The following is a 57,671-nucleotide window of genomic DNA, read 5'->3' on the forward strand; positions in this document are numbered from 1 at the left end:
CCCTGTTGCAAAAGGATCGAGGGTTCCCGCATGCCCAATTTTCTTTACTCCCAGCACTTTGCGAAGCCTAGCAACTAAATTAAAGGCTGTACATCCTCTTGGTTTATCAAGGAGAAGGATCCCTTCAACTTCTGGCTTATTTTGAGGAAGATTCATGATCATCGGGCTCTTCGGGTCTTGAGCTTTTTTCAATTTCGATTTCGCGAAGAAGAGTTTCGATGCGCATTTGACGGTCGACACTGTCATCCAAAACAAACGTTAGCTCAGGAAAGAAACGCATGACAACTTTTTGCGAGGCGTTTACAGCGATAAAGCCTGCTGCAGATCGCAAAGCTTGAAGGGTATCTTCTTTTTCTGTTCCAGTGCCCATTATACTCACATAGACTTTTGCATGGCGTAAATCTTTTGTGATATCCACGCGAGTGACGGTGGTCATTTCACTCACATAGGGATTGCGCACGTCTTTTTTGATTACCTCTGTAACCACTTCGCGCAATAAAGAGTTTAAGCGGTCAGTTCTCTGCTTTGACATAGAATTAAAGCTCTTGTGAAATATAAGTGACTTCAAAAGCTTCCAGCGTATCTCCAGCCTGAACGTCATTAAAATGATTTAAGAGAATTCCACATTCAAGTCCCTTTGCAACTTCGCGGACATCTTCTTTTACACGTTTTAAAGAAGCAATAGGCCCTTGCCATATCTTCTGCCCCTTTCGTTTAACGCGAATGCTATCATTTCGGCGGATAATGCCTTCAGTAACGTAACAGCCCGCAACAACCCCAACCTGTGAGGATTTAAAGATTGCTCTAACTTCCGCTTGGCCTTTATCTGTCTCCACTGGAATTTTATCCAATAAGGATGCCATTTGCTCTTTAATATCATCAATCGCGTGATAAATAATATCGTGTAAGCGTACTTGTACACCTAATTGTTTAACCAAAATGTCAGCGTGGCTTTCAATTTTTGTGTGGAAACCGAGAATTACAGCTTTAGAAGCCGCGGCTAATTGCACATCAGATTCAGCGATTTCTCCCACTCCCGATGAAATAATCACCAGCTCGGCTTTCGTCGATTTGATTTTCTCCAAGGCCACTTTCAAGGCTTCCAGAGATCCTTGTACGTCTGCCCTTAAAACAACGTGCAAGATTTTCTTCGCTGTTTCGGTGGCTTGTTGGAAAACGTTTTCTAAAGAAGCTTTTTTTGCCTTTTGTAGATTGACTTGACGAATTCCAAGCATGCGAGCTTCGGCAATGCTTCTAGCTTCTTTCTCATTGCTCACCACGATAAATTCTTGGCCTGCTTCTGGTAGGCCTGAAAGTCCTGTAATTTCTGCAGGGGTTGAGGGAGGCACTTCTGTCATCTCACAGCCAAATTCATCGTGAATGGTTTTAATTCTTCCCCACAATTGCTCAAAAACAAGAGCGTCCCCTTTACGCAGCGTTCCATTTTGCACTAAGATTGTCGCTTTAGAACCCATCCCTTTATGAAGCTCAGATTCTAACACAGTGCCTCTGGCTCTTGCTGAGGGATTGGCTTTTAATTCGAGAACTTCGGTTTGTAAGGCTAGCATCTCAAGAAGCGTTTTAATGCCTTCCCCTGTAGCTGCTGAGCAATTCACTGTGATGGTTTGACCACCCCAGGCTTCTGGTAAAAGTTCATGTTCAGCCAATTGTCGATAAACGTTTTCAGCATTAAAATTTGGCTTATCACATTTATTTAACGCCACAATGATTGTAACGTTTGCTTCTTTTGCATGTTGAATCGCTTCGACTGTTTGTTGACGAATGCCTTCATCTCCTGCTACTACTAAAACCACAATATCTGTTACGTCTGCACCCCGAGCTCGCATAGAAGAAAAAGCTTCGTGCCCTGGGGTGTCCAACACTGTTAAATCACCCACATCTGTGTGACAACGGAAGGCCCCAATATGCTGAGTAATGGCACCAGCTTCTCCAGCTGCGCGATTACTTTTACGGATGGCATCGATTAGGCTTGTTTTTCCATGGTCCACGTGGCCCATAAAAGCGACTACCGGAGGACGCGTCTTTAACAAAGAGGGAGCTGAGCCTTCAATTTCTTGTTTAATACTTTTATCTGTCACTCGGATTCTTTCCTCTTCCGATGTGTCAATCGTAATTTCACATCCGAATTCATTTCCTAAAAGTTGAACCAGCGTTTCATCTTCGAGAATATCGTTGATTGTCACTACGATACCTTGTAAGAAAATCTTGGCGATTAATTGAGAAGCTTTCAATTTCATCTCACTGGCTAAATCTTTCAACGAAATAGGTAAGCGCACAGAAAGAGAGGTGGGTCGCGTTACAGGCGCTTCTTCTTGTTGACGCACAGATTTGCCCCGTTTTCTTCTCCAGCTTTGGTCTTCATCCGTTTCTCGTAAACCTTGCCTATCACGAGAATCAAACGAACGCATCTGAGCAGGATGCCGTTTGACAGGTTTAACATCGCGAAAATCTTTAAACTTAGCCCCTTTCTTTTCCTCCTGAATCACTTCTTCCACTTTTTCTAATGGAGCAGCTTCCAAAGGCCTTTTTACTTTCGGTTTATGTTTTCCTTCTTGTGATAATGTATCTTCTTTCTCGGCTTCCTGAGGTAAAGACGTAGAAGGTTCAATTTTTTTAGGTTTTGCTATAGCCGGCTTTGGAGGAGGCAGCAAATCTTTAATATGTCGCCCAGTGGGTCCTAATTTTTCGCGCACAGGTGCTGGCCTTGGGGGAGGGGAAACTTCGACAGAAGCTGCTTTTCCAGGTTCTCGAGTAGGTTGAGAAACTTCCTTAGTTGTTTCCTGTTTCACAAAAACGGCGCTCTTTGTAGGCTCAGCTTCTTTAGGTTTCTTAGAAGGGTCAAGACCCACAACCTTTTCTTCTTTAGAGGATTCTTTAACACTTTCCGTTTGAATAATAGAAGCAACTGGCTCATCAATAACAGAAGGCTTTGCTATTTTCTCTTGGAAATTATCCCGATTGACTTCCCCTTCTGCCTGCTCAAAAGACTGCACTTCAACGCTTTCTATTGAGGAAACTAGATCTGTAGTTCCTTTTCCTTCGCTAGGTTCTGCAAAAACGGATTTGGAGCGGGCCCGAATACGTGGGGTTTCCTCTTTGGGACTTTTGGCTTCCCCTTCCGGTAAAGTTTTTTTGGAAAGCTTGCTTACCGACTTCGCTTCCAGCTGTTCTTGAGATTCAGATGCGCTTTTTTTTGATGCCAGCTTGCTTTTAACGGCTTCCAAATTTACCGCTTTTGCAATTTGGGTATTTTTAATTGTTAACTTAAGGTTTTTTGCCAAGGCCTTATGTCCTTTGTTTTCTTATTTGTTCTAATATCTTATCTGCCAGCTCAATGCTGATTCCAGGCACTGTAGCCAATTTCTCAGGAGCAGCAGTTAAAATCGCTCTTGGTGTGTTAAATCCTTCGGCGATTAGGTGCTCAAAAATGAGGGTATTCACACCTTCAAGGTTTTTTAAAGGTTGGTCTAGCCACGGTTCTTGTGCGGTCGCAAGCTCAGTACGCTCTACGGCCATCGCATGGTTGTATTCTGCCATACGTTGAACTTCTAATTCATACCCAATAAGCTGGCTATTTAAGCGCGCGTTCATTCCTTTTTTGCCAATCACCGCAGCAAAATCTGCATCATCCACCACAATGGAGATCGTTTTATCGTCTTCATTCACACTTACCTTGCGAATTTCAATGGGATCTAACGCATTTTGAAGCAATTCGATCGGATCATGAGAATAGGGAATAATGTCAATTTTTTCATTGTTTAATTCACGCACTACATTTTTTACCCGACTTCCGCGCATTCCGACGCAGGAGCCTACTGGATCGATTTTTGGGTCTGTAGATCTAACCGTCATTTTTGTCCGATACCCCGCTTCACGAACGATATGATCGATCACCACAATTCCCTCATGCAGTTCAGGAACTTCTTGCATCATAAGCTGCTTGACAAATTCGGGGTGGCTACGAGAAAGAACAACTTCTGCGCCCCCATTTTCTGTCTCATTTACTTCATAGAGAAGAGCTAAGACTTTTTCTCCCACGTGATATTTCTCAGTTTTTGGGTAATGTTTCGTGGGCATAATCGCTTCAACTTTTCCTAGGTCAATCACAATGTTCGATCCCCGCACAAAACGTTTGATTGTACCAGAAATGAGTTCATTCGTACGATGTCTATACTCTTCGTAAATCACATCCCGTTCTGCATTACGCAATTTCTGGGTAATAATTTGCCTTGCTTTTTGCGCCGCAATCCGCCCAAAATCTTTGGGAGTCGCAACAACATCAATAAATTGCCCTATTTCGCAATCTGGATCAATTTCACGGGCATCTTGCAAAGAAATTTCTTGAGCATCTACTTCCACTTCTTCCACAATCTCTTTTTCGCAGTAAACATCGATATTTCCTGTTTTGGGATTGATGGTAACTGTGACATTTGAGGCCCCACTAATACTTTTTTTAGCAGCAGCTCGCAAAGACTCCTCAATTGCAGCGATAACAATATTTCGCTTAATTCCTTTTTCACGCTCTAAATACTCAAAGATTGCAATTAGATCTTTGTTCATGTTTTTTTGCCTCTTCTCTCTGTGGCACACAACTCAGAATCTTTGTACCACTGATCCATTCTTGGTTAATTTTGTATCTATTGCTGATGCTTATTTCTATCCCAGCTTATGCTATTCCGGTCAAATAGCGGAAAAAATCTTTTGTATTTTTCGAATCTACTGCGGAGGCTGTGCATTGAGCTTGCTCTGAATTTTTCTTGTCTTGACTGCCACTTAGATCGTCTTTGAGATTCGACTAGGGTCTTTTTCAGGATATCCTTAGCGCCTCTTAAAGTTTTTAAGAGGCGCTTGCAGCGAATCATTTATGATTCTTCAGATTCATATGATTCAATATGTTCGCTTTGATCATCTTTGCGTTCTTCATCCGCGTCTTTTTTCTTGCGCTTAGATGGAGCCACTACAATGTCATCATGGTTACATTGATTTTGATCGATTAAATACTCTTTAATTGACAATGCAATTTTTTTGTATTCCGGGTCTAACTTAATGACCTTTGCAATCACCTCGTCTCCCTTTGCAACCACATCCTCAACTTTACCAAAGGCTTTATCCGATAGTTCTGTGACGTGAATAAGACCTTCAATCCCACTTTCTAGCTCAACAAATGCGCCGAAAGCGGTGATTTTGCTGACGATCCCTTTTACAAGAGTTCCGACAGGCATCGTTTTTTCAATGCTTTCCCACGGATTATCGCTTAACTGTTTTACGCCTAAGGTAATTTTTTTGCTATCTTTATCCACAGAAAGAATCACTGCGTCGACCACATCACCTTTTCGAAGCACTTCAGAAGGGTGGGAAACTTTTTTAATCCAACTCAAATCGGAAATATGAATAAGACCTTCAACGCCGGGTTCGAGCTCAACAAACGCCCCATAATTGGTTAAGCTTTTAATTTCAGCTTTGACATTTGTCCCCACTTGATATTTGTTTTGTACATCATCCCAGGGATTGTGTTCTGTCTGTTTAATTCCAAGAGAAATTTTTCCTTCTTCTTTTTGGACAGAAAGGACAATCGCTTCAACTTCGTCCCCTTTTTTCACTACATCGCTTGGATCTGTGACATTTTTCACCCATGACATTTCAGAAACGTGAATGAGTCCTTCAATGCCGGGTTCAATTTCGATAAACGCCCCATAGGGAAGCAAGTTAACAATTTTGCCTTTAACACGAGTTCCAGGAGGATATTTCTGTTCAATTTGATCCCATGGATTAGGCTCTTTCTGTTTTAGGCCTAAAGCAACCCGTCCTTTTTCTTTGTCAATGCTGAGAATTTTTACTTTTAGTTTATCGCCTAGTTGTACCATTTCAGAAGGATGCTTAATTCTCTTCCATGTCATGTCAGTGATATGCAATAATCCGTCGATTCCGTCTAAGTCTAGGAAGACTCCGAAATCTGTAATATTTTTAACTGTTCCTTCGCGGATATCACCTTCTTGAATTCTTTCAAGAACCTCTGCTTTCTTAGATACACGCTCTGCTTCCAATAATTCTCTGCGAGACACAACAACGTTCTTTCTTTCGATGTTGATCTTGAGAATTTTAAACTCATAAGTCTTGTCGATGTAGTCGTCTAGGTTTTTAATGCGTTTGTTGTCGATTTGCGAACCAGGCAGGAAGGCTTCCATTCCAATGTCAACCATTAAACCGCCTTTGACTTTACGCAAGACTTTGCCTTTAACAATCGACCCCTCTTCGCAATGTTGTAAGATGTATTCCCACTGACGAAGACGTTCCGCTTTCTCGCGAGAAAGCACGATTTGGCCATTATCATCTTCTGCCTGATCAAGTAAAACTTCTACTTCCCCATCTAACACGATTTGTGAAGGATCGGAGAATTCTTCCATAGGAACAAGCCCTTCAGACTTAAGACCCACATCAACAACCACATGATCTTTTGTGATCTCAACAATTCTTCCCTTCAGCACAGTACCAGGAATCATTGCGGTGGGCTCTTCGATGGATACATCTCCCCCTTTTTGGTCTAACATTGCTTTAAATGCTTGTGCGTCTTTTTCATCGAACATAACATCATCCACGATATTACTTTCTTCCCACGCACGTTTAAATTTATTACTCATTTATAAGGTTTCTCCTTCCTTTTTGACTAAAGGAATTATGCTATCAGATGGTTAAGAAAAAAAGCAACCGTAAAAGATCTCCAGATCCAATTAAAAAGGCGTAAGGAAAGGTAAGAAACAAAGAAAAAGCAAACGCACGTATTGATGGAATTATTTGACAAATTTACCTCATCCCTTAAATTTGGAATTAAAAGATGATCAATCTTGCAAGGGCTGAGGTTCTTCAAGGACAATTATATCATCTTTATAAGGATAATGTAAATGACCAAATTCAGGTTTTCTTTGAAGTTCCATCAAATGGATTGGACTTTCAAAGCGATCAATTTCATAACTAAGCCTAATATTTTCTTTTTCGATTCGCTCAACCTCCTTTTTAAGAGTGGGAATAGCAAGACGAATTTCGGTCAATTCATTTTGATGATCGATTAAACTATATAAGGTAAAAGCAGCACAAGAAATGCAAACGATAATTTGAACAAATAATAAATTTCGCTTGCTCATATTTTTTCCACTACCCGCAACTTAGCACTGCGGCTGCGGGGATTTATCTCCACTTCTTCTTCGCTAGCGATTAAGGGTTTTCGAGTTACAAGCCGTACCTCTGGCTCTTTATCCCGAAATACCCCTCCAATCCCTCTTGTTTCCCATTTGTCACTAGCCGCATGCCGAAAAAGATTTTTTACTATTCCGTCTTCTAAACTATGAAAGCTAATAACCCCTAAACGCCCCCCCCTTTTCAATCTCTTGATGGCGGCAGGAACCACTTTCTCGATCACCTCTAATTCCCTATTTACACAGATTCGCAAGGCTTGAAAAACCAAAGTGCAGGGGTGAATTTTCTTCGCCGGTTTCACATGTAAAACAGTCCGAAGCACTTCGACTAGTTGGAGAGTAGTTAAGATGGGCTTTTGCATCCTTGCTTTTACAATCGCACGCGCAGCCGCACGCCAATGCTTTTCCTCTCCATATTTTCGAATGATCCGCTCCAGCTCTTCTTGAGACCAGCTGTTGACAATAAGCGCAGCTGTGACAGGATTGCGGGGATCCATACGCATATCTAAAGGGCCATCTTTCAAAAAACTAAACCCCTTTTCTCCCCTATCCAACTGCATAGAAGACACCCCTAAATCAAGAAGAATTCCATCTACAGAGTCTACTTCTAATTGATCCAAAAATTTTTCCAAATCCTCAAAGTTACCTGAAATAAATGTGACTTTATCTTTCCACGAAATTAAATTTTCTGAAGCAATCACAAGTGCAAGAGGGTCTTGGTCGATGGCAATGAGCCGCTCAATTTCAGGGTGTAAAGCCAAAAGAGCAGCAGAATGTCCACCCGCACCGGCAGTCCCATCTACGAAAACACGTAAAGAGCAAGGGCTAAATAACTTAACCACCTCGTTTAATAAAACAGATTGATGAACTCTTGACATAACCTCTCAATTTAGATAGGGATAAGACCTAAAGCCTACCAGAGTCTTATCATTCATGCAATGAGATTGTAGGGGAGCTCCTTCCCTAAAAAAAAGAAGGCTTAGCACCTTTTTTTGCCATAGCGTCTTATTTTTGAAGCAAAGAAAAGTAGCTAGACAGCTTAATTTACAAGAAAATCGGGCCGTGATAAACTAAATATAAAGAGAATAAATGAGACGCTCACTTCTATTAAACTACACTCATTCAACGAGATGGATAATTGCCATGTTAGAAAGGTAATCGCGGCTTAAGGGGAAGGTTATTGATTTCAGCCTTTTTATAAAAAAATTGAACGATGTAGTAAGAGATAAATGAGGAGAGGTATGGCTACTATTGATCAACTAGACCTAAGCGTTTATAACTTGTACGCCATTCGTACCAAAATGTTGGAGCAAATTGACCAACAGTTAAGCCTTAAATCGGCTTCCTCCATTCCACCTCAAACCCAAATTGTTGACGTTTTCCCCAAGTTAACCGAAATAGACATTTTGTTAGGGATCGTTCCGCTTCACACCCCGTGGGCTTATTTTTATCCCCCTCAACGAATTCGCAATCTGAGACGCTCCCCTTTTGCCTTTTATCGGGTTGCTCCCTCGTTAGGCTCTTATGAAGCTCAAGAGGAATTAGAGGCAACCTTAGCTGCAATTCCTTGCAATACTCCCGAAGAAGAGCAAGAAAAAAAAGCCATTTCTAATTGTTTTAAACAAATCAACAAAATTAATGAATGGCTGGGATTCATCGTCGGCCGAATTGGACAATTCTTACAGGGGTAAGGGATGGCTAAAATAAATTGGGTAAAAACTTTGGGATGGACTGAAGAACAACTGGATGAGCTGCGGCTCACAGGTTATGCCTATTTAAGACAGGGGAAGTATGAAATTGCCCTTTCCTTTTATGAAGCCCTAGCGGCTTTAGCGCCCGAGAGCGCTTATGATCTTCAAACGTTAGGCGCGTTGTATTTGCAATTGAATAACCCCCTTAAAGCTTTAAAATGCTTTGACCAGGCGTTAAAAGTGGAGGCAGACCATGCACCCACTCTTTTAAACGTAGCCAAAGCCCTTTTTATGCTCGGGAAAAAAACGGAAGGTCTCAAATTGGCCCACCTTCTTCAAAATGAACCTAGTTTGGCCATTTCCAATACTGCCAAAGCTCTCATTTTAGCTTATAGCTAGGAAGCTCTTTTTAAAACTTTTTTTAGGCAAAAACAGACTTTTTGAACTTCTTCTTCTGACAAATCCACGTATAAAGGTAAAGAAAGCGCCTCAGAATAGTAGGCCTCCATTTCAGGAAAAAAGGGAGAAATATCCCCTAAAGAGGATTTATAAACCGGATGCCTATAAATAGGAATATAATGCACTTGAGTTCCAATTCCTTCCTCATACAGCTTTCGCATAACTTCCGTGCGGGTTTGTTTTATAGCTTTGAAATCGATTTGCACCACGAATAGGTGGTAAGCACTATAGGCATCGTGCTTAGGAGAAAAAAAGTTTAGATGGGGCGTATGCTTGAATAACTGCCGATAAAGGGCAACAAGTCTTTGCCGTTTTGAGATGAAAAAATCAAGACGTTTGAGCTGGCTAAGTCCTAGTGCCGCCTGTAATTCCGTCATATGAAAATTGCCTGTGATTTCTTCCACTTCATAATACCACGGCATTTTCTTCTGCATTTCTCCATTTTTTTCGATCCCATTATTTCTAAAACGGCGCAATCTCTCATCTAAGTCGGGATCATTTGTTAAAACCATTCCCCCTTCACCCGTCGTTAAATTTTTTGCGGGGTGAAAACTGAAAACAGTCATCGCACTCCACCTACAGCTCCCCACTTTTTCACCGCTCGGATAGCGGGAACCTAACGCATGCGCAGCGTCTTCAATGACTAAGACGTTTGGATTCCGTAGCATTTGATCCAATTTTTTCATGTCAACTGGAATGCCGGCAAAATGGACTGGAAGCACCACCGTTTTTCCCCTAGAAGCAGGTAAATTGGCATTGCACGCTAATTGCTCTATGTTTAAGTTTCCACTTTTCCGATCAATATCTACAAAAGTGGGGGTGGTTTTTCTTAAAGAAGCTACCCCTGTACTGATGACAAATGAATTAGGAGTAGTGATAAAACGATCTCCAGGCTGAATTTTTCCCACATGACAAGCAGCCATTAGCCCTGTTGAGGCGCTGTTAAAAGCAACGGCATATTTTGCTCCGCAATAATTTGCGATTGCTTGCTCAAAAGCTTGCACATAAGGCCCACGCGTTAAAAAACTGCCTGACATCGCTTTCATCACTTCTTCTCTGTCGGAATCGTCAATGGATTGACGCGCATATGGAATAAAATTTGGGGCTTCTAACACAACAATTTCCTCTCTCAGTAAGTACACATAAAGGATGAAGACTCGGTAGGAATCTGTCAAGAATTTAAAACATATTGCAGAGTTCCGGCTATTCCTATTTTCCTTCTGGTAGTTTTGAAGGGAATGTTTAAGTATCTTTTCTTGCTTTCAATTTTAAACCTTGGAAGAAAAAGTTCAGAAGAACAAGGGCCTCTCATGCAAAATATCTACACAGACAAGCCCTTGCAAACTCGTGAATCCCTCTAAAAGATAGGCTGCTCCTTAGTAAAAGCAAAGTGGGCGCGCATCTTGTGGCATGAAAGTAAGAAGCAAATCCCCTGGATTTGTTATCTACCATAGAGATAAGAGGTGGATGTTATCAAATGATAGCCTTCCCTTTTTAATCCAAGCATAAAAAACCTTTTTATCAATCCGCTAACAGTTCAAATAAAGCTATCCACCTCTCTATTCAATAAAGTATGAACAATACTCTGGTAAAAATGAGACTGCTTAGCATGATGCCAAATTAACGCCCTTTCAAAGAAAGCTCGCATTTTCTTCCTCGTTTTATCGTTAGATAATAAGCGCGCCAATACAGCTTCCTCTTTATCATTGAAATTCGAATCTGCATTGTAAAGTTTAGCCTTAACAATCAATTTTTGAAAATCTGGGTTATTTTTTAATTCTTGCTCATCAAAACCATTCTTCCCATTTTGGACAATCCCCATGTGCAAGTCATACAAACAAATTTTGCGCTTTCGCTTTTGAGCAACCTCAATTGGCGTTTTTTCTCTATCTTCAACTAGTTTCTTGCGCCAAAATACGCCATCTGTCGATTGGTCCCCCATAATCACCGAGAATTGCTTTTTGCCATTAGGAAACTCGTCCTCTACCACTAAAACCTCGTATAAAGGCTTCTGCTCTTTTCCCAACGGTTGGATGGGCAAGGTGGAGATTTTTTTAGGGCGTAAAGTCACAAAGTTATTCGTTAGGAGTAATTTTGCCTGGGGAGAATTCTTAAAAAAAGGATGAGCTGCGGAGATTTTCCGATCTGCAGCCTTTTGGATCACTGAATGCGCAGAAAATAATAAACACCCAGAACGCCAATAAACAATTCTTCCCATTAAATTTAAGCCCCTATCCACAAAGATTACCCCGGCAGTAAAGAGTAAGATGTACGGCAACACTATGCCACTGACAAAGCTACTGACAAACAGCAGATAGGGAGAGGGCTCCCGCCCACTTTTCGGAGATGGACCGGTGACTAAAGAAGTTATTAAACGGAAGGAGAATAGTAAGACTCTTCGGACAGCTGCCATGATCCGCAAGAGAAGAGTTGAGGAAGGCTTTATCCAGTTATCTTTGTAAAGACTTAAGGACTCCCTCCATTTGTCAGCTTTATGCAACTGCAAGCCGGAAGCATCCATGCTGAATGTTTCTAGGTTAACCTCTACCTGTTTTTCTACATTTTGCTGGATTTCTGCTTCTACGCCTATTTCCACAAAATGTTGTTTTTTTTGCGCAGATAGCTGGCTTTCTCTCTCTTTGATAGCAAGATCATAGGTTAGAAGCTGCTGATGAATGGCCTTTTTTTCAGACTTTCTTAAGCGCTTGAGCTTACCTAGCTGAATGAGTAGCTGATCCCGATAAAGAAGCAGCTCTTCTGCGTCTGTTCTATTTTTAAGAATTCCTCCATAAAGCTTAAAGGCATCCAATTCCACCTTTTCCACTAGAAAGGGGAAAAAATCTTTAAATAAGGCAATCGCGTCTTTTTCTGACTTGGCATGAATAAGCTTCCTCATTAATACCGCTCGAATATCATTGCGCATCTGCTGTTTAATAGAACGATAAAGGTCATCTGCCTCTTGTTCGGCTTGATTTTTTATCGCTAGGCTTAATAATTTTTCAAACGTAAATGTTTCTCCCGGTTTAGCCACTGCCTGGTAAATTTCTTGGGTTGTGACCCATTTCACCGTTTGCTCTTCTAAAAGCTCTCGTAGGCGCCCCGCACCTTGTAGGAGGTCATCTTTAGTTGTATGCTTTGAAAAAGTGGCAATCCCTTCCGCTTTGGAAAATTGTTTCACATCTGCGCCAAACATGTGCTTATGATCGCAAAAAGTAAAGCGTTGATGCGGCATAAGCTGACTTTGTTCCAAGGGAAGTATGCTATCCCTTCCTCTCTCTAAGATTTTTAGTTGGTCTTCATGAAAAAAAACGATGCCCCGAATTTCGGGATTATTTTTGTTAAAATGGCCAAGTAATTTTTTAGCAATTTCTAAATTTCCTCCGCCTGCATCACTTCCACCCCCTTTAAACAAGGCTCCGATGTCAATGAGCATGCGGAAATTTGTCTTTCCGGGAAGGATTTTCTCCAACATGCATTCTAATATTTCGGCTGAAGTTTGCCCTACTAAAGTATCCAAAGTGCTAGGATCTGCACATTTTCTTGAAAGAACGTCTAAAACTCGCTCATCACTCCCTAAGTCCTTTTCATAGCGGGTGGATAATCCATATATACTAGGATTTCCAGGTGTAGCAGACATGGCAATTAAGCTACCTACTTGAGATCTAAGGTTCTGAGAATCACTTCTCAACTTTAAGGCATATTTTTTAATAGAGGGAGAAACAAATAATTTCACATAATGGAAAATCACCTCATCGTTTTGATTAATTTCATTTTTCCATCCTTCCATATCTCCCTCTTCCAATAGAAACAAATCTTTTATTGCTGGGGGAAAATGTTTTTCAAAAAACCTATAGGATTCCGTTTTACTCACGTCTATTAACCGAATTTTGGATTCGGCAAGGGCAGAAAATTGCAACTGTTTAACCAATTTCCATAATTTTTCAGTAGATAGTCGCTGATTTAGATAAGTGAGATAGGTTTTATTTAAGATTTCATGAATATTGTCGTAATCTGCATTCTCGATTGGTGAATCGCTTGCCTCATAAGGCTTTGCATATTCAGAGCCATTTGCTAGGTGAGAAAGGCCGTAATGCACGTTGACAATTTTATTTGAAAGCATACTAGGCAGCAATGCTGTTAATTCCCCTTTTAATAAACCAATCTCCTGCTTTCTTGGATGGCTTAAAATCCATTGCGGAATAAGGGGCAATTTACCTAAAACGTACTCACCGAATTCGGCTTGCAAATGGGGAGCTATCTTTAGGTATTCTCCCATATGTTGGGCGATGCGCGGGGCAATTTCTTGCTTAATCATTTCTTCTGAAACAAGATATTGCAAATTCTTTTTAACATTCATCTTTTGAACAATCTCAGGCTCGCTGACTATAAAACGAAACAATTCTTCTAAAAGGAGAATATTTTTTAACGGCTCAGTTACAGGATCGCCAATAGTAAAATTCACCTCTTTTTTAGCAGAAAGAGTTACATGCTCTTCATCAAAATGCGCTTCAGAGGTTAAAAACGCTTTTAAAATATTTTGCAAGACAGAAATTTCCCCTTTAGCTGGATTAGTAGCTCTGAGGGAGGCTTGATAAAGCTTTTCCAAAAATTTTAATTCTGTGCATTGTAAACTTTCAGGGCGAGCATTCAATTGACTTTTTTCTAAACGAGCCTTGCCTAGCTCGCGTCTTGCGAAAATAAGATGATAAAGCTCTGTAGAAGCTGACCTTTCAAATTCGTAAGTATCTGATACTTGGTTAAATGTTTCTCCCACCTGCAATTTCATGTCATTTTTATTGACTGGATACAAAGCACTTGGCCACAAATTGAAAACCAAGCGAGACTGCTTATGCGAAAGCCATTCTAGCAAGGAGGCTAGCACTTTAGATTTCCCTGCGCCTGTACCTAGCTGCGTAATCAGCTGCCTAGGATATGGATGGCTTAAAATTTTTTCTAAAAAAGAGACCTGTTTTTTTCTTAACAGAACCTTGTTGCGGTGTTCAAAAAGAAGAAGGGTGCGTGCTAAGCAATTTTGGCTTGCCTCGGAATAGTGCCGTCTATTGGATAGCTCCTCCCCTATTTTTTGAATTAAGGGATTTTTTTCATCTGCATTCTCAGGCAGCTTTTGCAATAGCTTTACATAATTTAATGCTCTGAGAGCTTGCTCACTACGGGTGGAAACCACCAGATATTGAGTGACAAGTTTTTCAAAAACTCCAATCTGGCTACCAGATAAATGGGTTCTTTGTTTGTAGAACTCTAAATCTCCTTTTTCAAAAAGCTCTATAGCTTCTGATAAACTAAGAGCCGGGATAAGCTTACCGGCCTGCTTGAGCACATTTTCAAATTCAGCAGGCGTGTTCATTAAAGAAAGAATTTGCTTTTCAAGGATCGCTAAGTTTCCTTTAGATTTCTCAATGCCTGTTTTTAGCTCTTCTTGCAGCATGGAAAGATCTGCTGCCGACTGGAAGTGATAAAAATGGGATGTTTTTGGACCTAGTTCATAAAATTGCTTTATCCCTTTTTTTAATTGATTAAAATAGGCTTGAGATAAGGGATCGTTATCCTCAATTTCTGGTAACTCAATGGGAGTAGCAACCTGCTTGTCTTCAACCCCCATATACTTTTGTAAAAGTTGATCAAAAAAGAGATCATCTGTTCTATCCAAAAGCTCCAATTGGGCATGCAAGGAAAAAGGGATGTGTGCTTTCTTTTCCGCCTCATGGAGGATCTGAAATAGCAAATTTTCTGCAGCTGCTGAATCTGCTACTAAATCCCCATATAGATAAAATGCAGCTACTTTTTCGGAAGCTTGTTTAAAAAAACGGCCGACAAAAGAGGAAGTTCGAATATTTTTTAAAATGCGACTTCGAAATACTTTGTCTCTCATCTTCTGCCGCTGAACCACGCTTGAAATATGATTAATTTCCTGAATTTCTAAAAGAGAGGGGAATTTACGAGGATGCTTAAGAACTGCGTGTAAAATTAAAAGGGCTCCTATTTCAAATTGTCCCTTTTGCGGTATTTTCAAAGTCTCTATATAAAACCTTGAACCTTTAAAGAGCTCTAAAATTCGGCCAAGTGGCTCTTTTTCTTGTTTTGAGCCATGCCTCGCACAGCGGTAAAAAAGGCTAAAAAGTTTTCGAAATTCTTGGGCTTCCAGTCCCATCAAATAAGTGGGAAATTCCCTACTCTCTTCTGCAGTAAAAAGGTCAAAAAATCTCTCGGGACTTACGCACTCAGCAACCATTTCGTTCTCGCAAGAACTTGTATAAGACTTATAAGAGAGCTTTTTAATAGAGCTCTTTTGCTCGGATAAAATCTCCACCCGCTTTGCAATTTGGGGGGAGATAAGATGGAGCTTTTTTAAACAAAAAAAGCGCAAAAGGGATCTTTCTTCTTCCAGGGTTAATCTAGCGCGGGTTGTGTTGTGAATATTTTGAATATAGTCGACATATTTGCCAGCAACCCTTTCCCAACTATCCTTGCTCCAAACTTCTTCAGGATTTTGAGATTTTAAAGCAATATATTTAAGTTTATTTTCTTGGAATAACAAGAACGCTTTCAATCCAACTACGACTGCCGATGGATGTCCTGCCGCGAGAAATTGTGCAATGACCTCTGACACAATTTCTTGTTCATATTTTGTTAGGGCTCCTAAAGAATAAGATTTTTTTAGATAATAAAGCGCTTTTTTATAGCTTTTTTGGGTAAAAGATAAACAGACTAAATAGAGAGCATCTTCAACCGAGGTGGGTTTTAACCGTGGCTCCCCTTCTATTTCTTTATAATCGTAGATTAAGACTTTCGCAGTCTTTACTGGGCGAGGATGAAGCACTACATCGAAAGGAAACCCCATTCTTTCGTAAGCTTCGAAGAAGTTGTTCGGCATTAAGATTTTTTTTTGCCCAAAATTATTTTTTACTACTAAATATTTTGGCCAGCTCGCTCCAAATTCAATTTTTTGATCTTCCTCTAAATAATAACCGGGGACCTCGCGACAAAAAGCTTTTTGCTTTCCGTTCCCTTCCCTGACAACATCGAAATGCAAGCCTAAACGGGTCATTTCGATCTCTTTGACATAGGTAGGCTCTTGGATATCAGCCCAGCAAGCAATATACTTTTCATTCTCAAATTCTTTTAAAGGATCAAACCCCCTCTCATTCCAAGGATTCAACAAAATACGGGCAGGGGGTAACTGCATTTCATCTGTAATCGCTAATTGGTAAAAAGAGGAAGCTATAGGAGACAGCCCTCGGTTCGAAAATGAAGGGATTGGTAGTTTATAATAAATTTTAAAGTTTCTTTGATTTTCTGGGGGCGTACCTAGAGGCTGGATTAGATAGTGAGAGTTTTCAAACTCGTTACTGAACCAAATAATAGGATGGTTGTGGAAAAGATCATAAGAAATGGCATTTTTAATTGGGGGAGGCATTTCTGGAACTGCCATATAGGAAATTCCGCCTATTATCCGCTCAATAGATAAATTTCCCCCTTCATCCAGGCTGATTGTGGATTCTCCATTTTTGTCTACAACGATATACCGCCCTCCTCGAGCTATCTCTTGAATTTTAGGAATTTCGGGAAAAATTTTTGTAAATAAGGGCTCTTCCGCTATCTTTCTAGGGAGATGAGAAAGAACTTCTCCTGATTCATAAATATGGTGGGAAGCTAAATCAATCTCAAACTTGCCCGAGTTAAAATGAGGATAAATTCCTTTCCACCTTAACTCCGAGCTTGTGCCTTTGACAAGGTTTAGGATTGCGTTGAGAACAGCATTGCGAAAAGTCGTCTTAACATTTAACAGATTCTGAATTTTAGGCAAAATAGAGGCATAAAATTGTTTACTTTCGAAATAAACAGAAGCCGGCATTTTTTTTGAGATTAACGTAAAGGCCGCATAAATTTCAGCTCCAAAGTAATCTTGCGCAACCTCTAAAAGATTTTCTTCTTTTAAGGATGAGACATCGCTTCCTACATGCATATTTTTTAAAGTTTGACATACTGCATAAACTTCTTCCCCGTTTTTGCATTTTGGAAGGAGAGATACGATCGCTTTTTTACGATAATCTATGCGTGCTTTCTCTAACTCTTCTTGGATGCTGATAAATCTTTCCGGATGTTTTTTTTGAGAGAATTGAATATAGCGATTACAAATGTTTCCAAGCCGGCAAAAAAATAAAAAGGGGTCTTTTTTGCCGTAAGCTTGAAAGAAAGCTAAACGGGTGTTAATAAAGGCCAACAATTTGAGAGCAATTGTGGGTTCATTATAAAGCTGCATCAGCAATGCTCTTGGCCTCAAAAGGTGGCGTGTTAATTTTTCTTGCTCTATACCATCTTCTAGAAGCGCTTCCGGTCTTCCTTGGTAATAAGCGAGAATTCTAACCACTTCATCCTGTAAAACAGCGCTTGTAATATAAGCGTCTCTTATTTCTTCATCCGCCGTTTTTTGCATAAGCACGTTCTGTTTCAAGCCATAAAAGTGTGTTTTAAAATTATTTTTAACATCATGGTTTATTAGTGACAGCTGTGGCCAATAGATATCCTCTTCAACTCCTAAGGGCAGAGAGTTAAAAAATCGATAGCGGAAGAATAGTTCTAAAAGATAATCTTCCTCCTTTTGTAATGGCAAGAATAGAGGAATGCAAAGCCTGACAGTTAAATTCTCGGCAGCATTTTTTAAGGAGAAAGCCATGACATCTTTTGTGGTTAGAGGAGAGACGGTATCCATTTTAAAAACGACTTCTCCACGCATATTCATAGGGAATTGCAATAAACCAGTCGCAAAGTAAGAAAGCTGTCGAAGGTAAAGCACGCTTGCAGGGAGTAGCTTTCGGCCACCTGTTTGCTCTTCAAAAAACGCCGCAAGACGCTTCTCATAGGTATCTAGACCTCTTGCTTCCAATTCTTTAGAGACGCTGGAGGTATACATCCAATTCAAGTAATATTGTGTTTCTGGGTTTACCTCTCTTTTATCTATCGTTAGCTCCCCCCACCGCGAAGAAAGAGAAAAAATGGAATTCTTGTTAATCTTTTTCAACTTTTTTAGAGAAACAGTTTGCATAATATCTACATCTGAAGGAGCTAACGCTTGCAAAACTTCCTGTAATTTTTGCTGATCAGAGGGGTCTTCAAAGGTAAAATGAGGAGATTGAGCGAATGCGATGAAGGCCGAAGAATCTAAAGTATAGCCTTGTAAAAAATTATCTGGCTGCCTTCGAGCCAAATACTCTCCAATCACTAAGGAAATATGGCTCCCAATAATCATACGAGGCAGAAACAATTCGGACTCCAAACAGTATTTGGCTGAAATGCCGAAAAGCAACTCTAGACATTGGGTGATTTGACCCTCTGGAACTCCATTCCAAAAATTTCTGCCCTCGAGGTTATAGGGTAGAGGAAGGGCATACAAAAATCTAGACACCGATTCAACCACTTGATAGGGGTTTTTAGACGCTGAAGCAAACGCCTCAATCTCTTCTTTTCCTTTTATTAAAGCTTCTAAGACATTCTGAGGGGTAATATCCGCAATCTTTTCGAAAGGGATAGGTGGCAAGCTTACATCCCCGCCTCCTTCATAAAGAGAGCTGGATGGCACAAGTTTTCCACTCGCAGCCGGATGAGTGAAATTGGCCCTCACTAAAATTTGGGGTTCCGGTAAATCGTAAGAAAGTAATGCACTTGGCCTAAAAGAGAAATGCTGCCGCTTTTTTTCAGCAAGGCGCTGTTTGATATCCATTTGCGTATAGGCACAAGCTTCACATTCTGCCTCTGTTAAAAGATTGTCTGCCCGCATTTTTAAAGCATCACGAGCCAACTTACTGCTCACTTCTGAAATTAACTTGTGAGAAGTGCGAGTCCAAGGAGTTTGGGGGTCAAAAAAATACAGGCACGCATCTACAAGAGATTGTTTTCGATAAGCAAACTTGACTTTCCTATAGGCTTCCAATGCGCCCATTTTCTCCCGGTATGTTTTTGCACGATCCAAAAACTTAGAACGCAAAACTCCAAACAAGGCTTCCATTGTGCAAGAGCCAGAATGTTGAGGCTTGCGCATTAGCTCTGGAGTGTTGGAAATAGAAGAAGCGGTACGCTTTCCTTTTAAATAGGCTAACAGCCCTGCATAAATAGATTGAGCAGAAAAATTTAAGGAACGATCAAAGAAAGGAAGAGTTTGCAGCTCGATAAGGGCTTGGAAAAATTCATGCTGACAGATTTGTCTTGAATGGATTTTTTCAGCTTTTAACTTAACATCAGCCCTTCGAACCCCTCTTTCGATGATTCCCTCGTGATACTCGAGTCCCTTCCCTGTATTGTAAACGGCTAGGGAATAAGAGTTCTTATTTTTTTGGATAAGATAAAAAAGGGTATGCCCACCTTCGAGGCAATTGATCCACCCTCCCGGCAAAAGTAAATTTTCCCCCTCCTTCATGTGGGAGACATGCTGTACGAGCTCCTCTGCCAGTTTGGAAATTTTATCGGGAAACTTCTCCCTATCACTCAAAAGGTCCTGAATGCCCCGTGCCCAAGGAAGGCAGTTCTCAAATAACTCCAGATCTGCAAGGTTGCTTTTATTAAAACCTGCCCGCTTCATACAATCAATAAAACGAGTGAGCGTCGCTATGTTTGTCAGCCCTTCAAGAGAAGAATTTTTGATAAATGGATCGCCCGATTCGTTTGCAAACAATAAAATTTGAAAGGTATCCGATCGAGGAGCCCCAGCTGCTTTGGCTAGCCATGATAATTCCTCTATTTTTTCCTGCGAAAGCTGCTTCTCAATCAGGGGGGGATTTTGTTCTAATTCCTCTTTTAGCCGGGGAGAAAAAGAATTGGGAAAAAAGACAGACCCATTTGACGTAGAATTATAAATAGAAAAAACCATACACTCCCCCGCACTTAAAAAAGTAGGCTTTTTGCAGAAAATTTCAAAAAAACCCCTTTCTCTAACTAAAAATCAAGATAAATAACACCTGCTTATCCTTGAAAAGAGCGGATGAGAAAGAAGCTTCGGACGACGTATATGCAAAAGAATCCTTTCTCCCCTGCCCTCAATGAGCAATTGAGTTCCATTATACTTGAAAATTGTGATGCATGCAATGTACAATCGGTCTAATATAGAGCGAGGGAATCCTTAGCCTCATAGCTGAAACCTTGGCATAACCAAAAATTAATTTTTATCCCCTGCTCGCCGAAAGGCAAAAATTAAGCTGCATTCCGCATCTGGGCAATTTAACATACGTCCTAAAAATTGAGAGATAGATTAGTCGAAGATGCCCAAAGGGCGTAAAACAAGGCAATAGTATAGAATTTTAGGGAGTGACAAAAGAGGAAGCTAGAGGATTTCATGACGTTTCCTTCCCGCGAGAATGGAATTTTCATCTTTAGAAATTCTCTTTCTCAAATGAAATTTTACATAAACCCATGAAAAATCTGATGCCTCCGAAAATTTCTTTAGCTGATCGCAAGCGACTGGTTGTCTTAGCCGTTTTTATCTTCAGCTTGCTAGCTTTGTTAATTGTGCAATTTTATAATATTCAAATTATCCAAGGAGAAAAATGGGCACAAGTAGCTAAAAAACAACATTTTTTTACCATTGATGAACCCTTTGTTCGGGGAAGCTTTATCTCCAATACTTTCCTAGAGCGTGGACATGCTGAGCCTGCCCAGAAATTTGTGGTCGATATTCAAAAATTTCATCTCCATATTGATCCTGTTTCTATCCCTGAACCGCACCGCGATCCAATTGCGCAGTACTTGCTTGAAAATTTAACCCTTCCTCCTACAGAAAAAGCTGCTTTGCGCAGCCAGCTTGACGTTAAAAGCCGAAATCGTAAATTAGCCATGTGGTTAGACTCTAAGGTGCAAGAACAGCTATCAAAATGGTGGCTCAGCTATGCCAAACAACATAAAATTGCTCGCAATGCGCTTTTTTTCATCTCCGATTACCAGCGATCTTATCCTTTTGGAAAGCTTCTTGGGCAAGTTTTACATACTATTCAAAACCAAAAAGATGAAGCCACCAAACAAGCCCTCCCTACAGGAGGATTAGAGCTTAAATTTAATCCATTTTTACAAGGAAAGCAGGGGAAAAGGCTTCTCATGCGCTCCCCCAGACATTCTTTCGAAACCGGTGAAATCATTACCCCTCCAGAAAATGGAGCCGATGTTTATTTAACCATTAATCATTGCCTTCAAGCGATCGCGGAAGAAGAACTGGCAAAAGGGGTAAAAAAATGTAAGGGCAAAGCGGGCTGGGCTGTGATTATGGAGCCTCGCACCGGGGAAATTCTGGCTTTAGCTCAATACCCTTTCTTCTATCCACCTGATTATCAGAAATACTTTAATGATCCAACCCTGACTGAGCACACTAAAATCAAAGCAGTCACCGACGCCAACGAACCGGGTTCTGTCATAAAACCTTTTACCCTTGCCACAGCCTTAATAGCAAATGAGCAGATGAGTGAAAGGGGATTACCTCCTATTTTTGACCCAGAAGAAATGATCCCTACCGCCAAGGGACATTTTCCTGGCAGGTCTAAAGATTTAAAAGATTTAAGCTTTCATCAATATCTCAACATGTATATGGCGTTGCAAAAATCTACCAATATTTACATGGCCCGCATTATTGAACGGGTCATCAATCGGCTCGGGAATGAATGGTACCGAAATGTCTTATCGGAAACTTTTAAATTTGGCCAAAAAACAAACATCGAATTGCCTTCTGAAAGTCCTGGCTTACTGCCTAGAATAGGGAAAAAACATCCAAATGGAGCTTTAGAATGGTCTACACCTACCCCTTTTTCTTTGGCAATTGGGCATAATATCCAACTGAATAGCATCCAAATTGCGCGTGCTTATGCTATGCTTGCAAACGGCGGCTATCTCGTCGAACCCACTTTGATTAGAAAGATTGTGAAAAAAAACGCGGACGGTACAGAAACCCTAGTTCTGGATCATACGAATCCCGCCAGGTTGCATAAATTTCCGCAAGTCCTATCAAAACCGATTGTCAATGAAGTAGTGAAAGCCATGAAATATGTCACTAAACCGGGAGGGTCGGGACAAAAAGGAGATATCTGGGGTTATACGGAAGTAGGCAAAACAAGTACAGCCGAGAAAGTGGTAAATGGAGTATATTCAAAAACTCAAAACATTGCTACATTTGTAGGATTTACCCCGATTGATAAGCCCGCTTTTGTGCTGCTTGTGACGATTGAAGAGCCCGAATGCTGCTATATCCCTGGAATTGGCAAGAATTCTCGCGGAGGTGTTGCAACAGCCCCCGTCTTTAGAGAGATCGCGATGAAGTCCTTAGAATATTTAGGCATTAAGCCCGATGACCCTTTTGGATACCCGCTGGGAGACCCTAGACGCGATAGTGAAAAAGCTCACTGGATGCAAGAAACACGAAAGTTGCAAGAAATGTATGAAAAGTGGAATAACAAGGCATAAAAATCAAAAATGTGTGCAAGTTTCTATGAAATTAAAAAAACTCCTTAAAGGCATTCCCGTTTTGCAAGTTAAAGGCTCCAAAGAGATTGAAATTTCTGGCGTATGTGCTAATTCGCAATTAATCGCCCCGGGGAATCTATTTATCGCCAAGAAAGGATTAAAATTTGATGGTAACTTGTATATCCCTGAAGCCATTAACCACGGAGCAATTGCTATTGTCACAGATATTTACGATCCCACTTTGAAAGAAGTCACGCAGATCATTTGCAAGGATGTAGCAGAAGTTGAAGGGCAATTTTCGGCCAATTTTTACCAAATGCCCTCGCAAGACTTGTTCACTGTGGGAATTACAGGCACTAATGGGAAAACAACCACTTCGTTTTTGGTTAAACATTTGTTGGAGCAACTTAATATACCCTGTGGTTTAATCGGCACCATTGAGTATATTTTGGGAAGATATCGCTACAAAGCCTCTCACACCACTCCTGATGTTCATTCAAACCACCGCATGCTACGGGAAATGGTGCACCAAGGCTGCCAAGCTGCTGTGATGGAGGTTACTTCTCATGCGCTTGACCAAAAAAGGGTGGAATACATCGATTTCGATACCGCCATTTATACCAATTTGACTCAAGATCATTTAGATTACCATTACACCATGGAAAGGTACGCCGACACAAAACGTAAGCTCTTTCTGCAATTAGATCAAATTCCCTCAAAAAAAAATAAAAAAATTATCGCCAACCAGGATTGCCCTTGGGTTAAAACAATTCTAAAAGACATAAAAACCCCCATCTTTACTTTTGGAATTAATCACCCAGCAGATTTGCGTGCCTATCCCACCTCTTTTAAGCCTCATGGAACTTACCTGGAATTAGGCTACCAAGGGTGCAACTATCCAGCCTTTTTCCCCCTCATTGGACGATTCAATATTTACAATTGCTTGGCAGCTATAGCTGTTGGACTAACTCGCCATGTCCCCCTCGAAAAATTAATTGAGCTAGCTCAAACCTTTCCACCCCCTCCAGGAAGATTAGAACCGGTTACTAACGAAATAGGTTTAAATCTTTTCGTCGATTTTGCCCATACAGAAGATGCGTTGTATAATGCCTTAGAATGTTTAACAGAATTAAAAAAAGGGAAAATCATCACCGTGTTTGGATGTGGCGGCGATCGGGATAAATCCAAAAGAGCCAAGATGGCTAAAGCAAGCGCCACTTTTTCCGATTTAACCATTGTCACTTCCGATAACCCACGCTCAGAAGAACCGTTAAAAATTATTCAAGACATTGTGCAAGGCTTTCAAGCGCCCGCCCATTATCTGGTGCAACCCGATCGGTATTCTGCTATTGCACTTGCCATCGAAAAAGCTCATCCAGGCGATATTATTTTAATTGCAGGCAAAGGGCATGAAAATACCCAAATTTTTGCTCATCAGACCGTAGAATTTGATGATCGAAAAGTTGCTAAAGAAATTTGTACTAAAATGTCTCTTAACACCCCCTAATCCCTCAACAACACAAATGAACTCTATTTTTTCAAAAACCCATTTTGTCATTTTTAGCTTGCTAATTTCACTGCAATTAGTTTCTTGTAGTCACCGCCCCTCCTCCCACTTGGATGAATACCGCATAGGGATGCAAGAGCCCACTTTAATTGCTTATTCTCCAGTCAGTAAAAGGCACCATGCCAAAAAACTGATTGTTATCGATGCAGGACATGGAGGGGATGATGCGGGCGCCGAAGCCACAAATTACACAGAAAAACATCTCAACCTTGCCACGGCACGGCTTTTGCGCGTTTATTTAAAGCAGCTCGGCTACTCAACAGCCATGACTCGCGATGCGGATTTTTTTGTTTCCCTTGATAAAAGGGCTTCATTTGCAAACTCCAAAAATCCAGTCCTTTTTGTCAGCTTACATTACAATTCAGCCCCTAACAAAAAAGCGGAAGGGATCGAAGTTTACTATTACCACTCAGAGAAAGACAAAAAAAGGACAACTCAGTCAAAGATCTTGGCCAACTCTGTTTTAGAGAAAGTCATTCAAGCGACTTCTGCTAAATCGCGTGGCATCCGAGCAGGAAATTTTGCAGTGATCAGAGAAACTCATATGCCTGCAATTCTGGTGGAAGGGGGATTTTTAACCAATGAAAAGGAAGTCAAGAATATTAAAGATCCTGTTTATTTAAAAAAGCTTGCATGGGGAGTGGCTCAAGGGATTGCGCAATACCTCAGCACACATGCAGGATGATTGTCCTCGGCGCGATTCGAACGCGCGACCTGTTGCTTAGGAGGCAACCGCTCTATCCTGCTGAGCTACGAGAACAGCGACAAAAACTTATAGATTAATTCAAAATCTGCTTTCTCTCAAGCCTTTTTCATAGATTTTTGCTACTTTAAAAAATTGTTGACGAAATTCTCCCTTGATCTCCGCAGCATGCCCATTTATGCAGAAGCAATGGACGGCTTAATTCAAAAAAATCGCGTGAAAGTTTTAAAAAGGTAGGTTGGCACCATTGACCTAAAATTCAACCAAGTAAAACAACCAATAAATCCTTCTTTTCCATTTACCTTCAAGCAACCAACTTAGCCAAAATCTTTCGTTCACACCGTTTTCAACACCGATTGATTGGAAGCCGTTTGAAGAAGAGTTTTCTAACCATGTCAGGCACGCTGCTCCTATATTTTGTTCGAAATACAGGAACAATCGAAAACTTAAAGTCTTAAAATTATTACGAGCACCTATTCTTAAGTTCTTGCTTAAGCTCTTCACTAGCATACTCAAGCGCCCCCTCATACTGCTTAACAGCAGCAAGTACTACGCTCCTATCGTTTTTAAGCTCTTCGCTGGCATACTCAAGCGCCCGCCCATCCTGCTGAACAGCGGCAAGCACTACGCCCCTATCGTTTTTAAGCTCTTCGCTGGCATACTTAAGCGCGCCCCCCTTCTGCTGAACAGCGGCAAACACTACTTCTCTATCGTTTTTAAGCTTTTCGCTGGCATCCTTAAGCGCGCGCCCCTTCTGCTGAACAGCGGCAAGCACTACTTCTCTATCGTTTTTAAGCTCTTCGCTGGCATACTCAAGAGCCCACCCATACTGCTGAACAGCGGCAAGCACTATGTCCCTATCGCTTTTAAGCTGTTCGCTGGCAAACTGAAGCGTCCACCCCTGCTGCTGAACAACAGCCAGTATGAAATCCCTATCACCTTTAAGCTGTGCGCTGGCAAACAGAAGCGCCCCCCCATACTGCTTAACAGCGGCAAGCACTACTTCTCTATCGTTTTTAAGCTGTGCGCTGGCAAACTGAAGCATCCACCCCTTCTGCTGAACAGCGGCAAGCATGAAATTTCTATTGTTATATTTCCTGATAGCAAAATCGTAAATTCCTACAATAATATTTCCTACAATAGGTATTAATAGGATAATACAGCGGGAATAGCTTTTTTGGTGTAAATGCTCGTAGTAGCGTTTTTTTGAACTATCTGCTTTTTGCTTTGTGGGAAGAACCCTATATTTCTGAAATAAATCAATCAAATTAGTGGCTGTACTTACAATTGGAATGTAGTCAGATATATGATCCAATTTTATTAAAAAGCTAACGCTATTTGTGCTCATCTTGATTCCTTTATTTTAATTTTTTAAAAAAAATTATTTTACAAGCTTAACAATTTAGTGTCAAGGTGAAAAGAAAGCCAGACCGGAAGAAAGTTAGCAAAAAGCTTAGGCTTTGTCGCATAAATACCCCGATAATGAGGCTTAATGCTTCAGTTCCTCTTTTGCTTTTGATTAAGGTTAATAACACATGCGCTTGATGCTTTAAGCCATCAAGTAGGCCACCTCAACCACTAGCTGTATGCTTGTTTGATAGGCTTTTATGCATAGCCTAGCAAGCGTCAAGCTTCTTGTAACGCATAGCAGATTAAATTAAATGGCATGCTTTTAGAAGCTTTCCCGCACGCAACTTGGTCTTTCTTCTCCTCCACTTAGTCAAAACCCTGAAGAAAGCCTGAAAGAAAAATTCAGGCTGCTAGGCACGGTGCCATATGCCGATACCAAACTGTATAACTTTTAACTTCCTAGATTTAGGCCAATCTCTCCTTAAGCCCCAACCGTTTATTATCCTCGCAACTAGGCCATAGCCGGACTAACTTTTCTCTGAGAACTTGTGGCTAAGCGTTGATCCCTTCTTTTCGATTATTTCTGAAGCTTGAGAAATCGCAGCCGCCATTCCTAGATAATCCCTTGCTTTTGTTTGAATTTCCCTTTCTGGAATTTCCGCCATACTGCACTCTTTTTTAGAAAAAAATTCCAATAGCAGATTCCTAAGCTAATTCGAAAAAAATCTTCTGCCCCTAGGAAGGTGGGCTAAACAACAAAGGCAGTTTATGTTAGCAACGAATGCGCAGAGGCATAAGGCTCCAAAAGACGAGCAAAAACTATAAGAATACAAACCGCAACAAGTGGGAGAAGGCGAGTTTCGTTTTTAAAAGATTTTTAGAGATGGATTTTTCAGTTGAGGCACAAAGAGATAGATCCAAAAATGAAGGGACTATTTCTCTTGCATTACCCCTCATCTATAAAAAATTTCCTAAACAATTTTCTGTTTAGATTCTTCTTTTTTTTATTCTATTGCAGTTAATCTTCTTTTGATATGATCCCAATAGATGGAAATGAAACTCCCCAATCGCTAAAAACTCAATGTTCACGTCAAAAGCATTTAAGGAAGGATATATGTCAGAAGCAGATATAGGGCTAATCGGTCTTGCAGTCATGGGGCAAAATCTTGCTCTTAATATGAACGATCATAATTTCAAAGTAGCTGTGTTTAACCGAACTGTTTCTAAAGTTGATGAATTCCTTCAAGGCCCTGCCAAAGGCACCCAAATCTACGGAGCACACTCTTTAGAAGACTTTTTCTCCCATTTAAAAAGGCCTCGAAAAGTCATGTTGATGGTTAAAGCAGGTGAAGCTGTGGATCACTTCATTGATTTATGCCTTCCCTACCTGGATAAAGGAGACATGATTATCGATGGAGGAAACAGCCTTTTTACCGATACTAATCGCCGTACAAAAATGTTAAAAGAAAAAGGGCTTATCTTCGTGGGGACGGGAATTTCTGGGGGCGAAGAAGGTGCCCGGCATGGCCCTTCAATCATGCCAGGAGGAAATCCTGAAGGTTGGCCTTATCTAAAAAATATTTTCCAAGCCATCAGCGCTAAAGTAGACAATAATGAACCCTGTTGCGATTGGGTGGGCGAAGATGGGGCTGGCCACTATGTCAAAATGGTGCACAACGGCATTGAATATGGAGACATGCAGCTTATTTGCGAAGCTTATGCCTTGCTCAAAAATGTGCTAGGATTAAATGCAGATCAATTACACGCCATTTTTAAGGAATGGAATACACAGGAACTCAATAGTTATCTCATTGAAATCACTAGCCAAATCTTCACGCATCAAGACGAAGATGGAGCTCCTCTAATCGAGAAAATTCTAGACGTGGCGGGCCAAAAAGGAACTGGTAAATGGACCGTCATAAATGCGCTTGACTTAGGGATGCCCTTAACTCTTATTAGCGAGGCGGTTTTTGCGCGCTGCCTTTCAGCCCTTAAAGCTGAAAGAATTGAAGCCAGCAAAGTTTTAAAAGGCCCCACTGCCTCTTATAGAGGGGATCCAGCCGAATTCATTCAGAATATCCGCCATGCACTCTATGCTTCTAAAATCATTAGCTATGCACAGGGCTTTATGCTTATGCATCAAGCTGCTCAGGAATACAACTGGCATTTAAATTATGGCGGTATTGCTCTTATGTGGAGAGGTGGTTGCATTATTCGCAGTCTCTTTTTAGGTAAAATTAAAGAAGCTTATACAAAAAACCCGCATCTCAAAAATCTTTTACTCGATCCATTTTTCTCTACAGCCATTGAGCAAGCGCAAGCTGGTTGGCGTAAAGCCGTTTCAACAGCAGCAGAATTGGGGACCCCTGTACCCTGCTTCAGTACGGCCCTTGCTTTCTACGATGGTTATAGAACCGAACGTTTGCCAGCTAACCTTTTACAAGCACAAAGAGATTTCTTTGGGGCTCATACGTATGAAAGAATCGACCAACCACGCGGGCAATTCTTTCACACAGATTGGGCAGGAACCGGTGGAAAAGTAAGTGCAGGGAGTTATAATGCTTAAGGAAAACCTTAAGCCATTTTAATAAAGTGAAATTTTGAAACAAATTGATCGAATGGAGGAAAAATATGAATCAAAACTTCACAGAATCTGTTGCACAAGCGCTTCAGCAAGCTTTCTCCAGCGCTCAGCAAAGACAGGGTATTGAAGTCACTGAAAACGATTTATTAATGGCTTTTTTATCTGATCCTGAGGGGTATTTTAGCTCTATTTTAACCCATTTAAATGCAAACCTTGATCCCTTAATAAAAGAACTTCAACAAAAGATAAATAGTCAGCCGACTTATAGCGGAGACAACATCCAGCCTCCGCGCGCTTCTCAAAGCCTTCAAAGCCGCATCTTAGATGCTCAAAGTATCGCTCAAGCTTGGAAAGATACTTATACAAGCAGCGACCATTTTCTCATTTCTTACTGGAAAAATGGAGGAGAACCTTTTCTAAGTTGGAAAAAGAAAACAGGAATTTCCTTAAAAGAATTGGAAGATCAAATCAAGCTCATCAGAGGAGACCGACATATGGACTCACCTACAGCAGAAGCAAGCTTACAAACGTTGGAAAAGTATTGTAAAAATTTAACTGCCCTGGCCAAAGAGGGAAAATTAGATCCCGTGATAGGCCGCGATGAAGAAATTCGTAGAACCATGCAAGTTCTGAGCCGCCGCACGAAAAACAATCCTATGTTGATTGGAGACCCTGGTGTCGGGAAAACAGCCATTGCAGAAGGACTTGCTCAACGAATTGTTCAAAAGGATGTTCCCGATTCGTTAAAAAATAAGCAGCTGCTATCTCTTGATATGGGAACTTTAATCGCAGGCACCAAATACCGCGGAGAATTTGAAGAAAGGCTTAAAGGCATCCTTCAAGATATAGAAAAAAACGAAGGAAAAATTATCCTTTTTATTGACGAGGTTCACACTTTAATCGGAGCAGGGGCAACTGAAGGTGCCATGGATGCTGCAAATCTGCTCAAGCCAGCTCTAGCACGCGGTTCTTTGCATTGCATTGGAGCTACAACTCTAAATGAATATCAGAAACATATTGAAAAAGATGCCGCTCTGGAACGGCGCTTTCAACCTGTGATGGTCAAAGAACCTAGCCTGGAAGATTCTATTGCTATTTTACGGGGACTGCGTGAAAAGTATGAGATTTTCCATGGCGTGAGAATCACCGAATCAGCGATCCACGCAGCTGTTTTCTTATCTTATCGCTATATCACGGATCGCCGTCTGCCAGATAAGGCCATTGACTTAATCGATGAAGCTGCCAGTATGATTCGGATGCAGCTTGGGAGTCGTCCTCTCCCCATCGATACGAAAGAGAGAGAGCTGGCCAGCTTAATTGTCAAACAAGAAGCGCTTAAACGAGAAGGGACTCCTTTAGCTCAGACAGAACTTGAAAAAATGGATGAAAAAATCGCGCAAATCAAAGAGGAACTTTCTCTCCTCAGGCAACAATGGGAAGAAGAGAAAAAACTTATTGAATCTTTGAAAGAAAAGAAAAACCAACTTGAACAGCTTCGTTTTGAAGAAGAAGAATACGAGCGTAAAGCAGACTATAACAAAGTGGCAGAACTGCGCTACAATAAGATTCCCCAACTTCAAAAAGAGATTCAAGAAGCAGAGCGTAAGTTGAATGAAAAGCCTAATCGCTTACTTCAAGAAGAAGTGGATGAAAACCTTATCGCTCAGGTCATCTCTAAGTGGACCGGAATCCCTGTGAATAAAATGCTAGAAGGAGAAGCCACACGCCTCTTAAATCTAGAAAGAGAACTTGAAAAGCGAGTTGTGGGACAAGAGATTGCTGTAAAGGCAACTTGCGAAGCTATTAGGCGCTCACGATCAGGTTTAAGCGATCCGGGAAGACCCATGGCTGCCTTTCTCTTTTTAGGGCCCACGGGAGTCGGCAAAACAGAATTAGCAAAAGCTCTGGCCGAACAGCTATTTGATCAAGAAGAAGCCCTGATGCGCTTAGATATGTCAGAGTATATGGAAAAGCATAGCATTGCCAAGCTTATCGGCTCTCCCCCTGGATACGTGGGTTACGAAGAAGGAGGGCAATTAACGGAAGCTCTCCGGAGAAGGCCTTACTCGGTAGTGCTTTTAGATGAAATTGAAAAAGCCCACCCTGATGTGTTTAACATTCTTCTTCAAGTTTTTGACGATGGGCGCATTACAGATAGCAAAGGGCGTGTAGTCAACTGTAAAAATGCTCTTTTCATCATGACTTCTAATTTGGGTTCAAGTCAGCTGTTGGAAAAAATAGAACGCGCCGGCTCCTCGATTGATAAAGAGATAATTTTAGCAGCTCTAGAGCCTATCATTAAAGCCCATTTTCGCCCAGAGTTTATCAACCGACTAGATGATATTCTGCCTTTCTTGCCTTTGCAAAAAGAAGACATGCAAAAAGTTGTGTTCATTCAACTAAATCGCCTTGCCAAGCGATTAGCAGAAAAACATGTCTCGCTCAAGTGGACTCCTGAAGTAATCGCCCAACTTGCTGAAACAGGGTATGACCCTTACTTTGGGGCTCGTCCATTAAAAAGGCTCATTCAACAAGAGATTGTCAATATGCTGTCTACAGCAATTTTAGAAGGGAAAATTCCAAGCGAGTCGCAGATTCTTTTAACTTGGAAAGAGGGTAAGTTCGGATTTGAGATAAAAAAATAAAAAGGGCCGAATGGCCCTTTTAAACTTTGTGTTGTAGAAGACTTTCGATCACTCCATAGAGAAGTTCGGTTTCCTGGACAGCTTCTCCATGCATTTTTGCATAAAATTCCTGAGTTTCACGCAATTGTTTTTCCAACGCTTTTTCCATAACAGAGTAGCCAAAAACCTCTTTCTCTTGCAGTTCGATCTGATGCAGCATAAATTTTTCTTCAAGATGGAATAATTGCTTGCGCGTTTCATCGAGCACTACAGACTTATCTGCAAACTGACATTTAAGCTGCTCATACAAGCCCTTCATACGTCTGAAAGCGCGGTCTGCCTCTACAATTTTTTGAGAGTCAGCTAGCTGTCCTGGATTTTGCGTGGAAATAAGACTCAATTGTTTCTTTAAGGCCTCTCTTTCGGAAGATAATTGAGACATTGCTTCATTAGCCTGGCACAACTGCGCTTTTATCGAGACAAGGGTTTCCTCATTTTCTAACGCTTGTTTTTTAAACGATTCAAGTTCAGCTTCTTGGCCCCTTCTTCGGTCTTCTACTTCTAATAAAGAGCAATTTTTGCTCTTCAATTCAGCTACTTCCTGATCGGCCCGATAGATTTTGGTTTGCAGCTGCTCAATCGTAGCCGTTTTCTCAACAACTTGCTGTTTTAAAGTTTCCAAATCAACTTCTTGAAGGTTTTTAAGCTCTCTCATTAAAGTTTGATTTTCTTCTTGTAAAAGAACCGTGTTTTGCTCCACCTGGGCTAATTGAGCTTGCTGCTGCTCAATCGCAACCGTTTTCTCAAGCACCTGCTTTTTCAACATCTCTAAATCAACTTCTTGCAGGTTTTTAAGCTCTGCCATTAAAGTTTGGTTTTCTTCTTGTAAAAGAACCCCGTTTTGCTCCATTTGAGCTAATTGAGCATGCAGCTGCTCAATCGCAACCGTTTTCTCAAGCACCTGTTTTTTTAAAATTTCATAATCGGCTTCTTGCAAATTTCTAAATTCGTTCAATTCAGTTAATGACTCATTTTCAGCTTTAAGCTGGCTGAGTTCATGCTCAGCCTGGGACAACCGGTTTTGCACCTGATTAAATGCGACTTCCTTATCTTCAAATTGTTTTTTCAAATTCTTCCAATCCGCTTCCAGTGCCTTTTTTGAGCCATTTAATTCGTCAATCTTTCTTTCAAAATTTTGCTTAACTTCGATATTTTGGTGGGTTAGCTTTAAAATTTTATTTTGATTATCAATTTCTTTAGCTTCGATTTCTTCAAATTTAATTTGCAGCTTAGATAAGCTTGCTTCTAAGAGACTTTTTTCCCTTTTTAGAGTCTCCATCCCTTCTTTCAGTTGGTAAGAATGATCTTGGTATTCGTTCTCTTTTTCCTCTAAAAGATCTTTTTGTTTAATTAGCTCTAATTGAATCCGATCTTTCTCAGCTTCAATATTAATTAAATCTTGGTTGGCTTTTTTCAATTCTTGCTGCAGTTGGGCTAATAAAGAATCTTTATAGCGAATCGCCTCGATTAAATTCTCCATTTCTGCGGGTGAGATTTTGCTTAAAGAACGAGCTGTAAGCTGCTCAATTTGCTTGAGATAAGCTTGTATACGCTGATTAAGCAATTCTGCTTCGTGTCTTTTTTGAAAAATCTCATTTAATAAGCTTTCCTGCTGGGATTGAGTAGCAGAGAATTCATTGCGCACAACTTCTAACAGTTTTTCTTGACGCTGAATTTGGCTATCTTTTTCTTTTATTTGCGATTGGAATATTTGGATTTGTTCTTTTAAAGCTTCACATTCTTCGTGCAATTTTCCTTCTGAAATTTTGTACTTCTCATCTAGATTTAAGAGGTTTGTCAACCGGCTGCTCGACTCAATTTGTAAAGAACGGATCAATTCCTCAACTTCTTCAAAAGATAATGCGGTAACGGCAAATGCCAAAGCGATAGCCATTCCCATTCCAAATTGCCAAAACCGTTCTTCTAAAGGAATGTGACTATAAGAAATTGCAAAAAACAGGCAAAGAGTACTTAGCGCTAGAGCAAAACCTCGTATTTTCCATTTCCAGCAAATAGGGAAACCGATCAAAATTAAAGCAGGTAAATAAAATGAACTCGCTAAGCCTTTTGACAACAAAACCGAAAAAGTTAAAAGAGTGACAAAAGGCCCCATAAGAGCCCAAAATTGGATTTGGCGATTGACTTTTTTTTCTGTGATATCCACGCACTTCTCCTTGAAGTATTCAGGACTACTTAATTAATGAAAACCTAAGTATAGAACAAATCCTTCTCATCTTCAATAAAAATGGCTTTAGAAATGGTTGAGACTACGAATATATTGCCTATTCATCTATTTATCATTTTGAGAAAAAATAAATTTAACTATTGAAACGTTGTCTACAAACCTATCTTCTTTATTAACCCTCTTAACTTTTGGCATGATATTTTCGAAGCCTAGCTTTTGCCGTTCTGGCTAAGATAAAGTTTTGCTTCTCTTCCTGGCAATCCAAAAAGGGTCATACGCTTGGTTATGGTTTGTTCTATAAAATTTCTAAGTCGAAATTTTTAATTTATAATTCCTAGGTTTTACGTATAATAAATAACTTTTCATTATTTTTTGTTGTTCTACTCAACAAATTCAGTTTAAATTAATTTAAATGAGTTTAATATGGCAACTGATCGCCAGGAGGTTTTTATATGAAAACTATTGCTCGAAGTCTGTTTTTTTTACTTGCTCTCATTATCCCTACATTAAATAACGCAGGTTTAAATGTAGGAATTGGCAAAGCTAACATCACGCCAGCGATAGGAACTCCTTCCGCAGGATATACGGAGCGAAAGGGAGAAGGGATGCAAGGGATCCATGACCCACTTCTTGCTATTGCTCTTTTTATTGATAATGGGGAAAAACAGATTGTGCTCTGCAGTGTGGATCACTTGGGTTTTACATATGAAATGGTACAAGAAATTATTCAGCAGGTCCATCGCGTGCCAAAACTAGGTCAATGTGGAATTTATATCGCTTCATCTCATACCCACTCAGGAGGAGGCGCCTATTTGAATATTCCATTGTTAGGCGAAAGTCTTGCTGGCCCTTATAATCTTGAGGTGACTAAGTTTTATGTTGAGAAGACAGTGGAAGCAATTATTCAGGCGAGTCAAAATCTCACTCCATCAAAAATTGGCATCGGATATGGAAAAGCTGAGAATTTGAGCAAATATCGTGGGCTTTGGCCAACAGGAATTACTCCAGTTTTTGATATGGCTGTGATTAAGGTGACTAAGCTCGACGAGGCTCCTTTAGCTGTCCTCTTTAATTATGCAGTCCATCCCACAATCTTAGATAGTCAAAATCGTCTATTTTCTGCCGATTTTGTAGGATATGCACGCGATCATCTAAAATCTCTACTTGGCTCTGAGGTACAACCTATTTATTTTAATGGAGCTCAAGGAGATATTATTCCTGTGATCTTCAATGAAGAAGATCGCTTCGCATCTTGCGATCAGCTAGGCCGATCGTTGGCAGAAACGGTTAAGAAAATTTGGAATGAAGTAAAGGTCGATGATTCTCTACACATCCAAACACAAAGTGAGCCCTATGCATTTAAGCCGCAAGCGACGCCTTTCGGGCTGAGCCTGCCTTTAGAGCAATATAAAAGCGAAATGAATGCGATTGTTTTAAATCAGCTGCATGCTTTTATTACGATACCAGGCGAGCTGAGTTGTATTTATGATCAACGCTTAAAAGAAATAGGGAATGAGCTGGGATACAGCCATGTTTCTATATTTGGCCTCACCAATGATGCTCACGGGTATATTATCTTGCCAGAAGCTTGGAGACATAAGACATCCGAATCGGCCCTTTCTTTTGGGGGTGAAAGCTACGGAGAGTTAACCAAAAATCGGGCTACAGTTCTTTTAAAGAATAACGCGCCTAAATAGATTCACTATGCTTTACGATCAACAATTGCAATTGATCAATTTTATTCAGCGGTTTAGAACTCCACTGCTTGATCAACTTTTTAAATTTTTAAATTTCTTTGATAGGCAGGAATTCTTCTTTGTATTGATACCTATCATTTGGCTTGGGCAGGGATGGAAGACAGGACTTCGGTTATTTTATATCCTGTTTTTTAGTAGCCTTGCTAATCATGCTTTGAAAGAATTATTTTTATCTCCTAGACCTTTCCATCTGGATGCAAATATAGGGATTATTCAGGTTAGCGGATTGGGATTTCCAAGTGGGGCCGCCCAGACGGCGCTTTTCTTAGGCGGGCTTCTATGCATTTTTTGGAAGAGCTCCTGGAAATGGGTTTTAGCCCTTGCTTATATTTTACTGGTGTCCTTTTCGCGTATATATTTGGGAATCCACTTTCCGAGCGATATTCTAGGAGGTTGGTTGGTAGGATTTGGCCTGTTGGCTATTTACCTTTATGCTCGTCCCCCTATTGAGAGGCAACTTAAAAGACTTAATCCGCTCTCTCTTTTTTTACTGAGTCAAATTGTCCCTGTGCTATTACTTATTTGGCAATCTTCTTTACGGACTTCCAGTGTTGCAATGGGAATAGGAATTGGGGTATTTATCGTTCATTCCTATCAATTATTTCTGCCATCTCCTAAACATACGAAGGAATACGTCCTGAGGGCCACAGTAGGAGTTTTAGGCACGTTTGCCTGTTATACTTTGATGTCACTCCTTCCCATTTCACATTCAATCTTCTATTTAATCCCCCGATTTCTGGTACTTGGGCTTTGGATAAGCTTAGGAAGCCATCTCGTTTGTCTTAAACTCTTTCCCGATTGCAAATCGTTTAGAGATGGGCTAATAGAGAAAAAACCTCTTGTATAGAGAATCGTGCTCAGCCTTCGGTTGGAGAATAATAAATTAACGCCAGTTCTCTATCTTTAAAAACTTGTAGTCGCTGGTGAGGTCCCTTCAAAATAAAAAAGGCCGGATTTTTCTCCGGCCTTTCTAAAAGTAACTAAACAGTCCACTTAAACTACACTTTCAAAATCAAAGACAAGCTCTTCTTCATGGTCTTTATCAACAAATTTCTTCACGCGCTTATGCCGCTCGAAACCTGTTCCTGCTGGAATGATATGCCCCATGATGACGTTTTCTTTGAATCCTAACAGATAGTCTGTCTTTCCTGCACAGGCAGCTTCAGTCAAGACACGGGTGGTATCTTGGAAGGATGCGGCAGAAATAAACGATTCTGTTCCTAAGGAAGCCTTTGTGATACCCAATAAAACAGGCGCTGCCTGAGCGGATTTTCCACCTTCTTTTGCAACTTTCAAGTTTTCATTTTCAAAGTCTTTCTTATCCACTTCTTCGCCGTAAAGCAAGCTTGTATCACCTGGATCGACAATACGCACTTTTTTCAACATTTGACGAACAATGATTTCAATATGCTTATCGTTAATGTCAACACCCTGTAAGCGATAAACTTCCTGCACCTGGTTAACGAGGTATTTTTGAAGCTCACGCACGCCGCAAATTTCCAAAATTTCATGAGGGATGACCACCCCATCTGTCAACTGCTGACCCTTAATGACATGGTCACCACGCTGAACAATTAAGTGCTTAGTTTGAGGAATCATATGTTCCTCTTCCATCCCGGTTGTTTCGTCTCTTACCACAAGAATACGTTTATTCTTATGAAGGCGGAAATCAACCACCCCATTCATTTTTGCAATCTCAGCAGAGTCTTTGGGCTTACGCGCTTCAAACAGCTCAGCCACGCGAGGAAGCCCCCCTGTAATGTCCTTCGTTTTTAACGCTCCGCGAGGCAAACGCGCGAGCAACGTACCAGCTGTGGCAAACTGCCCTTCTACCACCGAAATAATCGCTCCCGATGGAATGGGGTAGGTCCCGATCAACTCTTTGCACTCTTGGTCCGCATAAATCACGATTTGCGGATGCAATTCGCCGCGGTGCTGCTTTACAATCAGCTCGACCTGGCCCGTTTGCTTATTTGTATCCCGCTCTGTGGAGATCCCTTCCACAAGGTCTTCATACTTCACAAACCCAGGACGATCGCAAATAATGGGAATATTATGCTGTTCCCATTCCGCAATCTTTGTATGAGGCTTACTCTTACTTCCATCAGCTACTAGGATACGTGTCCCTAATTCCAGCGTAAATGTTTGAAGAGGCTCGATTGACTTGGTAGAGAGCAGTTTTTTATACTCTTCTAAAGAACGCCCTTCGTCTCTGACAATATTTAAAGATCCATTCTTATTGAGAACCACCCAATTTCCGTCGTCGTTTTGCACAGTGCGTAGATCTGTGTAAATCACGATCCCTTCAAATTCAGATTCAATCTCAGGGCTTAAACTTGCCGAAGCGATACCCCCTAAGTGGAACGTTCTCATCGTCAACTGCGTTCCTGGTTCACCAATGGACTGCGCAGCGATAATCCCTACAGCTTCACCCATGCTGACCTGGCGGCCATTAGCCAGGTTAACCCCATAGCATTTTGCGCAAACCCCGCGTCTTGTTTCGCAGGTCAACACAGAACGAATTTTCACACTTTCAATACCCGAGTCGTCAATTGCTTCAGCTTGCAGGATGGTCAAGGTATCCCCTGTCTTTGCTAAAAGCTTAGTGCTGTCTCCCGGCAGGTAAACATCGTCGCATACAGTTCGTCCGAAAATACGATCTTTTAAAGGAAGTAGCTCTTCTTGACCTTGTTTAATGGGAGAGACTTCGATTCCATTCAAAGTTCCACAATCTTCTTCTGTGATAATCACATCTGAAGCGACATCAACGAGACGACGTGTCAAGTAACCAGAGTCCGCCGTTTTTAAAGCAGTATCGGCAAGACCTTTACGCGCCCCGTGGGAAGAGATATAATACTCGTGTACAGTTAAGCCTTCTCTAAAGTTAGAAGTAATCGGAGACTCAATAATCGCCCCCGACGGCTTCGCCATCAATCCACGCAAAGCGCCAAGCTGCTTAATCTGCGATTTGTTACCTCGCGCTCCAGAGTCCATCATCATAAATAACGGATTTAACTGAGACTCGTTAACTTCGCTAATCAGCTTGAAAAGCTCTTCAGAAAGATTTTCTGAAACTTCAGACCAAATGCTAATTGTTTTAGACTGACGTTCACCATCGGTAATGATCCCATCTTCATACTGCTTTTTAACCAAAGCTACGCGCTGATGAGCTTCTTCCAAGATTTGCTCTTTATTAGCAGGGATTCTAACATCACAAACCCCCATTGAAAGAGCAGCTTTAGTTGCTTCTAAGAATCCGAGGTTTTTCAAGTTATCTAGAAAACGAACAGTTGCTTCTAAGCCAACTTTTTTATAGCAGCGCATCACCAAATCGCCCATTTTCTTTTTAGGCATGCTGTAGTTTTGAAAACCAAGCTCTGGCGGTACAATCGTGTTAAACAATACACGGCCAGGAGTTGTTTCAATAATTCCATTTTCTGTACGTAGCTTAATCTTCTCGTGGATATGCAAACCATACTGATCGGAATCTTTGGATCCTTTGCGATCTTGGCGTGCTTCAGAAGACGCCAATGCCATTAATACCTCTTGAGAATCTCGGAAAACACGGGTTTTGTAACCGTGATCTTCCGGAATATAAAGAGGATCGCACATTAAGTAGTAAAGGCCTAAAGTCATATCCTGTGAAGGAACCGCAGCTGGTCTTCCAGAGGATGGTAAGAAAATGTTATCTGGAGCCATCATAAGCAGCTTAGCTTCTAATTGAGCTTCTACAGAAAGAGGAACGTAAACAGCCATCTGGTCACCATCGAAGTCGGCATTAAATGCTGAGCAGACAAGAGGGTGGATGCGGATCGCTTTACCTTCGATTAACACAGGTTCAAATGCCTGGATACCAAGGCGGTGCAAAGTAGGTGCACGGTTTAGGAGGACTGGATGCCCTTTAATGATGTCTTCTAAAACGTCCCAAACTTCTGGAGCATGCCGTTGAATCATTTTCTTAGCAGACCGGATCGTATACACATATCCTAAATCTTTCAAACGTTTCACAATGAAAGGTTCGAATAATTCAAGCGCCATCAATTTTGGCAGGCCGCATTGATTGAATTTCAGCTCTGGTCCCACAATAATAACAGAACGCCCAGAATAGTCTACACGTTTACCCAATAAGTTTTGACGGAAGCGACCTTGTTTTCCTTTCAACATTTCGGAAAGAGATTTCAAAGGACGGTTTCCGGCCCCCATCACTGGATGACCATGACGGCCATTATCGAACAATGCATCCACAGACTCTTGCAGCATCCGCTTTTCATTGCGTACAATCACTTCTGGAGTCTTCAATTTCAAAATGGCTTTTAAACGGTTGTTTCTATTAATTACACGTCGATACAAGTCATTTAAGTCTGAAGTCGCAAAACGGCCACCATCTAAGGGCACCAAAGGACGAAGTTCAGGTGGAATAACCGGAACACAAGACATCACCATCCAGTCGGGCCTATTATCGGATGAAAGGAAGCTTTCTACAATTTTCAAGCGCTTTGCCAGCTTCATTCTAGCTTGAAGAGATTTGGATTTACGCAATTTCTCTTTAAGGTCGACAAGCAACCCATGTAGGTCTTCAGAGCGCAATAGCTCGCGAATCGCTTCACCCCCCATCATAGTCACAAAAGCATCTCTCCCCCATTTTTCTTGGGCTTGTCTAAGTTCTGTGTCAGTCAATAACTGCTTTTTCTCCAAATCAGTTTGGCCTGGGTCTACCACCACATGCTCTTCATAATAAATGATCCGTTCGAGATCAGTTGAAGACATTCCTAAAACGTTCCCAATACGGGATGGCATTGTTTTGAAAAACCAAATATGGACAACGGGGACTGCTAAATCGATATGGGCCATTCTTTCGCGGCGCACTTTTGATAGAGTTACTTCTACTCCACAGCGGTCGCAAACAATCCCTTTGTGCTTAATTTTTTTGTATTTTCCACACGCACATTCCCAATCGCGAGTGGGGCCAAAAATTTTTTCGCAAAAAAGGCCACCTTTTTCAGGTTTAAAAGTTCTATAGTTAATCGTTTCAGGCTTTTTAATTTCGCCGTGAGACCATTGATTCCGAATGACCTCATCGGAGGCAATCTTAATTGTCAGCTTGTCAAATTGCCCGTCTTGCTGATTATTTTCTGACATGCATGTCTCCTATATAAATTGGCCGTATGCACAGGCATTAAAGAGGCATTTTATTTTTAAATGTCGCGAGGTGTGCCTCATTCACCCAGGACACACAGAGACTACATAGAACTGTCGGCTCGTTAATTGACTGATGTAGCTTTCTGTGTGCCTTGTGGCCCTGTAGTGAATCACTTCACACGTCACAGTATGTAATTTACATAAATGTTAGACAGATTCTGTACGAATATCAAGGCCTAAGCCTTGCATTTCCTTAATTAACACATTAAAGGATTCCGGAGTCCCAGATTGTAGGAGGTTTTCCCCTTTTACAATTGACTCGTAAATACGCGTACGCCCGGAGACATCGTCGGATTTCACCGTCAACAATTCTTGCAGCAAGTGTGCCGCACCGTAAGCCTCTGCGGCCCATACCTCCATCTCCCCGAAACGCTGCCCCCCCATTTGGGCTTTACCGCCCAAGGGTTGTTGAGTCACAAGCGAATAAGGCCCAACCGCTCTTGCGTGAATTTTGTCCGCTACAAGGTGGCTGAGTTTAAGGATGTAGATGTACCCCACAACTACCGCGCTATCAAATCGGTCTCCCGTGCAACCATCGTACAAGTAAAACTTACCATCAGATGGCATACCTTGTTTTTTCATCATTTCCCAAATTTTATCTTCTGGAAACCCTTCAAAAACAGGACTCTTCACATGAATTCCTTGCTTTTTTGCTGCAAAGCCGAGGTGGGTTTCGAAAAGCTGCCCCATGTTCATACGAGAAGGCACACCTAAAGGATTGAGGATAATTTCAATCGACTCCCCATTTGACAAGAAAGGCATATCTGCTTCTGGAACAATTTTAGAAACGACCCCTTTGTTTCCGTGGCGACCAGCCATTTTATCCCCAACTTGCAACTTACGCTTGGAAGCCACATACACTTTTACTTGTCGAATAATGCCTGGGTCTAGATCCGTATCCCCTTTGCGCATAAATTCAATCTCAGTCTTATACTGTGTTTCAAGAGTCTGCGTTGCAATTTCGTAATCATGCAAGAACTGCTTAAGTGTATTGTAAATGGGGTTATCGGGCATTAAGAGATTTTCAACATTCTCTTTTTCGAGCTCCTCAATCAAATCTTGAGTGATTAGCATCCCCTCTTCAATAACCACTTCAGCGGTTTTACGGTGCACAATTGTTCCCCGTGCTGTTTCGTTAAGGAGAAGAGCTCCAATTTTTTCACGCCGCTCTGTGCGTAGTTCAGCCTGTTTTTGTTTGTATTCTTTTTGAATATCTTTCAAGCGAGAAGCTTCTTCTACTAACTCATCGTCTGTTTTAGATAAACGATCCCTGCGGCTAAAGACTTTCACGTCCATAACCACCCCTTCTGTGCCAGGAGGAACGGTTAAAGAGGCATCTTTTACATCAGCTGCTTTCTCGCCAAAGATGGCGCGTAAGAGACGTTCTTCTGGGGCAAGCTCTGTTTCAGATTTTGGGGTAATTTTTCCAACGAGAATATCCCCAGGCTTAACTTCTGCCCCAATGCGGATAATGCCGTCTTCGCCTAAGTTTAGCAAAGCTTCGTCAGACACATTTGGAATATCGCGTGTAATCTCTTCCTTTCCAAGTTTGGTATCGCGCGCTGTTAGCTCAAACTCTTCAATATAAATCGAAGTATAGGCATCTTCCCGCAATAACTTTTCAGAAATGATGATCGCATCCTCATAGTTATAACCAAACCATGGCATAAATGCGACTAGCACGTTTCTTCCGAGAGCAATTTCCCCTTTATCCGTGGCTGGCCCATCTGCAATGACATCGCCAGCTTTCACTTCATCGCCAATATTGCATAGAGGCTGCTGATTAATGCATGTGCCTGCATTGGATCGCAAAAACTTTTTCAAGTAATAAGTTTTTTTATCCAAGCGGTTGGCCGTTGGAGAAATGACAATCTTCAAACCATCTACATATTCCACCACCCCATCTTCTTGGGCAATCACCACTGAGCCAGAATCCCGGGCTGCACGCGCTTCTAGGCCTGTCCCCACAATAGGAGCTTGAGGTCTAAGCAAGGGCACCCCTTGACGTTGCATGTTAGACCCCATTAGAGCACGGTTCGCATCGTCGTGTTCGAGAAATGGGATTAAGCCTGTGACAATCGAAACTAATTGTTTTGGAGAGACATCCATATGTGTAGCTTTGGATGATTCAATTTCTAGCGGTTCACCTCTCCAACGTGCCCAACAAATAGGCTCGGCAAACATTTTGAATTCATCCAGAGGGGCGGAAGCTTGCGCAATCACGCAACGCTCTTCTTGATCCGCTGTCATGTACTCAATTTCGTCTGTTACCACTCCGTCTCGAACGATTAAGTAAGGGGTCTCGATAAATCCAAATTCATTGATTTTGGCAAAAGAGGAGAGCGAAGTAATCAAACCAATGTTCGGACCTTCCGGTGTTTCAATCGGACAAATACGCCCATAGTGGCTAGGGTGAACGTCACGAACCTCAAAGCCGGCACGATCCCGATTTAAACCACCTGGCCCCAGAGAGGAAAGTCGACGTTTATGGGTCAGCTCAGCAATTGGATTTGTTTGATCCATAAATTGAGACAACTGAGAACGCCCAAAGAAGTCTTTTAGCACTCCAGACAAACCTTTGGCAGAGACGATTTTTCCAGGAGTAAGCGTATCGGAAGAGAAGTCAAATAAGTTCATTCTTTCCCGAATGATTTTTTCCATTCTGGCTAAACCAATGCGGCATTGATTTTGAATAAGCTCGCCCACAGATCTTACACGGCGATTGCCTAAGTGATCAATATCGTCCACATAAGTGTCTTCTTTATTTTGCTTTAAGCTAATTAAGTACTTTAAAGCCCCGATTACATCTTCTTTTGTCAATGTCACAGTTTTAAGCTGTTCATCGTCAATTTCTAAGCCTAATTTCGAATTAAGCTTGTAACGCCCCACTCGCCCGAGGTTATAACGCTTAGGATCGAAGAAAAGACGCATAATGGCAGAGCGAGCATTTGACAAGGTGGCAGGCTCCCCTGGCCGAATCTTGCGATAAAAATCTTTAAGGGCACTTTCATAAGAATCGGTGGGATCTTTAGAAAGCATCTTAATAATCGGACTCGTTTCATCCGCATCTTCTGCAATACGGATCACCTCAATGCCTGCATCGATCATGCGCTTAAGCATCGCAGTGGTGAGTTTTTCCCCCGCTTTTCCAAAAACAGTGCCACTTTCTTCATCAAGCGCGTCTTGCGCTAAGATTTTTCCAACTAAATCAGAAAGATCTTTGTCATTCTTTAATTTAATTTTACGTGTGCTGAAAAACTCCTCGATGATATCGGCATTCGTGGAATAACCTAATGCCCGAATAAAGGTAGTGGCTAAAATCTTTCGGCGCCGTTTCTTGCGGTCGATATAAATATGAATCAAATCATTTGAATCAAAAGCCCCTTCTAGCCAACTTCCGCGATAAGGGATAATCCTGAAGGAATAAATCCAATTTCCACGCATATGGCGTTCTTGCTCAAAGCAAATCCCAGGAGAACGATGCAACTGAGACACCACCACTCTCTCGGCGCCATTGATAATGAAAGTTCCTTTTTCGGTCATAACAGGAATAGTCCCCATATAGACTTCTTCCTCTTTAATCCCTGTCTCATCTGTTAAACGAAACTTGACCTTCAACGTAACGTTGTAAGATATCCCTCTTCGAATGCATTCGTCAGGGATATACTTAGGAACACCTAAGCTATAGGATAAAAATTCCAGGGTTGTTTTTTCGTCGTATGATTTGATAGGAAAAATTTCGTTGAAAACTTCTTGCAAACCTATGCTTTCCCGTTCATTGGGGAATAAATTTGCTTGTAAGAATTGATTGTAAGACTTGACTTGAATTTCAATGAGGTTGGGAAGATCAATAATCTCTTCCTTTTCAACAAAACTCACCCGATGCGGCGGCCTTTGCAACATGATGAAGGACTCCCTGGTATAGCTTGAATTAGGACATTGCCCTTGGCAAAACTTTTACTCAAAGATAAACTTGGAGGCGTGCTGCCACCCAGTTTGGCATCTTAGTGAATGAGTTGTTTGCAAGGAAATACTATAACAATTGAGATTTTCTTTATTTTTGAAAAAAATCTGAATTGAAATACTATTTTATTGCAGACTTAGCTGCCATTTGATTAAATGCCGAAATCCCAGAATCATGACATTTTACGGTCATGACTCTGGGTTATTAAGTTCTAGAAGTAGGCCTTACAGACCTTTCAAAGTAACTTTGCAACCAGCTGCTTCGATTTTCTTCTTGATCTCTTCAGCTTCTGCTTTAGGAGCTGTTTCTTTTAAAACTTTTGGAGTGGATTCAACCAGCTCTTTTGCTTCTTTCAATCCAAGACCAGTGATCTCACGCACAACTTTAATTGCACTGATTTTCTTGTCATCAGCAACTTTTTCTAGCGTAACTTGGAAATCAGTTGCTTCAGCTGCTGCAGGAGCTGCACCTGCCGCTGGAGCTGCAGCCACAACTGCTGCCGCTGCTGCCGCTTTAACTCCCCATTTTTCTTCTAGGGCAGTTTTTAACTCCGCCATTTCTAAAACTGTCAATTGGCTGAGCTGCTCCACGAGTTCTTCTTTTTTATTGCTCACGATATTACCTCACTAAATTACTAAGCTTCTGTTAATGAATTGTTCTCGTCGTTTTCTTGCTTGCATTTGTTGTCTAAGCAATACACAACGCTTGATACGATGGCTTCCATCACGGATAAGGTGTGCGACATTGGTGCTTCGAAGACACTCAGTAACTGCGCTCTCATCTCATTCATTGATGGCAACTTGGATAATTTCTCAACATCTTCGCTGTTGTACATTCTTCCATCAAAGCGTCCACCCATTACATTAATGGCTTTGTTTTCATCTTTGAATTTGAAGACAACTTTAGCGGTTTCGACAGGATCTTTACCCGCAAAAACGATTCCAATATGACCTGGAAGAGCTTGGAGATCTAATTTGATTCCTACGCAATCAGCAGCCCGCACTAAAATACGCTTTTTCACCATTTCAATGTTTCCACCCAGAGTTGAAACTCTGCGTCGGAAATCTGCCACGGCGTTTGCAGCTAATCCCATGTAATTGATAATCACAAAGGAATCAAAATTTTCGATTTGACTCTTGATTTCATCCAAAAGAAGGTGCTTTTCTTTTCTCATCTTTCACTTACTCCTTTATGATGAACCAACGGCTTTGCGTAGATCGATTTTAAATCCTGGTCCCATCGTCGAAGAGATGACCATGGAAGCTAGAAATTCCCCTTTAGCTGCCGCTGGCTTAGCTTTTTGCACTGCGCTTAGAAAACTTTGAATATTTTCTTCTAATTTTTCTTGAGCAAATGAAAGCTTACCAATCATGCAGTTCACCACACCGTGACGATCGATTTTAAACTCAATTTTACCACTTTTGAGTTCTTGAATCGCTTTTACGATATCGTTTGTGACAGTTCCTGCTTTAGGAGTAGGCATTAAGCCTCGGGGTCCGAGAACTTTACCTAATTTTCCTACATCTCTCATCATGTCTGGGGTGGCAATCACTGCGTTAAAATCAGTCCATCCCCCGCTAACTTTTTCAAAAAGTTCTTCGTTACCCGCGTAATCAGCACCAGCAGCTAAGGCTTCTTTCACCTTATCGCCTTTAACAAAAACAAGAATTTTCATTAATTTACCTGTGCCATTCGGTAGTGACACAGTTCCGCGAACGCTTTGATCCGATTTGCGAGGGTCAACGCCTAGTTTTAAAGAGATGTCCACTGACTGATCAAACTTGACCGTGGGGCATTTCTTTAACATCTCGATTGCTTCTGCTACACTGTATGCCTTGCGAACATCAAATGTATTGGCAATCTCCCGAATTCTTTTACTTGGACGGCCCATTTTACCTTCTTTACTCGTTGACGAGTTCAATTCCCATAGAACGCGCGGTTCCTAATACACAGTTAGTAGCAGCTTCCAAACCGTTCGCATTCATATCTTGCACTTTAGCTTCGGCAATTTTTCTTGCTTGCGAACGGGTGATCTTCCCTACTTTGTTACGGTTAGGAATGGCAGATCCTTTTTCAATGCCCACTGCTTTTTTCAGCATTTCAGCTACAGGAGGCTTTTTACAAATAAATGAAAACGTTTTATCATGATAAACGTTAATCACTACTGGCAGAACGTCGCCAGCCATCGCTTGTGTTTTCGCATTAAATTCTTTGCAGAACGCCATGATATTGACGCCAGCGGAACCCAAAGCTGGACCAATTGGTGGCGCTGGGTTTGCTTTACCTGCAGAAATTTGCAGCTTAATCACTTTAACAATTTTTTTAGACATAAACCCTCAATCTTTCTATTAGGCGTTTACAGCGAGGCAACTGTTAACGCATCATTTTTATGTGTTTTCCGCATCAGCAGAAATTTCTTCAACCTGCATAAATTCCAAATCATCTACACGTGTATCGCGCCCAAAAATGGAAACCAAAACACTTAAGCGACCTTTGTCATGAAAAACTTCAGTAACTGTCCCTACAAAGTTAACAAAAACACCATCGACAATTTTTACACGATCGCCTACATTAAACTTATGGCGCTGGGTAACAGTTTGTTTTTTGTCTTCAAGATCTTTAAGAATCTCTTCAACCTCTTTTTCAGTTAAAGCTGTGGGTTGATCTCCACCTAAAAAATCTACAATACCAATTGTATTTTTTACATAACTCCAAGATTCATCCGTTAACGTCATCTTGATCAGTAAGTAACCGGGCCACAGCCGTTTTTCCACAACTTTTTGCAAACCGTTTTTCACTTCTGATACTTTCTCAATGGGTAAGACGACTCTTTCAATGAGCTCACTCATCCCTTTGTGTTCGCGATGCTCTTCAAGATTTTTTTTCGCTTTTTTTTCTTGCGAAGAGATTGCTTGAACGACATACCATTTATGCATTGTTTTACCGTAATCCTTGCCGGTTGAAATGTTTAATTTGACTTAGCGTTATCCTGCAATTAAATGCACAACATTTCCCAATCCCGCGAGAATAGTTTGAATGAAAACATCCATTATATAAATTCCGATCCCAAAAGCAAAAGTCGCTCCCACTACAATTTTTGCATAGGCGAGAAGTTCTTCCTGGCTCGTCCAGGTAATTTTCTGGAATTCTGCTTTGATATTTTCTAAAAACCCAAAATCTTTTTTAGTGGTAACAGAACTTTCTTTCGGAGAGACTTCAGACACCTGTTGCGTTTTTTTGACTTCCATGGCGTTCACATTTACCCCCGAAAAATTGTCGCTATGAATTGCTTAGTATACATTTTTGGACTGAGAAGAAACGAAGTGTACTAAAACTTAAAAATTAAATCAACCGATTTCTTCTAGGACTCTGTTTGCTTTATTTTACCCAGTTGATTCGAAACAAAAAAAACAAACGAGTGCGGAGGGACTCGAACCCCCGACCGGCGGCTTTGGAGACCGCAGCTCTACCAACTGAGCTACACACCCTTAAAGAAGACCACTCAGCGAATGGTCTCCTGTAAATTTACTCAGGAAATTAAAATGATTTCCAGTTGAATTACTTGATGATTTCGGAAACTGTTCCGGCACCGATTGTTCGGCCACCTTCACGAATCGCAAAACGCATCCCTTTTTCAACAGCCACTGGCTGAATCAGCTCAATGGTCATTTCAACGTTATCACCTGGCATCACCATCTCCACATCTTGAGGAAGCTCAACAGTCCCTGTCACATCTGTGGTACGGATATAAAGCTGAGGACGGTACCCGGTAAAGAAGGGTTTATGACGTCCACCTTCTTCTTTAGTCTGAATGTAAACAGGCCCTTTAAATTTTGTATGCGGAGTGCAAGCACCTGGAGCAGCAAGAACCATACCCCGTTGGATTTGATTTTTATCCACACCACGGAGCAAGAGTCCAACGTTTTCACCAGCTCGAGCTTCATCAAGCGTTTTGTTAAACATTTCTACACCTGTGACCACAACATCGCGAGTCTCTCCAAGGCCAACGAGTTGAAGCTTATCGCCCATTTTGACAGCTCCACGCTCAACACGGCCTGTAGCCACTGTTCCACGTCCAGAGATAGAGAAGACGTCTTCGATTGGCATTAAGAATGGTTTGTCGATTTCGCGAGCAGGCTCAGGGATAAACGCGTCTACAGTATCCATCAGTTTATAGATTGCCTCTACATACTTAGGATCACCTTCAAGAGCTCTTAATCCGGAACCACGGATAACTGGAGCGTCTTTATAACCTTTCGCCTCGAGAAGTTCGTGAATTTCCATTTCCACCAAATCCAAGAGCTCTTCGTCGCCTTCTCCTAACATATCTACTTTGTTGAGAAACACGACAATTGCAGGAACCTGCATTTGGTGCGCCAACAGAATATGTTCACGAGTCTGAGGCATCGCCCCATCTGTTGCGGCTACAACGAGAATAGCGCCGTCCATCTGAGCTGCACCTGTAATCATGTTTTTTACATAGTCAGCGTGTCCTGGGCAGTCGACGTGTGCATAGTGACGCTTTTCTGTTTCATACTCAACGTGTGTGGAGTTAATTGTAATTCCACGCGCTCTTTCTTCAGGTGTTTTATCAATAGAATCGTAACTTCTAAAAATCGCTCCGCCTTTCTCAGCCAATGCTTTGGTGATTGCGGCTGTTAACGTTGTTTTCCCGTGGTCAACGTGCCCGATTGTCCCGATATTGACGTGCGGCTTGCTACGTTTAAAGGATTCTTTTGCTGCCATTTGATTTCCTCCATTTGGCTACAGTGCTTTTTTTTCTTTTAAAAATTTATTTTCTGCCCAGAATAGGAATTGAACCTACGGCCGCTTGCTTACCATGCAAGTGCTCTACCACTGAGCTATCTGGGCAAGTGAAACTACTTTTGCTTCTTTTCGACTCGAAAGCTTGTGAGTTTAGGGCTTCTGACAAAAAAAATCAACCCCTATTCACGCTTTTTGTCTTAGCTTATTTTTGTCGAAATACGATGCGCCCTTTGGTTAAATCGTAAGGGGACATTTCAACATTTACTTTATCCCCTACAAGGACACGAATATTCTTCATTCGCATTTTTCCACATAAATGGGCAATCACGACCAGTCCATTTTCTAGCGCTACGCGAAAGGTCATGTTAGGCAGCAGTTCTTCTACTGTGCCTTCTAATTTAAGGGTATCTTCTTTTGGCATATTTTCTTGGGTTGCATTTTTTGACATGAAATTTACTGTGAATGAGAGTAACATAAATTTAGTAAATGTCAAGAGTAACTCGACCCTTTGTGAGTTTTTTTTAATCTTGTCATTTTTTCGGGCTTTTAATATTTACACCTTCAACTTAAAAAAAACCTTATGTTTAAATGCAACTTAAATATTTCTCCTCTGTTTGAACGGTTCACTCCAAAAACGCCTTTAGCGAAGACAGGGCTTTGGGCCCTTATTGCCGCTACTTCTGTGGTAGCAATGGCTGCTTTTTCAGTTTTAACCGTTATTTTAAGTGCCTTATTAGCACCAGCTGCTTTGAACGCGCCTGTGCAGACGCTTGCATTCCTTACTGTGATAGTATGTGAGGTGGTAGTAATTGGCTGCAGTGCTCTCGCCGTCTCAGCCTCCTTTATGGCAGCAGATAACCTTATTGAATGGTTTTATGAACGACGCTTTCACTACTTTGGGATCCCAACGAAATAATAAGCGCATTAAAAAAATAAACAACCTTTTGTTTTTTGGCGGGCATAATCTGCTTGAGTTCTAGCGCCGTTATGTCATCCCTTTCTGCTAAATGTATCGAATTCGGCCTTGTTTCTTGTTTGGCAATCACCAAGCTTTTGCCTGAGGTTCTCCTGATTCTATTATCGCTAGCCCTTCTTCTCACAGAGGAGAGGGATTGATCGCTTCTTTTTATTTTCCAAGAAATTTATTAGGCAGGTTTTGTTGCTCGAATTTCTATGGCTAAAGCCAAAAAGGTTTCGGCCACGCTTTTAAAGCTAGGGATTTCCCTTGTTTTCCCTTATTCTTTATTCTTTTTTTCGAATAATTGCCTGAATGACTCTTGCGTTTCCTGATCAGCTATTGAAAAATCGGCAACCAGATTTTTTTCAGCCAATTTAGTTAATCCATTCAAAGACTCCCCTAAAATGAGTTGCTTACCCTCTATCTCCACCACATATACCCACGATTTAGGGCTAAGAGAACGGCGATCGAGAATTTTAATCATGCTGGTTACATTATCTTGTAAAAAGCGCGTATAAACGATCTTCTTCACGGCCCAGGAAAGAAAAAGAAGCGCTGAAACGATCAGCCCTAATACAAATACCATGTAAATAAAATTTTTCCAAAAAGGGGAATTTTCATTTGCTATTGCTTTTAATTCTTGCTGAAATGCTTCATCAAGGAGGACAGCATCTGTTTTTTTATGGAGAGCAGAAGAAAGGGGGCCAACTGAAGAGCTTGATTTTGCCCCCCCGTCTGAAACTTCACCACTCCAGCTTGAGGTAGGAGAAAGCAGGCAGAAAAAAATAAAAAGCAAGGTGGATAAACGCATACGTTCCTCAATGGCTAGTTGTAAAATTTAAGCATAAGGTTTCCTTCAATTTCTCTTAAGAACTAATTTCTCATTTAGCCGAATCTAATTTTTGTATGCGATTATAAAAAAAAAGAAGATCGGCCACTCGTTGGAGAAATTTACAAAACGATCGGCTTGCAGGAAAAAATAGCTGGCGTTTACCCACCTTTTAACCGCGCTTAGATCAGCTAGGCACAGCATTATTTTTCAGAAGAGGAAATTAAATTGCCTCAGGCTGTCTGGGAAAATAACAAAAACTTTTGTAGGTGTTTATCAGAAAAAAAAGCTGGATATTGATCTAGAGCTAAAAAATTAGTGAATGCTATGCATAATAAAGGTCTCCGAAATAGGGGCAGAAACCTCGCTTTAATATCTCAAAAAACATGATTGGCTAAGCTCTATTTCTCTGAATATCAAATACCTTCAACAAGCTATGCCTTAGTCGAAAATATTGAAGAGTTATACCCACGTTTAGGATGACCTAAAGAGCCTCTGGTTTCTTAGTTTCCGGTTAATAAAACTATTCGAAAACGAGCCCTGCCGCTCATCATTTTTTCATAGGCCTCGTCCACTTTTTCAAAAGGATAAGCCTCGTTCATAGAGCGCACGCCTGTCAACGCGCTGAATGACAGGGTATCTTGCGAATCGATAGAAGTTCCCGAAGGCCATCCTGTAATAGAACGTCTTCCTGAAATGAGAGCTGCTGCCGAGATTGAAAGGGGATGGTGGGTAGCTCCTACTATCACGCATTTGCCGTTTATACTAAGCCCCCCTAACGCTGATTCAATGGCTTCTGCTTCGGTGACAGTCGATAAAAGAACCTTCGCTCCTCCTAATTCAGCTAGCTCTTGCGCAGGATTTTTTTCTAAGCTATCGATGTAATGATGAGCCCCTAGCCTTTTGGCCAAAATTTCTTTATCTTTACCCCGAGCAATGGCGATTGTCTGAAATCCCATTTTAGAAGCAAACTGCACCGCCAAATGTCCCAATCCCCCAATCCCTAAAACAGCCACGATCTCTCCTACACAAGCACCAGTATTTCGCAAGGCATTAAAAGTGGTGATCCCTGCGCACATTAAAGGACCAGCTTCCACGGCGGAAATTTCCTCGGGAATCAAAGCTAAAGCATCCACAGACGCTATCATGTAATCAGCATACCCCCCATCGTAAGTAACTCCCGTTATACTAAGATGGCTACAGGTAACAAAATCTCCCCTTCTACAAGATTCACAAAAACCACAATGGCCTCCATACCATCCAATTCCCACCCGCTCGCCCACTCTCCAATTTGCCACGTTTGGGCCAAGCGCATCAATTATACCTGCAACTTCGTGCCCAGGAACTCGGGGATAAGTCACGTGCGGGAAGGATCCTTCTTTTGTAAAAGAATCGCTATGGCAAATTCCACAGGCTTGAACTTTAAGGCGTACTTCTCTTTCACCAGGTTCAGGTATTTCACGTTCAACATACTCAAAAGGACCATTTGGCCGGCTTACTTGGATTGCACGCATTTTTGCCATAGAAACTCCCCTAAAAATGAATTAGACTTTTAGCTCATCTTACAGGCACAAAACCCATAGCCTGAAGTCTTTGCTGCAATCCATTTTAGATATAGCTGCTTGCTATTTCCTGAAAGAAATTGCCACACATACCTTAAGTTGCTGGAGGTGCCCTAAGCATTTTTGCGCGTAAGATAAACTTTTAATTACAGAAAAAAAGAATTTGTCTTCAAGAAAAAGAAGCCTCAAATTCTGATGATTTAAGGCTTGGATATTTAAAAAAGAAGTGAGGCTGGATTCTCTAAATATTTTTGGACTGTCTTTACAAACTCTGCAGCTGCCACTCCGTCTACTACTCGATGATCGGCTGAAAGGCAAATATTCATGATTTTTCCAGGAACAACTGTCCCATTTTGAACGACAGGGACATTTTGGATGCCGCTTACGGCTAAAATAGCAGCTTGTGGAGGATTGATAATGGCTTTAAAGGCTGTAATTCCATACATCCCTAAATTGGAAACTGTAAAGGATCCTCCTTTATATTCTGATACATCAAGCTTACCTTCTTTGGCCCTTTTAGCTAGTTGCCGAACCTCCAGAGAAATCTCTCCTAAATTTTTGTAATTCACATGCCGCACAATCGGCGTAATCAATCCTCCCGGCACACTTACAGCGACAGAAATGTCGATCGTCTCAAAACGAATAATCGTTTGATTAGCTGAGTTGAAACCACTATTCACCTGGGGATGTTCTACAAGTGCCAGCGCGCAAGCTTTTATCACAAAATCATTAAACGTCAACTTAACATCTACATTTCTAAGTTGCTCTCTAATCTGGCTTAAAGGCATAACGTTGACTGATTGTTCAACATAAATATGAGGAATAAATGTTTTAGCATCTTGCAATCTTTGAGAAATCACTTTGCGCATGGGAGTGAGAGGTTCTTCATGGTAAGAGCCTGGCTTTTGGGTTGGCTGCACTCGTTTTCCAAAGGCAACTACCCCTGAACTTTGAGCCCTTTCTAAGTCACGACTCATGATCCTGCGATTGGGACCTGTTCCTTTAACCGTCGTTAAATCAAGGCCACGCTCTTTCGCAAGCTTGCGAGCAAGAGGAGAAGCAAGAATCCTGTTCGAATTTTCCGTTACTCCTTCAAATTCGTAGTGTTCTAAGGGAGGCTCTGGCACAAAGGCTGGCTGGCTGATTGATCCAGTAATACCTTTAATTTCAGCAGGAGCGTCCTTTTTTTCTTTGGCTTCAAATTCAGCACGAGAAACTTCAACTTTAGGCTGTACCACTTCTAACCTATAGCCGTCGATGCTTTCATTTTGTTCAGCAGTGAAAATAGCAATCGGCTGGTTGACTTTCGCCTCTTCCCCCTCAGATATCAAGATTTTGCGCAACCATCCTTCATCTAAAGCAGCATGCTCAACCGTTGCCTTGTCGGTGGCCACTTCTAGCAATAAGTCGTTAACGCTAACTTGATCTCCTTCTTTTTTATGCCATTTCACAATCGTTCCTTCTTCCATAGTCGGTGAAAGTTTTGGCATCATTAAGGTAAATGGCATCGGTGTTCCTCTCTTTACACATTCATAACTTTGTGAGAAGCAGCTAAAACTCTCTCTACAGAAGGCAAGGTTGCTTTTTCCAAGACTTTCGAATAGGGCATAGGGGTTTCTTTTTGGCAAACTCTTTCTATCGGCGCATCGAGATAATCAAAGCAATGTTCCATAATCTGAAATCCAACTTCGGCAGTAATCCCTGCAAAAATGTGGCCTTCTTCTACTAATACGCAGCGATTAGTGCGCTTGACCGATTCAGCAATCAAGCCAATATCTAGAGGCTTAATTGTTCTTAAGTCGATTAACTCCGCTCGAATTCCCTTTTTAGCAAGTTCCTTTACAGCTTCGCGACAGACTTTAACAGTATGGCTATGAGAAACGATTGTCAAATCTTTGCCTGGGATATCAATACGTGCCTTTCCAATAGGAATTAAATATTCTTCCACAGGGATTTCCATTTTATCCCCATAATCTAGCTCGCTTTCTAAAAATAGGACGGGGTTATTACACCGAATAGCTGATTTAAGCAAGCCTTTTGCATCGTAGGCATTACTTGGGGCAATTACAATAAATCCTGGTAGGTTTCCATAAAGCGCTTCCACACAATGGGAATGCTGTGAAGAGACCTGGGCAGCGGCCCCATTTGGCCCTCGAAATACAATAGGGACAGAAAAACGATTCCCCGACATATAATACATTTTTGCAGCATTCGAGATCAATTGATCGGCAGCCACAAAGGAAAAGTTAAAACTCATGAACTCTACCACAGGACGTAAACCTGTCATCGCCGCTCCAATACCTAGCCCCGTAAATCCTAGCTCTGAAATAGGTGTATCGATAACTCTTTTGCTGCCCCACTTGGCCAAAAGCCCCTTTGTGACCTTATAAGCACCATTATACTCGGCAACCTCTTCTCCCATAACAAATACATTTGGATCCCTTGCCATTTCTTCATCAAGCGCTTGGCGCAGGGCTTCTCTCATTTCAACTACTTGAGTATTCGATGTATTCATCCACAATCTTTCCTGTAAAGCCGTTTAAAATTTAAATTTAGGAAGGAGCAAACACATCTTCTTCAACAGATAACGGATTGGGCCAAGGGCTTTCTTCAGCATATTTCATAGCTGCTATAGCTTGCTCTCGACACTCTTTATCAATTTTTTTGAATTCTTCACTATCGATTAGATGGTGCTCTTCCAAAGCATGTCGCATTAAGAAAATGGGATCCCGTTGCATCGATTTTTGCAATTGTTCTTTGGTGCGATAAAGCCCAGGATCAGAAATAGAGTGGCCGCGAAAGCGTTCTGTCAAAACCTCTAATAACACAGGGCGTCCAGTTTCTATAACTTCCTCATACACATGAGAAAAACCTGCATAGCAATTGAAAAAATCCATCCCATCCAATGTGTAGGCTTTTATATTGTAGGTAGAGGCAATATCTTCAGCAAGTCTTTTAAAGGCAAGCGCACGATCAACAGCGGTTCCCATGCCCCAGAGATTATTTTCGATCACATAAATGCATGGAAGACTCCAAAGAGAGGCTAAGTTAAGTGACTCATGAACGGCACCTTGAGCAACAGCCCCATCTCCTAAAAAGCAAATGGCAACCTCATTTTTACTCCCGCTGTATTTGACCTGAAAGGCCGCTCCTGTGGCGATTGGCACCTGCCCGGCTACAATTCCAAAACCCCCTAAAAGCCTTTTTGCATAAAGATGCATGGACCCTCCACGTCCACGAGCGTTTCCTGTGGCCTTACCGTATAATTCTGCCATAATTTCTTCAGGCGTTGCACCTAGCAAAAGAGCAAGCGCATGGCAACGATAGGAAGTGATGTACCAATTTTCTTGCCCTAAAGCTTGGACAGCGGCAACTTGGATCGCTTCTTGTCCGATATAAGAGTGAAAAAAGCCACCGATTTTACCTTGTTGATAAGCAGACTCCGCGCGAATTTCAAAATTGCGGATGGTTAACATTTTTGTCAGCTGTTGAATAAGGAGATCTTTTCCTAGAAGTGCAATCACTTCGTTTTGGTTGGAAGGGAAAAAAGAATGCGGAAGGGTTTTGTTCACTGAATTACCTAAAATTTAACTCATCTAGTTGATGAGCCATTTTAACATAGAAGTAGAAAAAAGCAAGAAGACCTTGCGTCCATTGAAATCTCTACCTCCACTCTTTTTCCCACTCTCCCTTCTGGGGTTTTTAGGATGGACCCCAGTTTTTTTACCTTACACTCCCTTTTGCTGGTTAAAATTTAACTTTGCACAAGGTTAGCAACAGGAGCTTCTCGTGCATTTTTTGCGGCAGCCATTTTCTCTTTTATTTCATGGTGAACCACTGTTGTCACGCAGGAATCCGACCACACATTAATAGCCGTCTCAAGCATATCAATTAAGGTGTAAAAAGGAAGAATCACCCCTAATACATTTAAAGGAACATTCATAGTAGCCAAAAATGCGCTCGCAAGAAAATAACACCCCATAGGCACTCCCGCATTTCCCACAGCTGCAATTGTCGCAATAAAAATCCACGCGATCATTTCGACAGGGGAAAAAACAACACCTGCATGCATTGAAACGAATAAAACGGTGATTAAAATAAAGGCCGCACACCCGTTCATATTAATGGTAGTGCATAAAGGGAAACTGAATCTGGCCACTTGGCGAGAAATCTTTAGGCGATCCTCAGCACATTGCATGGCAAGAGGGAGCGTGGCGCTTGACGATTTGGAAAAGAAGGCCAATGATAAAGCAGGAAGCATAGCTTTAGCTGTTTGAAAGGGGGATATTTTTTTTAGCTTTAAAAAGAGAGGTAAAACCAAAAAAGCCTGCACCAAGTTGGCGATCACTACACAAGATAAGTATAAGGCTAAACTTTTAATTTCGAGCCCTGCGCGCATATCGCGCACAAACAAAGTTAAAAAGGCGCAAATTGCAAAAGGCATCAACCACACAATCCAGGTGGTAATCTTCATAATAGCGGCATAAAGGGCTGAAAAAAATGCATGCAGGAGTTCTCTTTTATCATTCGGGAGACTCAATATTGCAAAACTAAACAACATAGCTAAGAAAAGCACTCCGATGACATTGTTCTCGCTAAATGGTTGAACGATATTGCTGGGAATTGCCTGGAGCAAATAGGTTAAATACCCTGTTTGGTTGGCCTTAGGAATCTCAGTGAATTGAACAGTAATTTGGGAACTCGTTGGATCAATTAATACAAATAAAATTAACGCCACTGTAGCAGCAA

38 protein-coding genes and 3 tRNA genes (2 of these 41 only partly in view) are annotated in these 57,671 nt (G+C 41.3%); 10 read left to right on the plus strand and 31 right to left on the minus strand.

Annotated features, from left to right (window positions below; genetic code table 11):
* From truB to rsmH, 7 genes are all read right to left on the minus strand, one after another.
* On the minus strand, positions 1–156 hold the 5' portion of the coding sequence (gene truB, locus PARA125_RS07240) for a tRNA pseudouridine(55) synthase TruB (RefSeq protein WP_249274256.1). Its footprint begins 558 nt before the window's first position; the window shows 156 of its 714 coding nt (coding positions 1–156); it begins with the start codon at positions 154–156; the stop codon falls past the left edge of the window.
* Positions 137–532, minus strand: a complete 396-nt coding sequence (gene rbfA, locus PARA125_RS07245; protein ID WP_213158164.1) for a 30S ribosome-binding factor RbfA — start codon at positions 530–532, stop codon at positions 137–139. The genes truB and rbfA overlap by 20 nt, the downstream gene beginning before the upstream one ends.
* 4 nt (positions 533–536) lie before the next feature.
* The gene (gene infB, locus PARA125_RS07250) at positions 537–3,302 is read right to left on the minus strand and encodes a translation initiation factor IF-2 (protein ID WP_213158165.1); all 2,766 of its coding nucleotides are present in this window, start codon (positions 3,300–3,302) and stop codon (positions 537–539) included.
* Between the two features lie 4 nt (positions 3,303–3,306).
* The gene (gene nusA / locus PARA125_RS07255; RefSeq protein WP_213158166.1) at positions 3,307–4,581 is read right to left on the minus strand and encodes a transcription termination factor NusA; all 1,275 of its coding nucleotides are present in this window, start codon (positions 4,579–4,581) and stop codon (positions 3,307–3,309) included.
* A gap of 302 nt (positions 4,582–4,883) precedes the next feature.
* Positions 4,884–6,659, minus strand: a complete 1,776-nt coding sequence (gene rpsA, locus PARA125_RS07260) for a 30S ribosomal protein S1 (protein ID WP_213158167.1) — start codon at positions 6,657–6,659, stop codon at positions 4,884–4,886.
* Between the two features lie 198 nt (positions 6,660–6,857).
* Positions 6,858–7,160: a hypothetical protein gene (locus PARA125_RS07265; protein WP_213158168.1), complete on the minus strand. Its 303-nt coding sequence runs from the start codon at positions 7,158–7,160 to the stop codon at positions 6,858–6,860.
* Positions 7,157–8,089 carry a 16S rRNA (cytosine(1402)-N(4))-methyltransferase RsmH gene (gene rsmH / locus PARA125_RS07270; protein ID WP_213158169.1) on the minus strand — a complete coding sequence of 311 codons (933 nt, stop codon included), beginning with the start codon at positions 8,087–8,089 and terminating at the stop codon, positions 7,157–7,159. The genes PARA125_RS07265 and rsmH overlap by 4 nt, the downstream gene beginning before the upstream one ends.
* A gap of 363 nt (positions 8,090–8,452) precedes the next feature.
* Between rsmH and PARA125_RS07275 the strand changes: the two genes are divergently transcribed.
* Both PARA125_RS07275 and PARA125_RS07280 read left to right on the plus strand, forming a co-directional pair.
* Complete coding sequence (locus PARA125_RS07275) at positions 8,453–8,902, plus strand: DUF5399 domain-containing protein (RefSeq protein ID WP_213158170.1); 450 nt, start codon at positions 8,453–8,455, stop codon at positions 8,900–8,902.
* 3 nt (positions 8,903–8,905) lie between these two features.
* Complete coding sequence (locus PARA125_RS07280; protein WP_213158171.1) at positions 8,906–9,301, plus strand: tetratricopeptide repeat protein; 396 nt, start codon at positions 8,906–8,908, stop codon at positions 9,299–9,301.
* Here PARA125_RS07280 and PARA125_RS07285 read toward each other — a convergent pair.
* On the minus strand, positions 9,298–10,476 hold the full coding sequence (locus PARA125_RS07285) for a DegT/DnrJ/EryC1/StrS family aminotransferase (RefSeq protein ID WP_213158173.1): 1,179 nt from the start codon (positions 10,474–10,476) through the stop codon (positions 9,298–9,300). The genes PARA125_RS07280 and PARA125_RS07285 overlap by 4 nt on opposite strands.
* A 422-nt stretch (positions 10,477–10,898) precedes the next feature.
* A complete protein-coding gene (locus tag PARA125_RS07290; RefSeq protein ID WP_213158174.1) occupies positions 10,899–20,243 on the minus strand; it encodes a DUF3638 domain-containing protein in 9,345 nt (3,114 codons plus the stop codon).
* Between the two features lie 551 nt (positions 20,244–20,794).
* Between PARA125_RS07290 and PARA125_RS07295 the strand changes: the two genes are divergently transcribed.
* From PARA125_RS07295 to PARA125_RS07305, 3 genes are read left to right on the plus strand one after another with little or no spacing between them, the layout of a single operon-like run.
* A complete protein-coding gene (locus tag PARA125_RS07295) occupies positions 20,795–22,813 on the plus strand; it encodes a peptidoglycan D,D-transpeptidase FtsI family protein (protein ID WP_249274257.1) in 2,019 nt (672 codons plus the stop codon).
* Between the two features lie 25 nt (positions 22,814–22,838).
* Positions 22,839–24,320 carry a UDP-N-acetylmuramoyl-L-alanyl-D-glutamate--2,6-diaminopimelate ligase gene (locus PARA125_RS07300; protein WP_213158178.1) on the plus strand — a complete coding sequence of 494 codons (1,482 nt, stop codon included), beginning with the start codon at positions 22,839–22,841 and terminating at the stop codon, positions 24,318–24,320.
* A gap of 16 nt (positions 24,321–24,336) precedes the next feature.
* Positions 24,337–25,065 carry an N-acetylmuramoyl-L-alanine amidase family protein gene (locus tag PARA125_RS07305; protein WP_213158179.1) on the plus strand — a complete coding sequence of 243 codons (729 nt, stop codon included), beginning with the start codon at positions 24,337–24,339 and terminating at the stop codon, positions 25,063–25,065.
* 1 nt (position 25,066) lies between these two features.
* On the opposite strand, the gene PARA125_RS07310 is transcribed toward PARA125_RS07305, so the two are convergent.
* From PARA125_RS07310 to PARA125_RS07320, 3 genes are all read right to left on the minus strand, one after another.
* Positions 25,067–25,140, minus strand: a tRNA-Arg gene (locus PARA125_RS07310).
* Positions 25,141–25,546: 406 nt separating this feature from the next.
* Complete coding sequence (locus tag PARA125_RS07315; RefSeq protein ID WP_213158180.1) at positions 25,547–26,431, minus strand: DUF4116 domain-containing protein; 885 nt, start codon at positions 26,429–26,431, stop codon at positions 25,547–25,549.
* Positions 26,432–26,960: 529 nt separating this feature from the next.
* Positions 26,961–27,098 carry a hypothetical protein gene (locus PARA125_RS07320; protein WP_213158182.1) on the minus strand — a complete coding sequence of 46 codons (138 nt, stop codon included), beginning with the start codon at positions 27,096–27,098 and terminating at the stop codon, positions 26,961–26,963.
* 449 nt (positions 27,099–27,547) lie between these two features.
* Here PARA125_RS07320 and gnd point away from each other — a divergent pair, with 449 nt between their 5' ends.
* Positions 27,548–28,999, plus strand: coding sequence for a decarboxylating NADP(+)-dependent phosphogluconate dehydrogenase (gene gnd, locus PARA125_RS07325; protein ID WP_213158183.1), 1,452 nt, complete (start codon positions 27,548–27,550; stop codon positions 28,997–28,999).
* 65 nt (positions 29,000–29,064) lie between these two features.
* A complete protein-coding gene (locus PARA125_RS07330; protein WP_213158184.1) occupies positions 29,065–31,662 on the plus strand; it encodes an ATP-dependent Clp protease ATP-binding subunit in 2,598 nt (865 codons plus the stop codon).
* 19 nt (positions 31,663–31,681) lie between these two features.
* On the opposite strand, the gene PARA125_RS07335 is transcribed toward PARA125_RS07330, so the two are convergent.
* Positions 31,682–33,865, minus strand: a complete 2,184-nt coding sequence (locus PARA125_RS07335) for a coiled-coil domain-containing protein (protein WP_213158185.1) — start codon at positions 33,863–33,865, stop codon at positions 31,682–31,684.
* Positions 33,866–34,338: 473 nt separating this feature from the next.
* Between PARA125_RS07335 and PARA125_RS07340 the strand changes: the two genes are divergently transcribed.
* Positions 34,339–35,583, plus strand: a complete 1,245-nt coding sequence (locus PARA125_RS07340; RefSeq protein WP_213158186.1) for a neutral/alkaline non-lysosomal ceramidase N-terminal domain-containing protein — start codon at positions 34,339–34,341, stop codon at positions 35,581–35,583.
* Between the two features lie 124 nt (positions 35,584–35,707).
* Complete coding sequence (locus PARA125_RS07345; RefSeq protein WP_249274258.1) at positions 35,708–36,490, plus strand: phosphatase PAP2 family protein; 783 nt, start codon at positions 35,708–35,710, stop codon at positions 36,488–36,490.
* A 146-nt stretch (positions 36,491–36,636) separates the two neighbouring features.
* Here the strand turns inward: PARA125_RS07345 and rpoC are convergent, their stop codons facing one another.
* From rpoC to infA, 12 genes are all read right to left on the minus strand, one after another.
* A complete protein-coding gene (gene rpoC, locus PARA125_RS07350; protein WP_213158188.1) occupies positions 36,637–40,782 on the minus strand; it encodes a DNA-directed RNA polymerase subunit beta' in 4,146 nt (1,381 codons plus the stop codon).
* A 207-nt stretch (positions 40,783–40,989) separates the two neighbouring features.
* Positions 40,990–44,745, minus strand: coding sequence for a DNA-directed RNA polymerase subunit beta (gene rpoB / locus PARA125_RS07355; protein WP_213158189.1), 3,756 nt, complete (start codon positions 44,743–44,745; stop codon positions 40,990–40,992).
* Between the two features lie 285 nt (positions 44,746–45,030).
* Positions 45,031–45,423: a 50S ribosomal protein L7/L12 gene (gene rplL / locus PARA125_RS07360; protein WP_502920597.1), complete on the minus strand. Its 393-nt coding sequence runs from the start codon at positions 45,421–45,423 to the stop codon at positions 45,031–45,033.
* Between the two features lie 17 nt (positions 45,424–45,440).
* Positions 45,441–45,980, minus strand: a complete 540-nt coding sequence (gene rplJ / locus PARA125_RS07365; RefSeq protein WP_213158193.1) for a 50S ribosomal protein L10 — start codon at positions 45,978–45,980, stop codon at positions 45,441–45,443.
* A gap of 15 nt (positions 45,981–45,995) precedes the next feature.
* Positions 45,996–46,697, minus strand: coding sequence for a 50S ribosomal protein L1 (gene rplA / locus PARA125_RS07370; protein WP_213158195.1), 702 nt, complete (start codon positions 46,695–46,697; stop codon positions 45,996–45,998).
* 10 nt (positions 46,698–46,707) lie between these two features.
* Positions 46,708–47,136, minus strand: a complete 429-nt coding sequence (gene rplK, locus PARA125_RS07375) for a 50S ribosomal protein L11 (protein WP_213158197.1) — start codon at positions 47,134–47,136, stop codon at positions 46,708–46,710.
* A 57-nt stretch (positions 47,137–47,193) separates the two neighbouring features.
* Positions 47,194–47,742 carry a transcription termination/antitermination protein NusG gene (gene nusG, locus PARA125_RS07380; RefSeq protein ID WP_213158199.1) on the minus strand — a complete coding sequence of 183 codons (549 nt, stop codon included), beginning with the start codon at positions 47,740–47,742 and terminating at the stop codon, positions 47,194–47,196.
* Between the two features lie 48 nt (positions 47,743–47,790).
* Entirely contained in the window at positions 47,791–48,054 is a 264-nt protein-coding gene (secE, locus tag PARA125_RS07385; RefSeq protein WP_213158200.1) for a preprotein translocase subunit SecE, read from the minus strand.
* A 167-nt stretch (positions 48,055–48,221) separates the two neighbouring features.
* Positions 48,222–48,294 (minus strand) — tRNA-Trp (locus tag PARA125_RS07390).
* Positions 48,295–48,364: 70 nt separating this feature from the next.
* Entirely contained in the window at positions 48,365–49,552 is a 1,188-nt protein-coding gene (gene tuf, locus PARA125_RS07395; protein WP_213158202.1) for an elongation factor Tu, read from the minus strand.
* A 54-nt stretch (positions 49,553–49,606) separates the two neighbouring features.
* Positions 49,607–49,678: transfer RNA gene (locus tag PARA125_RS07400), tRNA-Thr, on the minus strand.
* A gap of 97 nt (positions 49,679–49,775) precedes the next feature.
* Entirely contained in the window at positions 49,776–49,994 is a 219-nt protein-coding gene (gene infA / locus PARA125_RS07405) for a translation initiation factor IF-1 (RefSeq protein WP_213158384.1), read from the minus strand.
* Between the two features lie 159 nt (positions 49,995–50,153).
* Here infA and PARA125_RS07410 point away from each other — a divergent pair, with 159 nt between their 5' ends.
* The gene (locus tag PARA125_RS07410; RefSeq protein ID WP_213158203.1) at positions 50,154–50,489 is read left to right on the plus strand and encodes a hypothetical protein; all 336 of its coding nucleotides are present in this window, start codon (positions 50,154–50,156) and stop codon (positions 50,487–50,489) included.
* 319 nt (positions 50,490–50,808) lie between these two features.
* Here the strand turns inward: PARA125_RS07410 and PARA125_RS07415 are convergent, their stop codons facing one another.
* The 6 genes from PARA125_RS07415 to PARA125_RS07440 form a co-directional block, all read right to left on the minus strand.
* Entirely contained in the window at positions 50,809–51,342 is a 534-nt protein-coding gene (locus PARA125_RS07415) for a FliO/MopB family protein (RefSeq protein ID WP_213158205.1), read from the minus strand.
* Between the two features lie 521 nt (positions 51,343–51,863).
* Entirely contained in the window at positions 51,864–52,883 is a 1,020-nt protein-coding gene (locus PARA125_RS07420; RefSeq protein WP_213158207.1) for an alcohol dehydrogenase, read from the minus strand.
* 254 nt (positions 52,884–53,137) lie between these two features.
* On the minus strand, positions 53,138–54,430 hold the full coding sequence (locus PARA125_RS07425) for a pyruvate dehydrogenase complex dihydrolipoamide acetyltransferase (protein WP_213158208.1): 1,293 nt from the start codon (positions 54,428–54,430) through the stop codon (positions 53,138–53,140).
* Positions 54,431–54,444: 14 nt separating this feature from the next.
* Positions 54,445–55,437 (minus strand): pyruvate dehydrogenase complex E1 component subunit beta, encoded by a 993-nt coding sequence (locus PARA125_RS07430; protein ID WP_213158209.1) that lies wholly within the window; start codon positions 55,435–55,437, stop codon positions 54,445–54,447.
* 37 nt (positions 55,438–55,474) lie between these two features.
* Positions 55,475–56,494, minus strand: coding sequence for a pyruvate dehydrogenase (acetyl-transferring) E1 component subunit alpha (pdhA, locus tag PARA125_RS07435; RefSeq protein ID WP_213158211.1), 1,020 nt, complete (start codon positions 56,492–56,494; stop codon positions 55,475–55,477).
* 182 nt (positions 56,495–56,676) lie between these two features.
* Positions 56,677–57,671, minus strand: the 3' portion of a protein-coding gene (locus PARA125_RS07440) for a dicarboxylate/amino acid:cation symporter (protein ID WP_213158212.1). Its footprint extends 262 nt past the window's final position; only the last 995 of its 1,257 coding nucleotides appear in the window; its start codon lies beyond the right edge, outside the window; its stop codon occupies positions 56,677–56,679.

It is taken from the genome of Parachlamydia sp. AcF125, assembly GCF_018342475.1.
In the GTDB taxonomy this organism is placed as follows: Bacteria; Chlamydiota; Chlamydiia; order Chlamydiales; family Parachlamydiaceae; genus Parachlamydia.

Coding starts and splice junctions, on each gene's coding strand:
- PARA125_RS07420 (WP_213158207.1), bottom strand. CDS start 52,883: ATGGCAAAAATGCGTGCAATCCAAGTAAGCCGGCCAAATGGTCCTTTT.
- rplJ (WP_213158193.1), bottom strand. CDS start 45,980: ATGAGAAAAGAAAAGCACCTTCTTTTGGATGAAATCAAGAGTCAAATC.
- nusG (WP_213158199.1), bottom strand. CDS start 47,742: ATGCATAAATGGTATGTCGTTCAAGCAATCTCTTCGCAAGAAAAAAAA.
- PARA125_RS07280 (WP_213158171.1), top strand. CDS start 8,906: ATGGCTAAAATAAATTGGGTAAAAACTTTGGGATGGACTGAAGAACAA.
- PARA125_RS07410 (WP_213158203.1), top strand. CDS start 50,154: ATGTTTAAATGCAACTTAAATATTTCTCCTCTGTTTGAACGGTTCACT.
- PARA125_RS07415 (WP_213158205.1), bottom strand. CDS start 51,342: ATGCGTTTATCCACCTTGCTTTTTATTTTTTTCTGCCTGCTTTCTCCT.
- rpsA (WP_213158167.1), bottom strand. CDS start 6,659: ATGAGTAATAAATTTAAACGTGCGTGGGAAGAAAGTAATATCGTGGAT.
- PARA125_RS07315 (WP_213158180.1), bottom strand. CDS start 26,431: ATGAGCACAAATAGCGTTAGCTTTTTAATAAAATTGGATCATATATCT.
- rplK (WP_213158197.1), bottom strand. CDS start 47,136: ATGTCTAAAAAAATTGTTAAAGTGATTAAGCTGCAAATTTCTGCAGGT.
- rbfA (WP_213158164.1), bottom strand. CDS start 532: ATGTCAAAGCAGAGAACTGACCGCTTAAACTCTTTATTGCGCGAAGTG.
- PARA125_RS07295 (WP_249274257.1), top strand. CDS start 20,795: ATGCCTCCGAAAATTTCTTTAGCTGATCGCAAGCGACTGGTTGTCTTA.
- rsmH (WP_213158169.1), bottom strand. CDS start 8,089: ATGTCAAGAGTTCATCAATCTGTTTTATTAAACGAGGTGGTTAAGTTA.
- PARA125_RS07425 (WP_213158208.1), bottom strand. CDS start 54,430: ATGCCATTTACCTTAATGATGCCAAAACTTTCACCGACTATGGAAGAA.
- PARA125_RS07265 (WP_213158168.1), bottom strand. CDS start 7,160: ATGAGCAAGCGAAATTTATTATTTGTTCAAATTATCGTTTGCATTTCT.
- PARA125_RS07330 (WP_213158184.1), top strand. CDS start 29,065: ATGAATCAAAACTTCACAGAATCTGTTGCACAAGCGCTTCAGCAAGCT.
- rpoB (WP_213158189.1), bottom strand. CDS start 44,745: ATGTTGCAAAGGCCGCCGCATCGGGTGAGTTTTGTTGAAAAGGAAGAG.
- PARA125_RS07340 (WP_213158186.1), top strand. CDS start 34,339: ATGAAAACTATTGCTCGAAGTCTGTTTTTTTTACTTGCTCTCATTATC.
- tuf (WP_213158202.1), bottom strand. CDS start 49,552: ATGGCAGCAAAAGAATCCTTTAAACGTAGCAAGCCGCACGTCAATATC.
- rpoC (WP_213158188.1), bottom strand. CDS start 40,782: ATGTCAGAAAATAATCAGCAAGACGGGCAATTTGACAAGCTGACAATT.
- secE (WP_213158200.1), bottom strand. CDS start 48,054: ATGGAAGTCAAAAAAACGCAACAGGTGTCTGAAGTCTCTCCGAAAGAA.
- PARA125_RS07305 (WP_213158179.1), top strand. CDS start 24,337: ATGAACTCTATTTTTTCAAAAACCCATTTTGTCATTTTTAGCTTGCTA.
- PARA125_RS07320 (WP_213158182.1), bottom strand. CDS start 27,098: ATGGCGGAAATTCCAGAAAGGGAAATTCAAACAAAAGCAAGGGATTAT.
- gnd (WP_213158183.1), top strand. CDS start 27,548: ATGTCAGAAGCAGATATAGGGCTAATCGGTCTTGCAGTCATGGGGCAA.
- nusA (WP_213158166.1), bottom strand. CDS start 4,581: ATGAACAAAGATCTAATTGCAATCTTTGAGTATTTAGAGCGTGAAAAA.
- PARA125_RS07290 (WP_213158174.1), bottom strand. CDS start 20,243: ATGGTTTTTTCTATTTATAATTCTACGTCAAATGGGTCTGTCTTTTTT.
- PARA125_RS07300 (WP_213158178.1), top strand. CDS start 22,839: ATGAAATTAAAAAAACTCCTTAAAGGCATTCCCGTTTTGCAAGTTAAA.
- infA (WP_213158384.1), bottom strand. CDS start 49,994: ATGCCAAAAGAAGATACCCTTAAATTAGAAGGCACAGTAGAAGAACTG.
- PARA125_RS07430 (WP_213158209.1), bottom strand. CDS start 55,437: ATGAATACATCGAATACTCAAGTAGTTGAAATGAGAGAAGCCCTGCGC.
- rplA (WP_213158195.1), bottom strand. CDS start 46,697: ATGGGCCGTCCAAGTAAAAGAATTCGGGAGATTGCCAATACATTTGAT.
- PARA125_RS07275 (WP_213158170.1), top strand. CDS start 8,453: ATGGCTACTATTGATCAACTAGACCTAAGCGTTTATAACTTGTACGCC.